Here is a 56,617-nt window from a genome sequence, read left to right as displayed (position 1 = left end):
TCGGAGTCCGCCGGCCCGGCGGCGGAGCCGAGCGAGTTGCGTACCGTGCCGTACTTGGGGTGCAGGTCGAGCCAGGCGGCGGTGCCCTCGTGGATGCCCACTTCGAGGTCGCCGACGGAGGTGTGCAGGTCGATCCGGCCGCGGGCGGCGTCGCCGACGCGGATGCGGCCGTTGGCGGTCACCGCGTCGACCCCGGCGTGGGCGACACCGATCTCGATCCGGCCGTTGGCGGCCTTGGCGCCGACGTCGCTGTGCGCGATGCCGACGGTGATGTCGCCGTTGGCCGCGTTGGTCTTCAGGGCGCCGGTGACCTCGCCGATCTCGGTCGCGCCGTTGCCGTTCTTGACGGTCGCCGCGCCGGTGACCGTGCCGACCTCGACCCGGCCCATGCCGGTGACCTCGATGTCCCCGGTCGAGCGGGCCAGGCGGATGTCGCCGGTAGCGGTCCTGAGGTCGGCGCCGGCCGCCTCCTCGACCTGGAGGTCGCCGAGCCCGGTCTTGAGCGTGACGTCCCCGACGCGGCCTTCGCAGTGGAAGTTGCCCATGCCCGTGGTGCCCCGGACTTCGGATCCGGCGGGCAGTTCGATGCTCACCTCGATGGCGCCCGGCTTGCCGAACAGGGACCGCCTCTTGGGTGTCTTGACGGCGAGGCGACCGCCGGAGCAGCTGACCTGGGTCTCCTGCACGGCGCGTACGTCCTTGTCGTCGGAGCCGTTGCGCGGCAGCACCTCGACGACCGTGTCGGTGCGCTTGCCCGCGGTGATGCGGGCGGTGCCGCACTCCAACTCCAGGGTGACGGTGATCGGTTCGGGGGTCTCGTAAGAAGGCATGGCGCTTCCGTCCTCTTGGCTCAGGTGGTTGATCCCGCTGGTGAGGCGGGTGAGAAGTGACGTCGGCGGGATCGGCGATCCGCCGGTGAAAGGGGGGTGGGGTCAGCGGACCCAGCCGGTGAAGCCCCGGCCGCCCGATTCCTTGCCGCGGCCCTGCGGGTTCGCGCGCTGCCCGCCGTCGAGGGTGGTGGACACGGCCCGCACCAGCCAGGCGTTGACCGACAGGCCATCCGCCGCCGCGGCGTCCTCGGCGCGGGCCTTGAGGTGGGCGGGGAGGCGGAAGTTGATCCGCGCCATGGTGCCGTCGTCGGTGTCGGCGGACGGCGGCAGCACGGTCGCGGCGGGTTCGTCGACCGGCTCCCGCGCCTCCCGGAACGGCTCGGGGGCGGGCGGCGCCGTCACCACGAACTCCGGGTCGATTCCGCGCAGCCGCACGTCGACCGAGCCGGGCGCCAGCTCCCGCGTGACCTCGACCATGGCGGCGGACAGCGCGTTGAGCAGGGTCAGCCGGGTGGCGGATTCCAGGGGGGCGGTGAGCCGCTCGGCGAGGGCGCGGGCGTCGTCGCCGCCGGCGTCCGCGGCGACGGCCAGCTCTTGCCGGAGGTTGTCGACGTAGGGCGTGAGGTCCATGGTGCCATCATGGCGCATCGATGGCGCCATGGCTAGCCGTGGCGGCGTCTTTCTGGTGCATACGCCGCTGACCTGGGGTTTCTTCGGTGAATTGGTGTGTCATGGTGCCGCGTTGGCGGTGTGATGGCTTGTGGCGGCGCCATCGCGATGCCACGGTAACGCCATCGGGGTGACGGGCTGGCGCCACCAGGGTGAGGGCTGGCGTCATCGAGGCCGAACGGCGACCCGAGTCCGTCGCACGTGAACGGCGCCCGCCACCGGGATCACGCCCACCCCGCGATGACCACACCCGCCCAGGCTCCCGCCACCAGCAGGCAGGCCAGAAGTTCGATCAGCACGCTCAGGCCGACGGCGCGCAGGGCCGTGCGGGTGGCGGCCCAGGCGTCGCCGTGGCTGCCGAGCCGGACCCGCTCCAGCAGGTAGTGCGCGCCGATCGCGAACAGCGGGGCGCCGATGAGGGGGATCAGGAAGAAGCCGACGATCCCGGCGGCGCCCGCGGCGAACAGTGTCCGGTACGGCGTGCCCGCCGCCCGCAGGTTGCGGGTGGGCAGCAGCCATTTCAGGGCCTGGTTGAGCAGCAGCACGGCGGTCGCGGCGATCAGCACCGTCCAGGCGGCCGACGACTGCTCGGTCATCGCCCACCACAGCACGCCCGCCCACACGATCGGCGGCCCGGGGACGCCGGGAATCAGCACCCCGAACAGCCCGAGCAGCAGGACAAGTCCGACCGCGACCAGCTGCCACGCGCTCATGCGCCGGCCTCACTCCGTCCGCCGGCCGCCGGGCACGTCCGGCGCAGCGCCTTCCCGGTCACGCCCGGCACACCGCACGCTCTCATGGCCCAAGCCTGCCGGACGCGGCCCGCCCGCGCTTCCCGGGCGGCCGTCCCTGCTGTGGCGGGTGCCGCACCCTCAGCGGGACAGCCACCCCCGCTCGTACGCCTGCCAGCCCAGCTGCATCCGAGTGGTCACACCGGCCAGTTCCATCAGGTTCCGCACCCGCCGCTGGACGGTGCGCAGGCCGAGGCCGAGCTGTTTGGCGGCGCTCGCGTCCGTCAGCCCGGCCAGCAGCAGGGACAGCACTTCGAGGTCGGCGCCGTCCGGGTGGCCCGGATGCTCCTCGTGACAGGCGCGGTCGGCGGTGAGCCGCAGCGGCACGGCCTGCCGCCAGACCGCCTCGAACAGGCCCAGCAGGCATTCCAGCAGCCCGCTGCCGTGCACCACCAGCGCAGCCGGTTCGGCCAGCGCGGCGGCGCGGGGGGTGAGCGGCACCATCGCCAGCGCACGGTCGGCGATGACCAGCTTGGTGGGCACCTCGTCCACCGCCCGTACCCGCTCCTCGCGCCGCAGCGCGGCGGTCAGGCCCGCGAGGCCGTCCGGCGCGGACAGCACACCCCGTTCGATGACCACGCGGTAGTCGACGCCCCGCTCGGCGGCCCGCTCCTCGGCGTCGTTCTGCACGCCGGTGACCGCCGTCGGTGTGCTGGTGACCAGCGCGCAGACCTCTTCCGCCGCACCGAGCTGGAGCTGGAGGAAGCGGTGGGCCACCGCACCCGCCCCGGTGACCACCTCCACCAGGTCGTGCACGGCGGGTTCGGTGGCCTGGCCCCTGAACTCCTCGGCGAGCACCGCGGCGGCCAGCTCCGCCCGGTCGAGTTCGTGCCGCTGCTGGGTGAGCAGGGCGCCCAGTGCCACGGCGGGCGGCGCGGCCACCCAGCGGCCCGGCCGGGTGGACGACGGGGCGGCGAGGCCCTGCCGTTCCAGGTGGCGCAGGGTGCGGACGGTGTCGTCCTCGGTGAGCGCCAACCGGGCCGCCAGGTAGGGGACTTCGGCGGCGCCCAGGCCGACCAGCGCCCGATAGGCGGTCTCCTGGGCCTCGTCGAGACCTATCGCACTGAGCATCCGATGCCGCCCTCTCCCCATCTGCCGTCCCGCTGCCGCGCGTTGACCTGGCCGCCGCACCGGCCCGGGAGCTGGCGGGAAGGAGCCACGGCGCAATCCCGCCGCGGACATCATCCCCGCGGCCCCCCGCGCTCTGCCAGGGTGTCGGCACCGCAGCAGCAGTCGGCACCAGTTGGGGATGGGGATGGCAATGCGTTCTGGCTCGTCGAACGGCTCGTTCCGGTGGCGAAGACGGCAGGGGGACGACACCGACGCACGGAACGGTCCCGGCACCCGCACACGGCGGCGCGGCCGGGCCGCCACACGTACCGGCCTGGGGGCGGCCGTCGCCGTCGCCCTGGCCACCGCTCTGGCCGTGCCGTCCCAGGCGCAGCCCGCGGCCGGTACGCACACACCACGGACGACGGAAGCGCGGCCGGTCACCGGCGACCGGGCGCCCGTCGGCAAGGGCGCGACCGCCGCCACCGTCACGCTGGTCACCGGCGACCGGGTCCAGCTGCGCACCGACGCCAAGGGCCGCAGCAGCGCCTTCGTACTGCCCCGCGCGGACGGCAGCCGTCCGTCCGTGCAGACCCGCCAGTCGGGCAAGGACCTGTACGTCTACCCGGACACCGCCGCCGGGGCGCTGGCCCGCGGGCGGGTGGACGAGGAACTGTTCAACGTCAGCGGCCTCGTCCGGCAGGGCTACGACGACGCGCACCGCAGCGCGTTGCCGCTGATCGCGACGTACGGCGGCGCGGTCGACGTGACCCGCGCGGTGCCCGGCCTGCCGCGGGGCGCGAAGCGCGGCAGCGTGCTCGGCGTCATCGACGGAGTCGCGCTGTCCGCCGACAAGAAGCGGGCAGGCGACTTCTGGCAGGACCTCGGCGCCGGCCGGGCACGCGCCGCGGGCGGCCTGCGCAAACTCTGGCTCGACCGGAAGGTGCACACCACGCTCGACCGGTCGACGAAGCAGGTCAACGCGCCACGGGCCTGGGCCGCCGGGCTCGACGGCAAGGGCACCGACGTCGCGGTCCTTGACACCGGCGTCGACGCGGAACACCCCGACCTCAAGGGCCGGATCACCGGCAGCAAGAACTTCACCGACGACGCGAGCATCGACGACGTGCAGGGACACGGCACGCACACCGCGTCGACGGTCGGCGGCAGCGGCGCGGCGAGCGACGGCAAGAAGAAGGGCGTCGCGCCCGGCACCGGGCTGCTGATCGGCAAGGTGCTCGACGACACCGGCTCCGGGGCCACGTCGTGGATCATCTCCGGCATGCAGTGGGCGGTGGACCAGCACGCCGACGTCGTGTCGATGAGCCTGGGCTCGCCCGAAGCCACCGACTGCACCGACCCGATGGGGCAGGCGGCGCAGGAGTTCGCCAAGAACACCAAGACCCTGTTCGTGGTCGCGGCGGGCAACGCGGGCCCCGCCAAACCGTCGGTGTCATCGCCCGGTTGCGCACCCGGCGTGCTGACCGTCGGGGCCGTCGACCGCGACGAGAGCACCGCGCCGTTCTCCAGCCGGGGCCCGGTGCTCACCACCCACACCCTCAAGCCGGAGATCGCCGCGCCCGGCGTCGGCATCTCGGCGGCCTCCGCCGGTGGCCGCGGTGCCCTCGCCTACCGCGCCATGTCCGGCACGTCGATGGCCACCCCGCACGTCGCGGGCGCCGCGGCCGTGGTGCGCCAGGCGCACCCCGACTGGACGGCCCAGCAGGTCAAGTCGGCCCTGGTGTCCTCCGCGCAGAACGGCGCCGGCACCCGTGAGGCGAAGGCGTTCGGCGGCGCCGACGAGATCGGCGCGGGACGGCTCGACGTGGCCGCCGCCGCGACGCAGCCGGTGCTGGCGGCCCCCGCCGTCCAGGGCGGGGACTTCAGCTGGCCGCAGGACCCGTCCGACCGCACGTCCGTCGACGTCCCGTACACCAACACCACGGACAAGGACGTGCAGTTGAAGCTCACGGTCGGCGAGGTGCAGGGGAACGACGGCAGCACCGTCACCTCCACCCCCGCCCGGCTCGGCGCGTCCCGCGTCACCGTGCCCGCCGGAAAGACCGTCACCGTGCCGCTGCAGCTCGACCCGTCCGCGCACCTGACGAAGGGCCAGTACGGCGACCTCAGCGGCCGGGTGCTGGCCACCGCCGCGCACGGGGTGCGGGTGACGGTGCCGTTCACCCTGTACGTCCAGCCGGAGACCGTCACCCTCCGGGTCAAGATGACCGACCGGGCGGGCACACCCGCGGCCGGTGCCTCCTCGCTCGACGTGGTGTCCACCGACACCGCGACCGGCGAGCGGCGGGTCAACGACGGCGCGGCCGAACAGCGCTTCCAGCTCCGGCCCGGCGCCTACCTCATCAGCGGATTCGTCGAGACCGGCGACGCGTCCCTCAGCTACCTCGCGCACCCCGAGTTCCGCCTGACCAAGGACACCACCCTGGTCCTTGACGCCCGGCAGGCCCACCGGCTGACGGTCCGCACCGACCGCGCCGGCGAGGCACGCAGGACCGTCCTGTCCTACGGCCGCTGGTGGGACGACACCTGGGTGACGGCAGGCACCGCGAGCACCACCAAGGCGGGACAGGAGGTCTACGCGGCGGTCAACGGCCGTGCCCGCAAGGGCGGTTACGAATTCAGCAGCAATTGGCGCACCTACGGGACGGACGCCGCGAAGGGCACCGGCCACGGCTCGGCCGCCGGGCAGCCGTACGTCTACAACCTGACCTTCCCCGAGGACGGGCCGGTCGGCTCCGCCCGCACCTACCGGGTGCGCGACAAGGGCCTGGCCGCCGTACGGACCGACTACCACGCCCTGGGCAAACCGGCCGACTACCTGGACCTGCTGGCGATCCGCCCCGCCTGGAACCCGCAGGACCAGGTGGACGTCGGGCTCTTCGACCCGGTCCATGTGCCGGGCACCCGCACCGAGCTCTACACGCCGGGCACGTCCTGGCAGCACTCGGTCCTCACCTCCATGCCGTTCGGCGCCCTGCTCACCGACCGCGACCGCAGCTACCGCGCGGGCGAACAGCGCACCGACGAGTGGTTCGGCGGGGTGCTGCGGCCCACCGCACCGCTGAACGAGGACGGGTCGTTGCAGCTCGCCGCCGAACGGCAGGGCAACCTCATGGGCTTCGGCCCCGGATTCTGGAACGACGGCTCGGGCGACCACTGGTCGCCTGGCGCCTCCTTCGGCGACATCGGCAACCTGGAACTGCGCCGCGACGGCAAGGTGGTCGGCACCAGCTCGTTCCCGAACGGCGTATTCGAGGTACCGGCGGAAGAAGCGGCGTACACGCTGCGGCGCGACACCCAGAAGATCCCCACATCGGACCGCAACTGGCTGCGCTCCCAGGAGACTTCCACCACCTGGACGTTCCGCTCCCACCTGGAGGAGGACGTGGAGTCCCGGGGCCTGCCGCTCCTGTTCCCCGACTACGGCGTCCCGGAGGACGGCAACAACACCCTGCCCGCCACCGACGGCCAGCAGATCACCCTCGCCGCCGACGGCCACGCCGGATACACCCCGGGCGACCTCACCAAGGCCGCGCTGTCCTACTCCTACGACGGCGGAAAGACCTGGACCGCCGCCCCGACCGCACAGCACGACGGCACGTGGAAGGCCACCGTCGACCACGCCGGCGCGACGGGCAAACAGGTCACACTCAAGGCCGAACTGACCGATTCCCACGGCAACGCGGTCAGCCAGACCGTGGTCCGCGCCTATGACGTGCGCTGACCTGTGAACTCCGCCGGGCGGCCACCTGTGGGGGTGGCCGCCCGGCGGAATGCGCCTTCGCACCCCGTTTCCCGGGCCGCCCCGCTGTGCAGAATCCGTCCATGAACCAGCAGGGTGCACGACGTGGCCACGAGGACCACTGGTGGCGGCAGCTGTACGGCGAAGCCGACACCGGCAGGGAAGCCGCCGCCCCCGGAGCCCCGAACGGCCGCGCCCCGCACCCGCCGCCCCGCGACACCGGTCCCGGAAAATCCCCCGACACCCTGGACGAACGGGTCAACTCCGCACTCCGGACGGTCGGTTGCCCACCGCGACCCGCCCCGCCCGCACCCGTCGCATCCCGGGCCGCTCCGGCCCGAGCCGCCTCCGTCTCCGCCCCCTCGACGCCCGACGCCCCGCCCCCCGACGTACCACCGCCCCCGGACACCCCCGCACCCCCTGCCGACGACGAGCCCACCACCCGCATCCGGCGTACCGCCACCACCACCCCACGCGACGCCGTCGCCGCCCCGCGGGCGAGCCCGCTCCCCGCCCCTCGCGGCGCGCCGCCCCCGCACCCGGCCGTCGGCTTCATCGGGGACCGGCCGCCGACCTACGCACCCGAGCCGGTGGCGCTGCCGCCCGCCGACCCGGAGGCGCTCGGCGAACTGGTGCCCGACACGGTCCTGGACGGCGCCCAGTACGGCTCGCTCACCCTCAGAGCCGCGTCGCAGCGCGGGGACTCCGCCCGCTACCGGGGCGAACCCCGCCGCGACGCACTGCTCATCTCCCGCTTCGGCACCGGCCGGCACACCCTGATCCTGGTCGCCGTCGGCACCGGCACACCCGCTGTCGCCGGCGCCCACCGCGCCGCGCACGACGCCTGCGCCTGGATCGGCGGCGCGGTCGGCCGCAGTTGCCCCCATCTGGCCGATGACCTGCGCACCGACAACCGCAGCGCACTCAAGTCCGGGCTGCAACGGCTCACCGACCGCGGCTACGGCAGGCTGCGGTCCCGCGCCGCCGAGCTGGACCGCGCCCCGCAGGAGTACACGGCGTCGCTGCGCTGCCTGCTGCTGCCCGCCGACCCGGAGTGCCGGCTGCGGGTCTTCTTCGGCGTGGGCGAGGGCGGCACCCTACGGCTGGACGGCGACGGCTGGCAGGACCTGGAGCCCACACCCTTGGACCCCGGGGCGCCGCCCGCCGAAGACCCTTCCTCCGGCGCGCCCGAGCCCGCGCGCCCCGACCCGTTCGTCTTCGGCACCGTCACCGCCCGCCGCGGCGACACCCTGCTGCTGTGCAGCGCCGGTCTCGCCGAGCCGCTCGCCGACGAGCCCGCGTTCGCCTCCCGCCTCGCCACCGACTGGTCGGCCCCGGAACCGCCCGGCCTCACCGCCTTCCTCGCCACCGCACAGATACGCGTCAAGGGCCACGCCAAGGACCGCACCGCCGTCACCGTGTGGGACACCTAGGGCCGCCCGATCCGAACGAGAGGCTCTGGTCAGGGAACGACGGCGACGCCATACGGGTGAGCCGCCCCGGCGCGGGTACCAGGCGATGGCGGGCGGGCCGCGCGGCCAGCGGAGGCGGAGCGCGGGCGCTCGTGGGTTGATGAGGAGGGAACCGCCCACCGAAGGCGTCGAAGGAGCGAGCGCGACATGGCGAAGCAGACCGTGGCCGAGCAATTCGTGGACATCCTGGTGCGGGCCGGCGTACAGCGGCTGTACGGGGTCGTCGGCGACAGCCTGAACCCCGTCGTCGACGCCATCCGCCGCACCCCAGACCTCGACTGGATCCAGGTCAGACACGAGGAGACCGCCGCGTTCGCCGCCGGGGCCGAGGCGCAGATCACCGGCAGACTCGCGGCCTGCGCCGGTTCCTGCGGGCCGGGCAACCTGCACCTGATCAACGGCCTCTACGACGCCCACCGGTCCATGGCCCCGGTGCTCGCCCTCGCCTCGCAGATCCCGTCGAGCGAGATCGGCACCGGCTACTTCCAGGAGACCCACCCCGACCGGCTGTTCGCCGAATGCAGCCACTACAGCGAGCTGATCTCCAGCAGGCAGCAGATGCCGCGGGTCCTCCAGACCGCCATCCAGCACGCCGTCGGACAGAGCGGCGTCTCGGTCGTCTCGCTGCCCGGCGACATCGCCGCCGAGGCCGCACCCGACCGCGCCGTCGAGCACGCCCTGGTCACCTCGCGCCCCTCGGTGCGCCCCGGCGACGCCGAGATCGACCGGCTGGCCGAGATGATCGACGCGGCCGGCAAGGTCACCCTGTTCTGCGGCAGCGGCACGGCGGGCGCGCACGCCGAGGTGATGGATTTCGCCGAGCGGATCAAGGCCCCGGTCGGGCACGCGCTGCGCGGCAAGGAGTGGATCCAGTACGACAACCCGTACGACGTCGGCATGAGCGGCCTGCTGGGCTACGGTGCGGCGTACGAGGCGACCCACGAGTGCGATCTGCTGATCCTGCTCGGCACGGACTTCCCGTACAACGCGTTCCTGCCGGACGACGTCAAGATCGTCCAGGTCGATGTACGCCCCGAACACCTGGGCAGGCGCTCCAAACTCGACCTCGCCGTCTGGGGAGACGTCCGCGAGACGCTGCGCTGCCTGACACCCAAGGTGCAGATCAAGTCACAGCGCACCTTCCTCGACCGGATGCTCAAGAAGCACGCCGACGCACTGGAAGGCGTGGTCAGCGCCTACACCCGCAAGGTCGAGAAGCACATCCCGATCCACCCCGAATTCGTGGCGTCGGTCCTGGACGAAGAGGCCGCCGACGACGCGGTGTTCACCGTCGACACCGGTATGTGCAACGTCTGGGCGGCCCGCTACCTGAGCCCCAACGGCCGTCGCAGGGTGATCGGTTCGTTCACCCACGGATCGATGGCGAACGCGCTGCCGCAGGCCATCGGCGCCCAGTTCATCGACCGCGGGCGGCAGGTCGTGTCGATGTCGGGCGACGGCGGATTCACCATGCTGATGGGCGACTTCCTGACCCTGGTCCAGTACGACCTGCCGGTCAAGGTCGTGCTGTTCAACAACTCATCGCTGGGCATGGTGGAGCTGGAGATGCTGGTCGCCGGCCTCCCCTCGTACGGCACCACCAACCACAACCCGGACTTCGCGGCGCTCGCCCGTGCGGCCGGCGCGCACGGCGTGCGGGTGGAGAAGCCCAAGCAGCTGCGCGGCGCGCTGCGGGACGCGTTCGCGCACAAGGGCCCGGCGCTGGTCGACATCGTCACCGACCCCAACGCGCTGTCCATCCCGCCGAAGATCAGCGCCGAGATGGTGTCCGGCTTCGCGCTGTCGGCCGGCAAGATCGTGCTGGACGGCGGAGTCGGCCGGATGCTCCAGATGGCGCGCTCCAACCTCCGGAATATTCCCCGGAGATGACATCCCGCCATACGGCATCCGGCCTGCTGATGGCCGGATCCGGCGCCCTTCCACATGCCCCGGGGCCCGCCGCGGCGGAACCTTGAAACGGCAAGCATGTCGCCTTGCCCCGTGGGCATGCATCACCGTGAGGCTGTTCGAGAGAGCGGTCCTGAGGGGACGTTCGGGGCGGGGGAGATGATGCGGCAGCCTGTGTGGCGCCAGGAGCGGGACGGACGGGAACGGACGACCGGGGGGAGCCGGGGGACGGCAGTTGCCGCATGCGAACCGTGGGTGATGGAGTGCAAGGTCCAGGAAGCTGACCTGAGCGCGGTGGCCGACGTACGCAGGGAGCTACGCCGGATGCTGAGCCGCTGGGCCGCACCGTCGCACGGCGATATATCGGACATCGCGTCGTTATTGATCAGTGAGTTGGTCACCAACGCCCTCGTGCACACCACGGGCGGCGCCGTCGTCACCGCGACGGTCACCGACCGGCTGCGCGTCGAGGTCCGCGACTGCGCCACCACCCGCCCGGAGCCGCGGGCGCCGACCGGTGACGGTACGTCGGGCCGTGGCCTGTTCCTGGTCCGCACCCTCGCCGACGCCTGGGGCGTACGCACCCACGGCCTCGGCAAAAGCGTCTGGTTCGAGCTGGGCGGACCGGCCTGACCCGGTGACGTGAGGCCGGGCGGGCCCGCCGTATCTCAGCCGAACTGCCGCTCGATCGCGGCGAGTTTCTCCTCCAGGGAGTCCAGCCGGGGGAGGGTCTGGGTGTCGTCCTCCGCCGTGAGGTCGAAGGACTGCGGACGGGGGGCGGCGGGGTCGCCATCGGCGCCGCTCACCGCCTTGAGGGCAGGCCGGGAACGCAACGGCAGTTCCCCCGCGGGCAGCGAGGGCGGTCCGTCGGTTATGGCGGGGTCAGGACCCGGCACGTCCGCGGTCGCGGTGGCCGTCGCCCCCTGGGGCACCGCCAGCTGACGCCCCTGCCTGCCGACGCCCCAGGAGCGGTGCTGCCGGTTGATGGCCTTGATCCTGGCCCGGTCGAGCTTGCCCTGCTCCCGCCTGCGCAGCCGGTTCCGCTCCTTCTCCTTGCGGTCCTCCCTGACCTCTTCGACGGCCTCGTCCAGCGACCGCACCCCCTCCAGCAGCATCAGCGACCAGGCGGCGAAGGTCTCCCGAGGGGCCCGCAGCCAGCGCACGATCCGGATCTGCGGCAGCGGGCGGGGCACCAGACCCTGCTCGCGCAGCGCCGCCCGCCGGGTCTGCTTCAGCGCCCGGTCGAAGAGCACCGCGGCCGACAGCGACATCCCGGCGAAGAACTGCGGCGCGCCCGCGTGGTCGAGCCCCCGGGGCGCGTGCACCCAGTTGAACCAGGCAGCCGCACCGGCGAACGTCCACACCAGCAGACGCGAGCCGAGCGCCGCGTCACCGTGGCTGGCCTCACGCACGGCGAGCACCGAGCAGAACATCGCCGCACCGTCGAGCCCGAACGGCACCAAATACTCCCAGCCTCCGGAGAGGTTGAGGTTCTGCACACCGAAGCCGACCAGACCGTGGAAGGACAGCGCCGCGGCGACCGCGGCACAGCAGAACAGCAGCAGGTACGAGGCCATGGCGTAGACGGCTTCCTTGCGGCGCCTGCGGTCCTCGCTGCGCTCCCAGGAGTCATCACCGGACGGACGGCCCGCCGAGCGCCTGCCGCGCGCGACCACCGCGACAGCCACCAGGATGCCGACGAGCAGCAGTGCCGCCGGAACCAGCCAATCCAGCGATATGTCGGTCATTCTCATTCCGGGATTCCTTGCCTCGCGTTCCGCGCTTCCGCGCGCCATTCTGGCGGAACGCCCGGCCGGTACAGGGGGATTCGGCACAAGAGCACGCCAATGAGCGCGATGAAGCGGGCATGCACCACTTTGGCGTCGAACTCCTGGACGTGACAGGCGAGTTGAGTTCGAAGGAAGTCACCCTGACGGGTGGGTGCGTGGGCCGCCCTGGCCCCCGGTCCCACGCCTCAGCCGTACGGAACCACCGCCACAGGACAGGTCACGTGATGGATGGCGGCGTGCGCGACGGGACCGATACGGGGTGCGGGAAGCAGGTGGTGCAGCCGCCGGCCGACCGCCACCAGCTCGGCTCCGGCAACGGTCCTGACCAGGGCGTGCGAGGGGCTCTCCGGCAGCACCGTCAGCTGGAGCGGTACGTCGGGGAAGCGCTCCCGCCACGGAGCCACGGCCTGGTGCAGTTCCTTCTCGGCGTCCTTGGTGACCTCCGCCGCGACGTCGGGCTCGATCCCCCAGGGCACGTAGGCGTGGACGGGAAGCGGGCGTCCGTGCAGGACCTGGAGCGGAATGCCGCGGCTCGCCGCGGCGTCGAAGGCGAAGGTGAGCAGCGCGTCGCACGGCCTTTTGAGGCCGACGCAGACGACGACTCTCGGCTCGGACGGCTGCGGCGTGCCGCGCGCGGATCCGGTCCGTGCCTCCTCCGCCGCTGCCTCCGCCGACCAACTGCCGCGGACCAGCACGACGGGCCGCTCCGCCCGGCCGATCACGTCCCAGCCGACATCGCCCAGCACGTAGCCCTCCCACGCCGTGAGGGCGCGCGATCCGAGTACCACCATCCGCGATGCGTCCGCCGCGTGCAGCAGGGCAGGCACCGCTTCGGATCCCACCAGTTCCTCCATGATCCCGAGGCCGGGGTGGCGCGTACGTACCTCTTCCACGGCCCGGCGCACGATCTGCCGGGCGCCGGCGTTCTGATCGCGCTCCGGGGGTGTGTCCTGGGCCTCGGCGGCCAGCAGGATCCAGGCGTGCAGCAGCCGCAGCACCACCTGGCGCCGGTCTGCCTCATCGGCCGCCCACCGTGCCGCGGCAAGGCTCTCCACCGACCCGTCGAGGCCCACAGCGATCGATTCCGGCTCCATGGCGTCCTTCTTCCGGTACAGGGCGAGGAGCGCAGGTCCCGGCGGACCCGCCCCGGGCACGTCAAGACTGCGCGTCGTCCCGCCCGGTGCTCAATGAGCCGACCAGCGCCGCCGGGGACCGAACGGCCCCTCCGGCCGACGGCCGTCCGGCCCCTCGGACGCGTCGTTCCGCGCCCGCGCTCACCCCCGCTGCGGCACGATGGCCACGGGGCACGCCGCATGAAAGAGCGCGGTACGGGCCACCCGCCCGAGGTGCGGGCCGCCGTGAGCGCGGGGATGTCCGCCGATGACGAGGACATCCGCGGTGGTCGAGCGGTGCATCAGCACCTTGTGCGCGGGCCCCTCGACCGCGAGGCGATGCACCGGTACCTCGGGCTGCTCGCCTGCCACTTCGTCGCGGAGGCCGTCCAGCAGCCGCCAGGCGTCCTGCTCGTGGCGGCTTCGGGCCTCCCGGTGGGGCGACGGGCCACCCGGCTCGTGCGCGGGGTGCTGCCAGGCGTGGACGGCCTCCAGCGCACAGCCGCGGGCCGCCGCCTCGCGCACGGCGAAACGCGCCGCGTCCGGCGACTCGGCCGCCTTTTCCATACCGAGCAGCACACGCGCGTGCGCCCCCGCGATGCCGGCGGGCTCCCCGCGCACCACGACCACCGGGCACGGCGCCCGGCCCGCGACGGCCAGGGTCACCGAACCCAGCAGCACCCCGGCCATCTTGCCGCGCCCCCGCCGGCCGAGCACCAGTACCGAGGCGTGGTGCCCTTCCCCGAGCAGGGCCGTGACCGGGTCGGCGGCGAGTACCTCCGTCGCGACCGCGAGGTGGGGGTGCCGGCGGCGGGCGCGTTCGGCGGCGGATCGCACGATGTCATCCGCCAGCACCTGCTCCGTGGGGCGCAGCGGACCCCGGTCCTGTGCCCCGCCCTCGTACCGTTCCCACAGGGAAGCGTGCACGATCCGGAGCGTCGCCCCGTGGCGTGCCGCTCCGTCCGCCGCCCAGTCCAGCGACCGCACAGCGGTATCCGATCCGTCCACTCCCACGACCCATGGGCGCTCCATGGCCCTCACCTCCGCTCACGCACCGGCATCCGCCGAATCGGAAGCCGTGCTGCCGATCGTGAGCGTCAGTGATCGCGATCTGTGGGAGGTGCGGCCCCGGAGACGTCCGTGTGCGCTCAACGGCGACGGCCACGGGGCCGGTGGCAGCGGCGGCTGCGGGGAGGGGCGCCGCTGCCGCCTACCAGGTGGCGGGCAGGTGCAGCGGGCTCCGGGTGATGGTGCCCAGACGCCACTCGACGGCGTCGTCCGATGTGGTCAGGCGCAGGCCGGGGAGGCGGGCGGCGAGGCGGTGCAGGCCGAGGTGCAATTCGGTGCGGGCCAGCCAGGTACCCGGGCAGTAGTGGCGGCCTCCGCCGAAAGCCAGGGTCGGGCTCTCCAGCGGTGCGAACAGGTCGCTGAAGGGATCATCCGAGAACACCGCCGGATCCCGGTTGGCCGCGGCGCGGTCGACGACGACGATCTCGCCGGCCCGGACGGTGACGCCGCCGACGTCGATGTCCTCGCCGGCCCGGAGCGGGTTGGGCCGTTCGTCGGGGTCGCCGAGCGGGATCAGGTGCAGCATGCGCTCGGTCAGAAGACGGGCCGCGGCTTCGTCGGAGCCCAGGCGGGCCCATACCTCGGGGCGCTCGCCCAGCAGGTAGAGCAGGGAGTTGCTGAGCATGGTCATCGCGGTGTCGTGGCCGCCCACCACCAGCGTGCTGACCAGGTTGACGAGCTGCGGCTCGGTGATACCCCCCTCCTCGTCGGTGGCCTGGACCAGGGAGCTGACCAGGTCAGGACCTGGTGTGTGCCGCCGCTCGTCCAGCAGCTTGATGGTGAACTCGGTGAACTCCTGGGTGGCATCGGTGGTCTTCGCCAGGTCCGTCGTGGCACCGGCGAAGGCGTGCTCGGCCCAGTGCAGCAGGCGCGCGTTGTCGACGTCATGGACGCCCGTCAGCCTGCGCATGACCGCGATGGGCAGCGGCTGGGTGTAGTGGGTGACCAGGTCTGTTGGCGAGCCGTGGTCGACGAGCGCGTCGAGCAGCTGGTCGACGACGGCGGCCACCCACGGTGCCATGCGCGCGATCGCACGGGGGCTGAACGCGCGCTGGATGGCACGGCGCAGCCGGAGGTGCTGGTCGTCGTGCACATTGGCGACCGCGTCGGGGGCGTCCACCAAGTTGGTGATGTCGTCGTCCGGCGCGGGCGGCGCGTCACGTTGGAAGGTGGCGTGGTTGATGACGAAGCGGACGTCGGTGTAGCGGCTGAAGTGCCAGGCAGGGGTGCCGTCGGGCAGGGTCGTGCGCCGGGGTGGTGCGGGCTCGGCGGTGGTCAGACGGTGCAGGGGGAGGACGGAGTCGGTGGTGGGCATGCATCTCCCGTCGGCGCGCCGGAGCGGCGGGCTGTTGACGTGGCCGGTTCGTTGTCGCCGACCGCACCGTGGATCCAACGGCCGGGCCGTGCGCGAAGCCGTGCGTGGTCAGGGGCCCCGCGCTCGCCGCGGGCCGGATGCGGGCCCTGGCCTGTTCACGCACCGACTCACGCTGCCGGTTCGATGCGCGTTCGGCTGGGGATCTTTCGCCGGGCCCCGGGGCCGGAGCCTGCCGGAGGTCCCCGGTCATCCTGACCGCAGTAGTCGATCAAGTGCCAATGGATCATGGGGAATTCACCCACACGTGGGGTGTTCGCCGAGCAGGGCTGGCCCCGGGCCCTGGAGGGCGCCTCCCGCCTGCGGTGACGGTCAACTGCCCGTCACCGCACGGGCATTGCCCCTCAGTAGTCGCTCCTCATCGCCCTGCGCACTTCGCCGAGCGTGGTGTCGGCCACGTCCCTGGCCCGCTCGTTGCCTTCGCGCAGTACCCGGCGGAGGTAGCCGCGGTCCTGTGCGTACCGGGCGCGGCGGGCCCGGATCGGCGCCAGGTACTCGTTGACGGCTTCGGTGACGGTCTTCTTCAGGGCGGCGGCTCCCGAGGAGCCGATGCCGTCGGCGATCTGCTGGGGTGTGCTGCCCTGGCAGAGGGCGGCGAGCAGCAGGAGTGAGGACACCTCGGGGCGGGTGGCCGGGGCGTAGGTGATGTGGCGCTCGGAGTCGGTCCTGGCGCGCCGGATCAGTGCGGCGGTCTCGTCGGCGTCGGCGGCCAGGGCGATGGCGTTGCCCCGGCTCTTGCTCATTTTGGTGCCGTCGGTGCCGAGCAGCAGCGGCGCGTTCGACAGCAGGGCGTCGGGCTCGGGGAACACCGGACCGCCGGTGCCGTAGCGGTCGTTGAAGCGGCGCGCGATGGTCCGGGTGAGCTCGAGGTGGGGGAGCTGGTCCTGGCCGACCGGCACGAGATTGGCCTTGCAGAAGAGGATGTCGGCCGCCTGATGGGCGGGGTAGGTGAACATCAGGCCGCTGACGGAGGACTGCCGCGAGTGGGCGATCTCGTCCTTGACCGTGGGATTCCGGCTCAGCTCGGCGACCGAAACCAGGCTGAGGAACGGCAGCAGCAGCTGGTTGAGCGCGGGAACGGCGCTGTGCGTGAAGATCGTGCTGCGGTTCGGATCCACGCCGATGGCGAGATGGTCGAGTACCAGTTCCTCGACGTGCCCGGTGAGGTTGTCCGCCACGTCGCGGTCGGTCAGCACCTGGTAGTCCGCGATGATCACGAACATGTCCACGCCGAGGTCCTGGAGCCGTACCCGGTTGTGGAGGGTGCCGAAGTAGTGGCCCACGTGCAGCCGCCCGGTCGGGCGGTCGCCGGTCAGCACGCGGAAGCGCCCCGGGTCTTCCTGGATGAGCTTCTCCAGCTCCGCGCTGCGGGCTTGCGCGGCGGACGTCCCGATCGCATCCGCCGGTGAACCGGCTGCGGGGGATTCGGTGCCCGGGGTCGGGGAAGTGGTGATCACGAACTCTCCTGGTCTGGGTCGCTGCCGTCATCGGGACGGCGAACCCCTGATCCAGGGAGGACGAAAGGGCCGTCCGGTGAACGGCCCGGTCATGCGTGAGAGGTGGCCGCTCCTACGAGGAGCGCCACCAGGTCAGGCATGAAGAACGATGCATGCACACATCATAACGTCGGCCGTCCGCAGCGGCAGGCGCATCCGCGGGCCGTCGAGCGCCGCGACGGCTCACTTCCCGGGGCTCGCGTCCGGTGTCCAGGCGGCGATCAGGTCGAGCAGGCCGGGGAAGCGGGTGTTGAGGTCGTCGACGCGTACGTGGCTGCGGCGCTCCAGGCCGTACTGGCGCTGCCGGGTGATGCCGGCATCGCGCAGGGCGCGGAAGTGATGGGTGAGCGAGGACTTCGGGCGGTCGAGCCCGAACCAGCCGCAGGGGTGGTCGAATTCCTCGCGTTCCACCAGGAGTGCGTGCACGATGCCCATCCGCAGGGGGTCGCTCAGGGCTCCGAGCACGGTTTCCAGGCGGAGGTCGGCCACGGCGGGTTCCGGCAGCGGTTCCGGCAGGCCGGGGGGTTCCGGCAGGACCTTGATGACGGACTCCGGAGGCTCGGTGGACGGCATGGCCACCCCTTTCTTGCGACGTCACCCGTAAGTACGAGTTCGATCGTACTGCATGCTAAGTTCGATTCAACTCGTACTGGACGGTGGAGGGAATGCCCATGTCGGTGAGTCCAACGGTGCCCCGGGGCGCGGTGCGTGAGCGGGATGCTTCCCGAACGGGTGTGATTTCAGAGGGTGTTGGCCCGGCGCCCGTGTGGTGGATCTGGATGGCGGCATGGCCGGTCACCGCGATTTTCGTGCTGTCCAATGCCGCCACTCCGCTGTATGTGCTCTGGCAGCGGGACATCGGCTTCTCCAAGGGCATGCTCACCGTAATCTTCGCCTGCTACATCGTGGGGCTGCTGGGATCGCTGCTGGTGTCAGGCGTGGTCTCCGACCGCTTGGGCCGCAAGCGGGTGCTGCTGCCGGCGCTCGGTCTGGCCCTGGTGGCCTGCGGGATCTTCGCGACCGCGTCCTCGGTGGCCGCTCTCGTCGTGGCGCGGCTGCTGACCGGCATCGCCGTCGGCGCGGCCGTCTCCGCGGGCATGGCGGCGGTGACGGACGTGGCGGGGCAGCGGCGTAAGCGGCTGGCGGCCCTGCTCGCGTCCTGCGCGATGGTCCTGGGGGCGGGGCTCGGCCCGTTCCTCGCCGGTGTCCTGTCCGAGACGCTCCCGGCGCCGACCGTCACGGTGTTCCTCGTCGAGGCGGTGCTGTTGGCGACCGCCGCTCTCGTTGTGGCGCGGATGCCGGTGCCGCGTCCCGCCGCGACGGGCGGCGGGGCCTGGATACGCGTCCCCGGGGTGCCGCGCGAGAGCCGTACGCAACTGGTGCTCGGCATCGCCGCGTTCGGCCCCGGCATCACCGCGACCTCGTTCGTGCTGTCGCTCGGACCCTCGCTGCTGTCCGGCGCGCTGCACACCACCAGCCGGGTGGTCGCGGGAGGCATGGCCTTCGTGATGTTCCTCGTCGCGACCGGCGTCCAGTTCGCGGTGCAGCGGCTGCGGAGGCGCACGGTCCTCATGGCCGGAGCCGTCAGTACGGCACTCAGCACGGCGGCGCTGGTCGTCGCGGTGCACGCCTCGTCCGTCCCGGCGCTCACCGCATCCGCCGTGCTGGCGGGCGCGGGCCAGGGCCTGGGCCAGCTCGGCGGCCTCTCCCTGCTCAACTCCGCCGTCCCGCCGCGGCGTCTGGCCGAGGCCATCGCCGCGCTCAACGTCGGCGGCTACCTGCTGGCCGGTTCCCTGCCGGTGGCGGCCGGCTACCTCAGCGACGCCACGGGGCTGACGACCGGGGCGACGGTTTTCGCCGCCGTCCTCGCGGCACTCGCCGTCGCCGGTGGTCTGGTGGTGGCTGCCGCCCGCCGCCGGATCGCGGAACCGGTCTGAGGGAGGGGAGTGGGGGAGTGCGCGGCGCTACCCGAACTACCCTATGAGGGACGGGAGTTGAGGGTGACCCCGGCCGCCCGGGAGGCCGGGTGTGTGTCAGGCGGTCGCGCTGAGGCGGCTGATGCGGTCGGCGTCGCAGGTGCGCGGGCAGGTCACGCAGGTGTCGTCGGGGCGCAGCGTGTAGAACATGCAGCAGCTCGCGCGGTCCCGGGTCGGCAGTGCCTCGCCGGAAGGGCCGGTCAGTTCGCGGAAGGCCGCGCTGCCGACGTATGGGGCGGTGGCGCCGGGCAGCAGCTGCTCCAGCTCGGCCATGGCGCGCGGTTCCTCGCCCAGGAGGTGCCCGAGGTACCACAGGCCCTCGACGATCTCGTCCGTCGCCATGCCCCACAGGGCGCGCGGGCCGCGCCGCATCCGGGGGCGGAATCCGTCGAGCACGGGCGCCAGATGCTCGGCGACCGCGTCCCGCACCTCGGCGCGCAGCGCCTCCTCGTCCGGCACCACACGGGCCCCGGGCAGACCGGCCGCCGGGTCGCCGGGAAGACATGCGAACGAGCGCACCCGTACGGCCATCCGGCCCAGCTCGCGCTGGAAGGTGACGTCCGCCACCGGCAGCCGCGGCACCCGGCGGTCCAGGAACCACGGCATGGTGATGAGCAGGCAGGCGGGCCAGGCGTAACGGTGCAGCGCGAAGCTGGCGATGACGTCAGGCCGGGCGCGGGTGTGGTAATCCCGCAGGACCTGCTCGTCGTCCCAGGCCAGGAAGGCGTCGAGGGCTTCGTCGCCGGCCGCGAGTGCGGCGGCGGGCACCCAGCCGGGGCCGCTGGGTGCGGTCGTGTCCCACTCGGTCACCCGCAGGCCGGGGAACACCTCGGTGAGCCTGGCGTAGGCGCCCGTGAACGGTGAGGTCAGGGCAGGCGCGGCAAGGGCAGGAGTCATGCGGGAGACCACCGAATCGGGATCGTTGGCAGGTAAGCCTTACCTTACCTGAAGACATTACCCCGACTCCGCGAGGTGTGAACACCGGTTCCGGACGCCTAAAGTGCTGGGGATGTCAGGAGGAAGCAGCATGGAGCAGGGCAGAGCGGAAGCGCAGACCCCGGTCCGGGCACGGGTGCCCGCGCAAGCCGGTTCCGCCGCGCCGCACGGCGATCACGTCGTCCATGAGCGTGCCACGGCGGTCCATGCGGCGAGTGCCGCGACACCCGATGCCGCGGGGCAGGGCGCGCCGCGCCTCCAGCGGCACTCCGTACGCGGCCAGGTGCTCGCGGCGCTGCGGGAAGCGCTGCTCGCCGGTGAACTGACGCCGGGCGAGGTCTACTCCGCGCCCGCGCTCGGCACGCGGTACGGCGTCTCGGCCACCCCCGTCCGCGAGGCGATGCAGCAACTCGCGGGCGAGGGCGCCGTCGAAGTGGTCCCCAACCGCGGCTTCCGGGTCGCCGAGCGCAGCGCGCGTGACCTCGCCGAACTCGCCGAGGTCCGCGCCATGCTGGAGATCCCGGCGATCGTCGGGCTGGCCAGGGCGCTGCGTCCGGAGCGCTGGGGGGAACTGCGCCCGCAGGCCGCGGCCTGCGCCAGGGCCGCGGCGCACGGCGACCGGGTCGGCTACGCCGATGCGGATCTGGCCTTCCATCACGCCCTGATGTCCCTGACCGGCAACCGCCGCCTGGTGGAGGTCGCCGACGACCTGCTGCGCCGCACTCAGCGCCCGGCCGGCGGCTCCCGGCTGCGTACCGCGGAACTGCTGGCCGACGCGTCGGAGCACACGGCACTCCTGGACGCCCTGGCCGCCCAGGAGTACGAGGTCGTCGAGCGCATCGCCCGTGCCCACCTGTCGGCGGCCCGCCACCCGCACTGACCGGTCGTGGTGCCGGGGGCGGGCCGTGGCGTCAGTCCGGAACCAGCTCGCTCATCGGCAGTACGGCGACGTCGGCCGCGGGCCGGGAGAGGTACAGGTCGGCGTGGTAGAAGCCGTCGGCTTCCTTGCCGTGCGTCGTCAGGCCGTGTCCGGCCAGCGCGGTGAAGGCCGCCCGCCGCTCGTCGCCGTCGGCGAAGCGCCGCTGGCGGAACGTACGCGTCGTCAGTTTCTCGGTCACCAGGCCCGCGCGGGCCAGCAGTGCGGACACCGGCCGGTAGGAGACCGTGCGCAGTACGAACGCGGCCACCCAGGGCGGGCTGTCCATGGAGTCGATGAGGTGGCCGAAGGTGCGCTCCGAGATGTAGCCGACGCCGCCGGTGACGGTGATCAGGTCGGTGCCGGCCAGTGCGGCGCGCAGCTGCGGGCTCGGCTCGTCGGCTTCGAGGTTCTCCGCGAACCCCTGGTCGAGCACGCCCGCTGACCTGGCGTAACCGACGGCCTGGTCGGCCACGTCGAGGCCGGTGACGTGCGGTGCGTCGGGGAGGATCCGGGCGGCGAAGTACGCGCGGTCGTCCTGCGGCCGGCGCGGCGCTTCCTGGTCCTGCCGGGCGTACCGGTCGTAGAGGTCGGTGAGGGTCAACCGGTGTTTGAGCAGTGCGGCGTTGATGCCGTACGAGCAGCAGAGGTCGACGACGTTCAGCGGCGGCCGGTCCGCGCGGCGCCGGCGCAGGGCGTCGACGGCGGCGCGGAACACCGCCTGGCCGTGGTGCGGGATCTGGTAGTCGAGCGGCTGGAGGGTGGCGAAGTAACGCTGTGGATCGGGGCGGTTGTAGATCGCCTCGAAGTCGGCCTTGCCCCAGTCGGATGCTGCGGTGGTTTCGGTCGTTCCGGGTGCCACGGGGGCCTCCTGAAAGGCTCTGCGAAGGGGGGGACCGGCTCCGGCCCTGGACCAGCTTCCAGTCCCCGTCACCGCGCCGCAGTGCGACTTGCGGCCATTTTCGGCACCTCGGGCACCGTCCCCGAGGTGCCAACATCACCCCGTTGTCCGCTAGTTCCGCCTGGTCATGGCGTCACGCCGGTGCGGCCCGGCAGCTGTTCCGGCCCCGGCACAGTGCAGATCCGGCCAATATTCGCCGGGGTGGGCATGGCCGGTGGCCAGTGGTTGACGGCCCGGCCGCGGCGGCCAGGGCAGCGGCCGGGGCCGCCACGGCGGGTCGCTACGGGGTGACAGCCGCCACCGTGAACCGGCCCGCGAGCCAGGTGGGCAGACCACCCATCAGACGGAAAAGCCGGGCGGCTTCGGCAACCAGACGGTCCTTCTCGTCATCGGGCACGGCGTCGGACAGGGCCACCAGCGCGGGCGCCGTCCCGACGAGGAAACCCAGCTCCTCGCGGATCCGCAGCGACTCGGTGAAGCCGTGCCGCGCCTCGGTCAACTCGCCGTCGCGCAGGGCGAGTCCGGCCAGGTGCCGCCAGGTGGAGGAGAGCAGCAGCAGGTCACGGGCCGCGGTGGCACCCGCGTGGGCGCGGCGGTACGCGGCACGGGCGGACTGCGGGCTGTCGGCGACGTGCTCGGCCATCAGCCCGCGGCGGAAGTCGAGGAGTGGACGGCCGGCCGCTCCCGGTGCGAGCAGTGCGGCGGCCCGGCCGAGCGCCGAGCGCGCCTCGTCGGCCCGGTCGCGTACGCCCAGGACCGTTGCGGCGTAGGCGAGTTGGCCGCGTTCGCAGGCCGCGGCGCCGCGCTCGTCGTCGTCGCCCGCGAGCGCCTCGGCGGCGCGCAGCGCGTCCTCGGCGCCGGCCCAGCCGTCGGCGGTGTACATGCAGCCCTCCACCAGGAGGGCCGCGCGGCGCAGTGCGGACGGTGCGTGACGGGCGGCGTGCGCCTCCAGCAGTGCGGCGGCGTCGTCCCAGCAGCCGCGGGACCGCAGTCGCCATACGGCGCGGTCGAGTGGATCGTCCCCCTCCGCCGTCCTGGCTCCCGGAACCACTGGTACCGGTTGTGCCGGCCGACGTGATGCCGCGGAATCCGCGGATCCTGACATGGCGGTATCCGCCACATTGCCCTCCCCGAGCGCGCCTTTGAGCTGGATGGTGGAGCCGTGCGCGCATCTCAGCACGGTTCCGTCGCCCGGCCAAGGGGGTGGGTGAATGAATTCACAATCTTCGGGGCCCCTTCCGGCCACCGGCCGGGGCCGGTGATCGGCCGCGCTCCCGGCCGGGCCGCGGGCGGGGCCGTCCGGCGCGGTGCGGGACGATGCCGCCCGATCGGATGACCCCGGACGGCGGTGCGCGGTTGCCGGCGGCGGCGCCGGGTCGTGCGCCGAGGGGCGCGCCGGGGCCCGCCGGGGTGCGGGGGAGGCGCACGCCGGGGTGCGCGCGCGGAGCCTTCGGTGCCGTCAGCCCACGGCGCCCGTCAGCTCATCCGCAGGGCGAGGAAGAAGTCCAGCTTGTCCTCCAGGCGGGACAGATCGCGGCCGGTCAGCTGCTCGATCCGGCCCACCCGGTAGCGGAGCGTGTTGACGTGCAGGTGGAGGCGGCCCGCGCAGCGGGTCCAGGAGCCGTCGCTGTCCAAGAACGCCTCCAGGGTGGGGATCAGCTCGGCGCGGTGCCTGCGGTCGTAGTCGCGCAGCGGGTCCAGGAGGCGGGCGGTGAAGGCGCGGCGGACGTCGTCCGGGACGAAAGGCAGCAGCAGGACGTGCGAGGCCAGCTCCTCGTGGCCGGCCGCGCAGACCCGGCCGCTGCGGGCGGCGGCGACCCGGCGGGCGTGCCTGGCCTCCTCCAGGGCGCCGCGCAGTCCCTCGGCCGAGTGCACCGAAGCGCTGACGCCGACCGTCAGCCGGCCGTCGTCCGCCAGGCCGTGGCCCAGCGGTTCCCGGATGACGGAGAGCAGCGATCCGGCGTGCAGCCCCGTCGCCGCGCCCTCGCCCGCCGCTTCGGCCGTGGCGGGCAGCGGAACCAGCGCCACCGCCTCGTCGCCGGTGTGCGCGACGGCGATCCGGTCGGACGGCTCGGGCCCGAACGTGCCGGGGTCGACCAGCACCTCTTCCAGGAGGGCCTGTGCGACCGGGCCGCCCGGTACCCCGTCGCCGTCCCACTCCACCCGGGCCACCACGATCTGCCAGTGCGGCGCGGCGCCCAGACCGGGCAGCAGCACCGGCGCGGCGACCCGCAGCCGGGCCGCGATCTCGGCGGGCGGCGCGCCCGTCTGCACCAGCTCGATGACCTCCTGGGCGAGCCGCCTGCGCACCGTACGCGCCGCGTCGCGCCGGTCGCGTTCGACGGCGATCAGCTGGGTGACGCCCTGGAGCAGGTCGAGCCGTTCCGCCGGCCAGTCGCCGGCGTCCGCGTCCACGGCGAGCAGCCAGTCGGAGAGCAGCGTCTCGCGCAGGTCACGGCCCTCGTGCCGGATGGGGAAGAGCGAGTACGTGGTGCCGCCGAGCGTGACGCGGTACGGGCCGCGCCGCCCGCCGCGGGAGGCCGCGAGATGCTCGCCCGCCAGCTGCGCGGCCAGCTCACCCGGCAGTTCGGGGCCTGCGCCCGCCAGCGTCGATCCGGCGATCTGCCGGCCGGTGGGGGAGAGCACCCAGGCCCGCAGGTCGAGGTCCGAGCCGAGGAGGTCGAGCACCACTTCGGGGCCGCCGCCCGCGGGCCCCGACGTCATCAGCCGCCGGTGACGGTCGACGACGGCGGCGAGGTCACCGGCCCGTTCGCCGGAGACCTGCCGGACGACGTACTCGGTGATGGAGGCGAACGAGACGTCCTCGACGACGGAGAACAGCGGCAGCCGGTGCCGGGCGCACGCCTGCACGAGATCGTCGGGCACCGAGCCCAGCTCCGCCTCGCCCGCCGCGAGCCCGGCGACGCCGGCGGCGGCCAGGATCCGGACGAAGCGCTCCGAGTCGGCCGCCTCGCGGCGCCAGGCGAGGCCGGTGAGGACCAGCTCACCGCCGGACAGGTAGCGGCTCGGGTCGCGCAGGTCGGTGGTCATCACGCCGCGTACGGAGCGCTCCAGCTCGTCCTCGCCCCCGAGCAGGCGCAGGCCCAGGGATGTCGTGTCCAGGAGTGCGCGGAGCCGCATGACCTCGCCCGCCGATCTTTGCTGTGTCTTGTGGTGCCGGTGGAATGCCGCGAGGTTTCTGCACCCCGCTATTCGTTCGAATCTACAAGACACAGGCGCTGGCCAGCCAACCGCTTCATGGTTTCGGTGACTGCACCGGCCGGGCCGTGAGCGGTTTCACTGGCCCCAACAGCATGAACAAGACATGAACGGCTCGATGGCGACGAGGGCCGAAGGTCCTCACCATGAGCAGCGGACGACCATTTTCATAGAAGAGAGCCTCGTATGGACTTCCTTCGCCCCGCCAGCTGGGAGGAGGCGCTCGCCGCGAAGGCCGAGCACCCCACGGCTGTACCCATCGCGGGCGGCACGGACGTGATGGTCGAGATCAACTTCGACCACCGCCGGCCCGCGTACCTGCTCGACCTGAACCGCATCGGTGACCTGTCGGAGTGGGAGGTCGGGGAGAAGACCGTACGCCTCGGCGCGTCCGTGCCGTACACCATGATCATGGAGAACCTGCGGACCGAACTGCCAGGACTCGCGCTGGCCTCGCACACCGTGGCCTCCCCGCAGATCCGCAACCGCGGCGGCGTCGGCGGCAACCTCGGCACCGCATCCCCGGCCGGCGACGCGCACCCCGCGCTGCTCGCGTCCGGCGGCGAGGTCGAGGTCGAGTCGGTACGTGGCCGCCGCATGATCCCGGTCGACGACTTCTACGTCGGCGTCAAGCGTAACGCCATGGAGCAGGACGAGCTGATCCGCGCGGTGCACCTGCCCAAGGCCGATGGGCCGCAGCAGTTCTCCAAGGTCGGCACCCGCAACGCCATGGTTATCGCGGTGTGCGCCTTCGGCCTGGCGCTGCACCCCGAGACCCGCACGGTCCGCACCGGCATCGGCTCCGCGGCGCCCACCCCCGTACGGGCCCGCGAGGCCGAGGAGTTCTTGACGGCCGCGCTGGACGAGGGCGGGTTCTGGGAGTCGGGCAACACCATCCCGCCGTCCGTCGCCAAGCAGTTCGCGCAGCTCGCCACCGGCGCCTGCAACCCGATCGACGACGTGCGCGGCAGCGCCAAGTACCGGCGCCACGCCGTGGGCATCATGGCGCGCCGCACCCTCGGCTGGACCTGGGAGTCCTACCGGGGCCAGGAGAGGAGCACCCAGTGCGCGTGAACTTCACCGTCAACGGCCGCCGCCAGGAGGCCGACGACGTCTGGGAAGGCGAGAGCCTGCTGTACGTCCTCCGCGAGCGGATGGGCCTTCCGGGCTCCAAGAACGCCTGTGAGCAGGGCGAATGCGGCTCCTGCACGGTCCGTCTCGACGGTGTGCCGGTGTGTTCGTGCCTGGTGGCCGCAGGGCAGGCCGAGGGTCGCGACGTGGTGACCGTCGAGGGGCTGGCCGACTTCGCCAAGCAGCGTGCCGAGCACGGCGGTTGCGCCTCCGGGGCCTGCGGTACGAGCGTGGACGCCGCCAAGCAGTGGCAGGCCAAGCCCACATCCGCCGACTCGCAGACCGGCGGGAACGTCGAACTCTCCCCGATCCAGCAGGCGTTCATCGACGCGGGCGCGGTCCAGTGCGGCTTTTGCACCCCGGGCCTGCTGGTCGCCGCCGACGAACTGCTGGAGCGCAACGCCTCCCCGTCGGACGCCGACATCCGCGAGGCGCTGTCGGGCAACCTGTGCCGCTGCACGGGCTACGAGAAGATCCTCGACGCGGTACGGCTCGCAGCCGCCCGCGGCGAGGACCTGACCGCAGGACAGGGGGCCTGACCACCATGGGCGTCACGCGCACACCCACCAACCTCACGCAGGGCGGCAGGACCAGGGCCGGGGTCGGCGAGTCCACGCTGCGGCCCGACGGCACCCTCAAGGTGACCGGCGAGTTCGCGTACTCATCGGACATGTGGCACGAGGACATGCTGTGGGGCTTCACGCTGCGCTCCACCACCGCGCACGCCGAGATCCGGTCGATCGACACCTCCGAAGCGCTCGCTACCCCGGGCGTTCACGCCGTCCTGACCTACGACGACCTGCCCACCGACGTGAAGCACTACGGCCTGGAGATCCAGGACACGCCGGTCCTCGCGCACGGCAAGGTCCGCCACCACGGCGAGCCGGTGGCGCTCGTCGCCGCCGACCACCCGGAGACCGCCCGCCGGGCCGCGGCGAAGATCAAGATCGACTATGCCGAGCTGCCGGTCGTCACCGACGAGGCGTCCGCGACCGCCGACGGCGCGCCGCTGGTCCACGAACACCGCGACGACCACCACGCGGGCCACGTCCCGCACCCCAACATCGTGCACCGCCAGCCGATCGTGCGCGGCAACGCCGACGAGGCCGCCAAGAGGGCCGATGTCATCGTCACGGGCGATTACGTCTTCGGCATGCAGGACCAGGCGTTCCTCGGCCCGGAGTCCGGCCTCGCGGTGCCCGCCGATGACGGCGGCGTCGACCTGTACGTCGCCACCCAGTGGCTCCACTCCGACCTGCGGCAGATCGCGCCGGTCCTGGGCCTGCCCGAGGACAAGGTCCGGATGACGCTGTCCGGCGTCGGCGGCGCGTTCGGCGGTCGCGAGGACCTGTCGATGCAGATCCACGCCTGTCTGCTGGCTCTGCGCACCGGCAAGCCCGTCAAGATCGTCTACAACCGCTTCGAGTCCTTCTTCGGACACGTCCACCGGCACCCGGCCAAGCTCAGGTACGAGCACGGCGCCACCCGTGACGGCAAGCTGACGCACCTGAAGTGCCGCATCGTGCTGGACGGCGGCGCCTACGCCTCCGCCTCGCCCGCCGTCGTCGGCAACGCCTCCTCGCTCGCCGTCGGCCCCTACGTCGTCGACGACGTCGACATCGAGGCCATCGCGCTCTACTCCAACAACCCGCCGTGCGGCGCGATGCGCGGCTTCGGCGCGGTCCAGGCGTGCTTCGCCTACGAGGCGCAGATGGACAAGGTCGCCGCCGAACTGGGCCTGGACCCGGTCGAGTTCCGGCAGCTCAACGCCATGGAAGAGGGCACGATCATGCCGACAGGGCAGCCGGTCGAATCGCCCGCCCCGGTCGCCGAACTGCTGCGCCGCGTCAAGGCGATGCCGCTGCCGCCCGAGCAGCAGTGGCTGGCGGCGGGCGAGCGGGCGGACGTCCGCGCGCTGCCGGGCGGCCTGTCCAACACCACGCACGGCGAAGGCGTCGTCCGCGGGATCGGCTACGCCGTCGGCATCAAGAACGTCGGATTCTCCGAGGGCTTCGACGACTACTCCACCGCCAGGGTGCGGATGGAGGTGGTCGGCGGCGAGCCGGTCGCGACCGTGCACACCGCGATGGCGGAGGTCGGCCAGGGCGGCGTCACCGTCCACGCGCAGATCGCCCGCACCGAGCTGGGGGTCCGGCAGGTCACCATCCAGCCCGCCGACACCCGGGTGGGCTCGGCGGGTTCCACCTCCGCGTCCCGGCAGACGTACATGACCGGCGGCGCGGTGAAGAACACCTGCGAGGCGGTGCGCGAGAAGGTCCTGGAGATCGGCCGCGGCAAACTCGGCACCTACCACCCCGCGTGGGCCACCGCCGAACTGCTGCTGGAGGGCGGCAAGGTCGTCACCGACGGCGGCGAGGTGCTGGCCGATATCGCGGACGTCCTGGAGGGCGAGGCCGTCGACCTGGAGCTGGAGTTCAGGCACCGGCCGACCGAGGCGTTCGACCTGCGCACAGGGCAGGGCAACGGCCACGTCCAGTACTCCTTCGCCGCGCACCGCGCGGTGGTCGAGGTGGACACCGAGCTGGGCCTGGTCAAGGTCGTCGAGCTGGCCGTCGCCCAGGACGTCGGCAAGGCGCTCAACCCGCTGTCCGTCGTCGGCCAGATCCAGGGCGGCACCACGCAGGGTCTTGGTGTCGCGGTCATGGAGGAGATCGTCGTCGACCCGAAGACGGCGAAGGTGCGCAACCCCTCCTTCACCGACTACCTCATCCCCACCATCCTCGACACCCCGACCATCCCGGTCGACGTGCTCGAACTCGCCGACGAGGCCGCCCCGTACGGGCTGCGCGGCATCGGCGAGGCCCCGACCCTGTCGTCCACCCCGGCCGTCCTCGCGGCGATCCGGAACGCGACGGGCCTGGAGCTGAACAAGACGCCGGTACGCCCCGAGCACCTCACCGGCACCTGACCGTCCGGGGCAGCCGCCCAGGACACCGGCACTCCGGGCGGCGGGCAGCAGGGTGTCCTGCCCGTTCCTCCTCCGCCCACCGCCCGGAGCCGCCCCCTCCACACCGCTCTTTCCACAGCAGGGAGTTCAGCAGGGAGTTCCTTCCGCACCACGCAGTCGCTGTCCGCACCGCGCTGGCAGCACCCACCGTTCGCCTCGGGCCGTCCCCCGGGTCGTGCAGCCGAATATCCATCCCAAATCTCGCAGCGTTGCGAGTGCACCTATGAACCTTGGGAGTTAAGGCACCATGACCCAGCAGTCCATAGAGCCGCAGACGGCGGCGGAAGACGCCGGCGAGGGCTCGCGGCCACCCGCCGGCCGCTCGTGGCTCGACCGGTACTTCCACATATCCGACAGAGGCTCGACGATCCCCCGTGAGGTACGCGGCGGCATCACCACCTTCATGGCGATGTGCTACATCCTCCTGCTCAACCCGCTGATCCTGTCGACACCCGACGTCGACAAGCACACGCTCGGGCACGCCGGCGTGGTCACCGCCACCGCGCTGGGCGCCGCGGTCTGCACGCTGCTGATGGGCTTCGTCGGCAAGGTGCCGCTGGCGCTGGCGGCCGGGCTCAACGTCTCCGCGGCGCTGACCACCCAGGTCGTCCCGGACATGACCTGGCCGCAGGCCATGGGCATGTGCGTGCTGTACGGCGTGGTGATCATGCTCCTGGTGGTCACCGGGCTGCGCGAGATGATCATGAACGCCATTCCGCTGGCGCTCAAGCACGCCATCACCATGGGCATCGGCATGTTCGTCGCCCTGCTGGGTCTGGTGAAGGCCGGCTTCGTCGGCAAGGGCGAGGGCGGCCCGGTCACCCTCGGACTCACCGGCAACCTCTCCGGCTGGCCGGTCCTGTTCTTCTGCGTCACCCTGATCCTGATCTTCATGCTCCAGGCCCGCAGGGTGCCGGGCGCCATCCTCATCGGCATCGTCGCCGGCAGCGTGCTGTCCATCATCGCCACCAAGGCCGGCGGCCTGACCGACAAGGACTGGCAGGGCAGCGCCCCCGCACTGCACGGCAGTGCCGTCTCGGCACCCGACTTCGGCCTCTTCGGACACGTCGAATTCGGCGGCTGGGGAGCCATCGGCGCCCTCAGCGTCGGCATGATCGTCTTCACCCTCGTACTGGCCGGGTTCTTCGACGCGATGGCCACCATCATCGGCGTCGGCACGGAAGCGAAGCTGGCCGACGACAAGGGCCGGATGCCCGGCCTGTCCAAGGCGCTCTTCGTGGACGGCGCGGGCGGCGCCATCGGCGGTGTCACCGGCGGCTCGGGCCAGACCGTGTTCATCGAGTCGGCGAGCGGCGTCGGCGAAGGCGCCCGCACGGGCCTGTCGGCGGTCGTCACCGGCCTGTTCTTCGCGGCCTGCCTCTTCTTCACGCCGCTCACCCAACTGGTGCCCGCCCAGGTCGCGTCGGCGGCCCTCGTCGTCATCGGCTCGATGATGATGAGCGCGGCTGCGCACGTCGACTGGAGCGACCGGGCGACCTCCGTCCCGGTCTTCCTGACCGTCGCCCTGATGCCGTTCACCTACCAGATCACCGCAGGCGTCGGCGCCGGCGTCATCGCCTACACGGCCATCAAGACCGCGCAGGGCAAGTGGCGCGAGGTCGGCGGCTTCATGTGGGTGCTGACGCTGGTCTTCGTCGTCTACTTCTCACTCCACCCCATCGAGAGCTGGCTGGGCGTCAGATAACTCCCGCCAACTCCCGCCCGCCCCCCGCCCGTTAGGAGAACGACATGCTGGACATCGCCGAAGAGCTGCACCGGTGGGTCGAGCAGGGACGCGACTTCGCGGTGGCCACCGTCGTGACCACCCACGGCAGCGCGCCCCGCCAACCGGGCGCGGCGCTCGCCGTCGACGCCGGCGGCACGGCGATCGGGTCGGTCTCCGGCGGGTGTGTGGAGGGCGCGGTCTACGCACTGTGCCAAGAAGCGCTGGAGACCGGCGAAGTGGCCACCGAACGCTTCGGCTACAGCGACGAGGACGCCTTCGCCGTCGGCCTGACCTGCGGCGGCATCATCGACATCCTCGTCACGCCGGTACCCGCGAGCACCCTCGCGCCGGACCCCGACGGCCGGCGCGACGGACGGCCGGTGGACAGCAACCCCGCAACGCTGGCCGCCGCCCTGGCCGCCGCCGCCCAGGGGGAGGCGGCGGCGGTGACCCGCGTCGTACAGGGCCCGCCCGAACTCCTGGGCCGCGCCCTGCTCGTACGCACCGACGGCAGCCACACCGGCACCCTCGGCGGCCACCCCGCCCTGGACCGCACCGCCGTCGCCGAAACCCGCGCACTGCTGGACGCCGGACGCACCGCCACCACCGAGATCGGCGCGGACGGCGCACAGTGCGGAGCGCCCGTCGTCCTCCTGACCGAATCATCCGTCCCGGCCCCCCGCATGATCGTCTTCGGCGCCATCGACTTCGCCGCCGCCCTCGTCAAGGTCGGCAGGCTGCTCAACTACCACGTCACCGTCTGCGACGCCCGCCCGGTCTTCGCCACCAGGCAACGCTTCCCCGACGCCGACGAGATCGCCGTCGACTGGCCGCACCGCTACCTCGACTCCCAGGACCTGGACCCCCGCACGGTGCTGTGCGTCCTCACCCACGACGCCAAGTTCGACGTACCGCTCCTGGAACGTGCGCTCACACTCCCGGTCGCCTACGTCGGCGCGATGGGCTCCCGGCGCACCCACATCGACCGGCTCCGCCGCCTGCGCGACGCCGGCCTCACCGAACTCGAACTCCACCGCCTCCGTTCACCCATCGGCCTCGACCTCGGCGCCCGCACCCCCGAAGAGACCGCCCTCTCCATAGCCGCCGAAATCATCGCCAACCGCCGCGGCGGCACCGGCGTCCCCCTCACCGGCGCCCACACCCCCATTCACCACGACAACCCGCGAGGGCTGGGGCGGATCGGGTCGGTGGCATGAGGGGGCCGGGCCACGGGAGGCGGGCTGACGGGAGGCGGCAGCGCTCCCTCCGTACCGTCCTCCGTCCCGTCCACCATCCCGTCCGGCCCCGGCGCGCACCGGCCGCAGAAGGTCCGGACGACGCAGGGCCCGGATGCCGTGTCGAAATAGGCGTCCCGCAGCTTCCAGGTGGACCCGCAGTCACAGCGCTCGGAGAACGTCACCGCACCACACCTCCCCGATTGCCGACCCGGAACGCGTCGGCCCGCTGCGCACGCGGGTGCGCCTCGACACCCACATCGAGCGGCCGTCGCTGCGGACCGCGCGCACACGGCTCGCACAACACCAACTCCCAGCCGGGCCCGGAAGCGGAATGCTGATAGACCTCGGCGACGTCATCGGTGGCGCCGCAGGTCTCACAGCGATCGGTGTCGGTCATAACGCCCTTTCGTAACGGGAAGCCTGGGGAGCGCGGGAAGCGCGGGAAGCCGCCACGTGAATCCGTGACACGACTCCTCACCGTGAGGGTGTCCCGGGCACGCCGGTCGGACTCATCGAAGGTGGTCGAAGTGTGGCCCCCGGCGCCCGCGATGTGGCGCTGGAAGGCCGGGCGGACGGTGTGGTCCCGGCTGAGACGGTCCCAGTTGTGGATGAGGCATACGACGGGGCGGCCGAGCCCCCGTACGTCGGCCGCCATCTGCCGGGTGAGGCGCATGAACTCAGGCCGCTTACCGGGGAGTTCGGCCAGGGCGTCGGCGCCACGATCGATCCAGGCGCCGGCCACCTCCCACCCATACCGTTCGGCGGTGTTCCGGCATCCCAGGAGGCGCTGCTCCAGCAGCCGATGGGAGTGACGGGCGGTGGCACGGTCGTAGACGTAGACGTAGACGTAGACGTAGACGTAGACGTAGACGTAGGCGGATGCGTGGTTGTCGGCGGGCCCGCTCACGAGGCGCCGTCCGCCCGGCGGGACAGGCCCAGCAACCACTCGCAGTCCCGGGCGAGTTGCTGCACCTGGACGTGCGCGGAGAGCGGTCCGGGGCCGAGCCCTGGCGGGCCTGGTGGGCGATGGCGTCCAGGCGCGCCATCAGCCGATGCGCCTCGGCGCCGCTGTGACGGAGACGGCTGACGGATTCACGGGCGTCGGGGAGGAGGCGGGCGATGTGCGCCCGCAGTTCCCGCTCAAGCTCGGCGAGTACGCCGAGGCCGGGACGGGCGGTGCGGAGGTGGAGGGCTTGGTGGATGGTGTCGTTGATCGTCTCCACGGTGAGAGCAGTCGCGTCGATGTGGATCACGTCGGCGGCATGCTCTCGGAGGCGTTCGGCCAGAATGGCGGTCGAGTCGGTTCTCACGTCCATGCCCTCAGTGGATCGCGCAGCGGGCCGGCGCGGCATCCGACAACCTATGACACGGACTTGATCATGGCTTTGAGCATTGCCATCACCGGAACCCGGTCAACCGGCCACCACGAACTCACCTGGTACGGGGACCTCTTCGCGACGTATCTCGGTCCGTTTGCCACCGAGGGAGCACACTTTTACATCGGCGGAGCGAAGGGAGTGGACACCCTGGCATTGCGATGGATCGCGGATCACTCGTCGGCGTCGATCACTGTCGTCGTCCCGGGGACCATCGGTGAACAACCGGACGAGGCCCGGCAGGCGGTCGACCAGTGCAGGGGCCGCATCACAGAAGTCGTCGAGCTGCGCGCCCCGGAACTGCAATCACGCGCCTACCACGCACGCAACCGCTACATGGTCGACCGATCCGACATGGTGATCGGGTTCCCCCTGGAGAAAAGCGAAAGCGGCTCCGGCACGTGGCAGACGCTCAACTACGCGGCGGAGCAAGGGAAACCACGTCTGATCGCTCCTGTGTGACCCAGGGCATGGGCATGATGGAGGTATGAGCGAGCACGGTCGCCACGTTGGCGCTGCCACACTCAAACGGCTGCGCCACAGCCGTGGCCTGTCCCTGGCCGTACCGCCCGCGCATTGGCCGACGTAGCCGCACGCTTGGGGTTGCCCCTCGACAGCAGTGCCGCCAGTGTGCAGCGGTCCGTCGCCCGCTGGGAGAGTGCTCGTCCGATCCTGCCGAGCGAGCGGTATCAACTGCTGCTCGCTCACCACTACGCCCGGAACGGGGGCGAAACGTCCTTCGGCCCGGGTTCCGATTTCGCCGAGCTTCTCGACGCGCTCAGGCACCTCGGTGCGAGCGAGCGGGCCATCGGCGAGCTGCGTCGGCTGCTCGTGCGCACCCTCACCGACACCGGCCTCGACCTGCTGTCGCTGCTCGGTCCGCAGGCCGGTGCCGCCCTCGCCGGGGCGCTCGCCGACCCGCAAAGGGCCGACGCCATGGTCCTCGATGTGCTGCGCACCGCGATCAGTGACGTGAACCGCGAGGTCGGGAGCCTGCCGTTCGTACGCCTGCAGTTGCTTCTCGCGCCCGTTGTCGAGTCGTGCAGACGACTGCTCGACGGTGACGTACCCGGGCCACTGCTTCCGGGCTTGCGGACGGTCGCCGCACACGCCTACACCCTGGCGGGCCGGCTTGCCTTCGAGACGCGTGACGATGCCACGTCGCGCGGCCTGTACGCCGCTGCCACCGAGACCGCAGGATGCATCGGTGCCCCGTGGCATCGCGCGGTGGTGCACATGAGCCATGCCCTGGTCACCTTGTATGCGACGCCCGGCACCGAAGCGGCACAGTGCCTGGTCGCCGCCGCGGTACGCGACGCACGTGCCGGTCACAGCATCACCGTCCGCGCCCGCTCGCACGCCCTTCAGGCGGAGTTGAGCGCCCGCGGCGGAGGAGAGCGCGCCGAACGGCAGGCGCGCTCCGCGCTCGCCCTTGCCTGGTACGACCTCGACCGGGAGCGCGCGGACGACCCGTCCGGTGTGTCGTTCACCGCTGCCCACCTGCGTGGATTCGAGGGCGTCGTAGCCTTGTACGTCGGTGACGCGGCAACGGCACACGAGGAGTTCGTGCAGTCGGCGTCGGCACTCACCCAGAGGCGCGAGCGCGTGCAGCGGTCGATCGTCACGTCGGACCAGGCCCTCGCACAACTCCGCCTGGGTGACCCACAGTCGGCAGCCGCTCTGCTGCACGACTGCGTCGACACGGCATCAGCGAGCGGCGGCCGAGTGGCGACGATCCGACTCCGCCGCGCCCGCCGCGAACTGCGGCCGTGGCGCCGGGAGGAATGGGCTGCTGCACTCGATGATCACATGATCGAGTCCTTGGGGGGGGGAGCGGGACGAGCAGACCTCGGCTCCGCCTGAGGGACATCGTTCACACGGCTTCGAATACCAGTTGCCTGCTCAGCGTGGCACGCACGGGGGAGCACTCGATGCGCTCCATGACCACCGCTCGGTGAGTCTCGAGCGCCGGGTCGAGAGCGAGCTCGTACCGGAACCGCGTTGTCGACTCCTCGCGCTCCAGGTACACGCGCACGCTCACGTCAGCGTCGGCGTCGGCGATACCGAGGTCCGCCAGTGCCATGCGCGCCGAGATGGTCATGCACGTGGCCAGCGATGCCTCCAGCAGCTCATGAGGCCGCATACCGGCAGAGCCACCGACACCACTCTTGAGGGTGTCGGCGAGCCCTTCGTTCTCGCCCGCCCGGAACCTGACCTGCCAGGCAGTCGGAAGCGCCGTTGCCTCGATCATGTGCCCATACCTCCCTGTCGGGAACCGATGAGCAGGAGCGTATCGAGCCGCCCACATCATGAGAAGGCGAATCCAGATACTGGAACTGACGGTCTGGCCGGTCATAGGGGAAACGTCGGACTCGTGGAGAAGGTCCACGTCGGCGGGAAACGGATGACAGTCCACGGTCGAGCGAACACTGTGAGCGACGGCCTTGATGGGCTGGAACTGATGTGGCGTCAAATGCTGGCATACGGAGGAGTCGCCGGTTCCCTGGTCACCAACCAGGTCCGCGCCTACGACCTGCTGCGCATGTTCGGACGCGACGGCCGTCCGACCCCGCTGGGCGCCGCGTTCGCGGAGTACGGGCGGATCGCCGAGACCGAACACCTGCTGCGCGTGGTCGACCCGGTCGACGACACCTACCGGCGGCAGATGAACCGGCAGCTCACCATGCAGGAGTCCCGCCACAAGCCGGCCCGGGACGTGTGCCACGGCAAGCGCGGCACCATCCACCAGGCACACCGGGACGGGATGGAGGCCCAGCCCGGCGCGCTCGGCCTGGTCCTCAACGCCATCGTGCTGTGGACCACGAAGCACATCGACGCCGCCGTCGCCCAGCTTCACGCCGAAGGCCACGAGATACGGGACGAGGACATCGCCCGCCTGTCGCCGCTCAGGCACCGCACCCTGAACCTGCTCGGCCGCTACAGCTTCACCGCCTCCACCCCGGCCGCCGGTGCCCTGCGCCCGCTGCGCGACCCGGACGCCCCAGAACTGGACGAAGACGACGACGGCGGGCAGGAGTGAGTATCAGGAGCCGATCGGATCAATCCGTGACGGGCAGGCACTCGGCGAGCAGGGCGACGATGTCACGCCAGGCTCGCTGTGCGTGCCGTGGGTGGTAGCCGACGCCGGGACGCACGGTGTGGTCGACCGGTGGGTGGTGGAAGGCGTGAAGGGCTCCTCCGTAGACCACGAGGCGCCAGTCGACGCCCGCGGCCTGCATCTCTGCGGTGAACGCCTCCCGTTGCGCGGGCGGCATGATTGGGTCTTCCGACCCGACCCCGGCCCATACCGGGCAGCGAATGCGTGCCGCCTCGCCCGGTCGGCCCGTGGTCAGTGCGTTGACTGTCCCAATCGCGCGCAGGTCGACGCCATCGCGACCGAGTTCCAGTGCGACTGCGCCCCCGGTGCCGTAGCCGACGGCGGCGGTCCGGTCGGGGTCGGCCCGTGATTCGGCACGCAACACGTTGAGCGCGGCGTGACCGATTCCTCGCATGCGGTCGGGATCGGCGAGCAGCGGCATGCAACGGGCCAACATTTCCTCTGGGTCTTCCAAATAGCGTCCGCCGTGGAGGTCGAAGGCCAGCGCCACGTACCCCAACTCGGCCAGAGCCTCGGCCCGCCGGCGCTCGACATCGCTGAGCCCCGTCCCCTCGGGTCCGATCAGGACTGCGGGCCGGCGCTCGGCACCGGCCGGGAGCGCGAGGTATCCGATCATCGTCAGGTTGTCGGCCGGGTATTCGACCGTACGGGTTGTTACTGTCGTCATGCGACTGGACGGTAATGACCGTTGCGCCCGCTCGGGGTGGTGTTCACCGACGGCAGACAGCAGCCTGTCCCGACTACATCACCCGGACGCGTCGACCGCCCTGTCGTCAAACGATCGCCGCCGACAGGCGGCCGACGCGTCCAAATCTGTAGGCGTACGGGGGCGCATCGAACGGGAGCAGGCGTAGACGACGGGATCGTGGCCGCGCTCGACGCACGTCTCACGCAGCGTGGCGAACTCCGCTACGCCAAGGAGATCAAGCCGATGCGCATGCGTCCGTCATGTGGCTCAGCACAGTGGGACGGCTGGGGGAGGGCCGGGATCTGCCGTCTGCTTGTGCGGACTCCAACTGCCTTTCTACGAGCCTCCGTTGCTCACCACCCCCATCACCCACACGTCATGCCACTCCCCACCCCAGAACAGTGCCTGCCGCATGCGGCCCTCCACCTCGAAGCCGCAGCGTTCGTAGGTGCGGCGGGCCCGTTCGTTGAAGGTGAAGACCTCCAACTGGACGCGGTGCAGGCGGACGCGGTCGAAGGCGTACTCCAGGAGGAGGCGGATGGCTTCGGTGCCGAGGCCGCGGCCGGTTTCGCCGGGGACGAGGAGGATGCGCAGTGTGCCGTGGGCGTTGTCGGGGTCGATGGCCATCAGGGCGAGGTCGCCGAGGTAGCGGCCGGTTTCGCGGTCCTCGATGGCGAGGTCGAGGCGGTCCGCGCGGTCGGCGGAGCCGGCGCACCACTGCTGGACCTCCTCCAGCGTGAACTCGTGGTGGCAGCCGGTCAGCCGGCGGGTCTCCGGGTCGAGCGCCGCGGCGTGGAAGGCGGTCGCGTGGCGTATGGACAGCGGCGCGAGCCGGATGCGGGCACCGGCCAGCACCGGCTTCTCGGAGAGTGCGGTGGCATCGATCATGAGGGGATGATGGCGGGGAGCGGGTGCCGCGGCAATGGAAATAGTGACGGTGGCCGGGGAATTGACCGAGGTGTGTCCGGCGCCGTAGTGGGCGTCCGGCGGCGGGAGCGGGGGCGTATGCCCAGGGGGAGAGATGGAACTGCGGCAGGTGCGGTATTTCGTCATGGTCGCGCAGGAACTGCACTTCGGGCGGGCGGCCGAGCGGCTGCACATCGTGCAGTCCGCGGTCAGTCAGCAGGTCAGGCGGCTGGAGCGGGAGCTGCGGGTCGAGCTGTTCGACCGGTCGGCGCGGCAGGTGCGGCTCACCGAAGCGGGCGCGCGGTTCCTGCAGGGGGCGCGGGCGCTGCTCGCCGCGGAGGAACGTGCCCGCGCGACCGTCGCCGGCCTGGCGGCCACCCGGTCCTGCGCCCTGCGCCTGGGCACCAGCACCGGCCTCGGCGCCCATCTCGACCGGGTGCTGGACGCACTCGCCGACCGGGCACCGGAGTGCGCCGTGCAACTGGTCTCGCTGCCCGCGTCGCAGCGGCTCGACCGGGTCGCGGCCGGTGAGCTGGACGCCGCGTTCGTCCGCGGCGAGCCGGCCGGCGGCGGGCGGTACGGGCTGCGTGCCATCCCGCTGTGGCAGGATCCGCTGGTCGCCGTCGTCCCGGCCCGGCATCCGCTGGCCGCGTCGCCCGGCACCGTCTCGCTCGCCGAACTCGCGCCGGTGCCCCTGATACTGACCGAACGCCGCACCAACCGCGCCCTCGTCGACCTGGTCGTCAGCGCCTGCCACGACGCCGGATTCGCACCCGTGCCGGGACCGGCCCCCGGTGCCCTCCAGGACACCCTGGCGGCGATCGGCGCCTGCGGGCCCGACGACGGCCTGTGGACCGTCGTCTACGCCGCGCACGCCCGCAGGCTGAGCGTCCCGCGGGTGGCGTTTCTGCCCTTCCGCGACCCGGGCATGGAACTCACCACCCATCTCGTGGTGCGCCGGGCCTCGCCGCCCGCGGGGATCGCGGAGCTGCTGGCGGCGTGCGCGCCGGAGGGGGAGCCGGAGGGGGAGGGGGAAGGCGCCGGGGTCGCGTCCCCGGCGTAGCGCGTGTTACGGCAGCAGCCCCGCCCGCCGCGCCGCGATGACCGCCTGCATCCGGGTGTGCGCCCCCAACTTCCGCATGGACGAGCGCAGATAGCATTTCACCGTTTCGGGGCGCAGCCCGAGCCGCTCGCCCGCCTGCGCGTTCGTGGCGCCGGACGCCACGCATGTCAGGACGTCGACCTCGCGCGGTGAGAGCGCGGGGGCTTCGCCCGCAGGTCCTGTGCCGCCGGACGAGGCCGCGGCGAGCCGGCCGCAGGCCGCCAGCATCTCCTGACGCAGCAGCGGATCGGTGACCCGCTGGGCCAGGGACCGCAGGTCGCCGTGTGCCTCGCGGACCTCCTCCCACATGGCGGGGTCGGCGGCGGTCGGCTGCTGGGACACCGACAGCAGCCGGGCCGCCTCGTCCTGGAGCAGCAGCGCCTGTTCCAGCTCGCGGGCCGCCTCCATCGCCGCGGACAGCGGGCCGTCGCCCAGCCGCAGCGGGTGGCGCAGCGCGCCGTACAGCACCCCGCGCACCCGCCGGCGCACCACCACCGGCACCGCGAGCACCGACCGCAGGCCCTCGGCCGCCACCGCCGCGTCGTACTCGTGGCTGATCACCGACGAGGCGCGGTAGTCGGTCACCGCGAACGGGCGGCACAGCACCACCGCCTTGCCGCCCAGGCCGTTGCCGTGGTGGATGCTGAGCCCGCGCAGCGCGGTGGTCGCGGTCCCCGACAGCTCGTTGATCCGGAAGCGGCCACCACCGGCCAGCAGTCCGCCGAACGCCACCGGCACCCCGCTGGCCCGGCGCAGCCGCGCCAGCGCCGCCCCCACGTCAACGGACTCGTCCGACCCCGACCCGACGCGCACTCCGACACCTCCGCTTCCCCCCGTTCGGGGGTGGTGAGACCTATGTCACTGATTACACGATGACACGGAGTCGCGGGGCAATGAGGAGGACGCATGACGGACACGGACAGCACAGTGATGGGCCACTCGCCGGGCGCGACACGGGAGTTCCGGGCCGCCCGTGACCTGTTGCTGCGGCACCGTGAGGACTACGACGCCGCGCGCGCGCAGTTCCGCTGGCCCCGGCCCGTGCACTTCAACTGGGCGCTGGACTGGTTCGACGACATCGCCCGCGACAACGACCGCACCGCCCTGCACCTCGTCGAAGAGGACGGCTCCGAGACCCGGGTCACCTTCGACGCCATGCGCAGGCGTTCCGACCAGGTCGCCAACTGGCTTGCCGCCAAAGGGGTACGGCCCGGCGACCGGATCCTCGTCATGCTCGGCAACCAGGTGGAACTGTGGGAGACCGCGCTGGCCGCGATGAAGCTGCGCGCCGTGGTCATCCCCGCGACTCCCCAGCTGGGCCCCGCCGACCTCGCCGACCGGATCACCCGGGGCAAGGCACGGCACGTCGTGGTGCGCGCCGAAGACACCGCGAAGTTCGCGGCCGTGCCCGGCAGTTACACCCGGATCGCGGTCGGTGGCGCGACGGCCGGCTGGCTGGCGTACGAGGAGACCGCGTCAGCCTCCGACGCTTTCCGGCCGACCGGGGAGACCCGGGCCGACGACTCGCTGATGCTGTACTTCACCTCCGGCACCACGGCCCGCCCCAAGCTCGTCGAGCACACCCACGCCTCCTACCCCATCGGGCACCTCGCGACGATGTACTGGACCGGACTCCAGCCCGGCGACGTGCACTTGAACATCTCGTCGCCGGGCTGGGCCAAGCACGCCTGGTCGAACCTCTTCGCCCCGTGGAACGCCGAGGCGACCGTCTTCATCCACAACTACACGCGCTTCGACGCGGCCCGGCTGATGGCCGAGATGGACCGGGCGCGGGTGACCAGTTTCTGCGCCCCGCCCACGGTGTGGCGGATGCTCATCCAGGCCGACCTGACGGCGCTGCGGCACCCGCCGCGGGAGATCGTCGCGGCCGGCGAACCGCTCAACCCGGAGATCATCGAGCAGGTCAGGACGTCCTGGGGCGTCACGATCAGGGACGGCTTCGGGCAGACCGAGACCGCCGTCCAGGTCGCCAACACCCCGGGCGAGCCCGTCACTCCCGGCTCGATGGGCCGCCCCACCCCCGGCTACGACGTCGTCCTGCTCGACCCGGTCACCGGCGCACCGGCCGACGAGGGCGAGATCGCGCTCGTCCTCTCCAGCCACCCGGTGGGCCTGATGGCCTGCTACCACGGCGACCCGGCCCGCACCGCAGAGGCGATGGCGGGCGGCTTCTACCGCACCGGTGACATCGGCTCCCGCGACGCGGACGGCAGGCTCACCTACATCGGGCGCGCCGACGACGTCTTCAAGGCGTCCGACTACAAGATCTCGCCGTTCGAGCTGGAGAGCGCCCTGCTGGAGCACGAGGCGGTCGCCGAGGCCGCGGTCGTCCCCGCCCCCGACCCGCTGCGCCTCGCCGTCCCGAAGGCGTACATCGTGCTGGCCGACGGCTGGGATCCGGGCCCGGAGACCGCCAAGCTGCTCTTCGCGCACTCCCGCGAGGTGCTCGCGCCCTACAAGCGCATCAGGCGGCTGGAGTTCGCCGACCTGCCCAAAACCGTCTCCGGCAAGATCCGCCGCATCGAACTGCGCGAACGCACCGCACTGGGCGACGGCGGCGCCGAGTACCGGGAGGAGAACTACCGTTGAAGGCACCGGACACCGCCCTGTCGTACGCGAGCGGGGCAGGCGAGCAGCCGCTGATCGGCCGCACCATCGGTGCCGATCTGGATCGCACCATCGCGCGCTTCGGCGACCGGGAGGCGCTGGTCGAGGTCGCTTCGGGGCGGCGCTGGACGTACACCGAACTGGGCCGGGCGGTCGACGAGGTGGCGCGGGGGCTGCTCGCCAAGGGCATATCCACCGGTGACCGGGTCGGTATCTGGTCGCCCAACTGCGCGGAATGGGTCCTCGTCCAGTACGCGACCGCCCGGATAGGCGCGATCCTCGTCAACATCAACCCGGCATACCGGGTGCACGAGTTGGCGTACGTCCTGGGGCAGGCCGGGATACAGGTCCTGGTCTCCGCGACCCGCCACAAGACCAGCGACTACCGGCGGATGACCGAGCAGGTGCGCGCCGACTGCCCGGCCCTCCGCGACGTGATCTACATCGGCGACCCGACCTGGAGCGGACTGCTGACGGCCGGTGCCGCCGTACCGCAGGAGCGGCTCGACGCGTGCGCGGCACGGCTGTCCGCCGACGACCCGGTCAACATCCAGTACACATCGGGCACCACCGGCTTCCCCAAGGGGGCCACCCTCTCCCACCACAACATCCTCAACAACGGCTACTGGGTGGGCGAGACCGTCGGCTACAGCGAACAGGACCGGGTGTGCCTGCCGGTGCCCTTCTACCACTGCTTCGGCATGGTGATGGGCAACCTCGGCGCCACCTCGCACGGCGCCTGCATCGTCATCCCCGCACCGTCCTTCGACCCCGCCGCGACCCTGCGGGCCGTCCAGGACGAGCGCTGCACCTCGCTCTACGGCGTACCGACGATGTTCATCGCCGAGCTGGACCACCCCGACTTCGCCTCGTACGACCTGACCTCGCTGCGCACCGGCATCATGGCCGGCTCGCCGTGCCCCGAAGAGGTGATGAAGCGGGTGGTCGCCGAGATGCACATGGCGGAGGTCTCCATCTGCTACGGCATGACCGAGACCTCGCCGGTCTCCACCCAGACCCGGCGCGACGACGACCTGGAGCACCGCACGGCGACGGCGGGCCGGGTCCTGCCGCACATCGAGGTCAAGGTCGTCGACCCGGCGACCGGCGTGACCGTTCCCCGCGGCGGCACCGGCGAACTGTGCACCCGCGGTTACAGCGTGATGCTCGGCTACTGGGAGGACCCGGAGCGCACCGCCGAGGTGATCGACGCGGCGCGCTGGATGCACACCGGCGATCTGGCGGTGATGAACGACGACGGCTATGTGCGGATCGTCGGCCGCATCAAGGACATGATCATCCGGGGCGGCGAGAACGTCTACCCGCGGGAGATCGAGGAGTTCCTCTACTCCCACCCCAAGATCGCCGACGTCCAGGTGGTCGGCGTGCCGGATGCGAAGTACGGCGAGGAGATCGCCGCCTGCGTCATCCTCCGGGACGCCGAAGCCCCGCTGACGCTGGAGGAGTTGACGCTCTTCTGCCGCTCCCGGCTCGCCCACTTCAAGATCCCGCGCCATCTGGAGATCCTCGACGCGTTCCCGATGACGGTCAGCGGGAAGGTCCGCAAGATCGAGCTGCGCGAGCGGCTGGCGGCGGGGCGGGGCGCGGCGTCGTAGCGGGCGGGGCGTGCCGTCGTCAGCGTTCGCCCGGCCGGTCCAGACGCAGCCGCTGTGCGCGCGGCAGGGACGCGACCACCAGGTCGTAGGAGTCCTCGATCATGTCGAGCACCGCGCGGTCGGCGAGGCCGCCGTCCAGGGAAACGGTGTTCCAGTGCCGCTTGTTGAGGTGGTAGCCGGGCACCACCTCCGGGTGGGCCTCGCGCAGCCGCCTGGCCACCTCGGGGTCGCACTTGAGGCTGACGGTCGGCGGTACGGCCCCGACGGCCGTCAGCGCGAAGATCTTGCCGCCGACCTTGAAGGTGCACACGTCGGGATTCCGGGGGAACGGGAACTCCTCCGTCGCCCCGTTGAGGTCCAGGCAGGCGGCCCGCAGCGCTTCGGCATCGATCATGACCGCATTATGGCGTGCCCGTAGCGTCCGCTGACGTGCCGTCAGGTATCGGGCCGGGTGGCCTGCGCACCCGGCCCGCGCCCGGCACCACTACCGGTCCCGTGGTGGTCAGCCGTCCTGCTCGCGGCGCATGCAGCCGCGCGGCCAGCGGTCCAGGCCCAGCGCCGCCTCCTGCCCGCGGATCGCCCGCAGGCCCGGTGTCAGCTCCGCGTCGTCGAGCAGCCGGAAGCCGATCCTGGCGTAGTAGGGCGCGTTCCACGGCACGTCGAGGAAGGTGGTCAGGGTCAGCGCCGCCGCGCCGCCGTCCCGCGCCGCCCGGTCGATCAGCGCGCGGCCGATACCGCGGCGGGCGTGCCGGGGATCCACCGACACCTGCTCGATGTGGGTGGCGCCGTCGACCGGCTCCCACATCAGGTACGCCAGCGGCGCCCCGCCCTCGCACGCGACGAGCAGCCGCCCGGCGTCCCGGCTCGCCGCGAGCTGCGCGAGCGACGGCGGCTCGTCGTCCGCGACCGATGCCATGCCCAGCTCGCGGAAGGGCGCTCCGGCGGCACGTTCGACGGCACGCAGGGCGGGGAGTTCGGCCGGCGTGGCAGTACGGATGATCATCCGGCCAGTGTCGCCGCGACGGCCGTGCCGCCGCGACCGGTTTTCCGCCGCCTGCCCTGCGGCCCCGCCGTCAGCGTCCCGCGGCGCCGTGCCTGATCAGGCCGTCGGCCGGGTCGTTGACGGGCTGCGGGGTGCCCGTGAGGTCCATGACGAACAGCGGCAGGTAGAGGTCGTCGGCCCGGGAGCGGGCGTCGCGCGCGTAGCCGGCGAGGGAGAAGAAGACCGCGACGGCCGAGTCGTGGAGGCCGTTGAGCCAGACGCACTCGATCTCGCGGAGCGCGGTGGAGCGGGTGGTCGGGTCGACCTGCGCCACCACTCCGCTGCCGCGCAGGTCGAGGCCGGACGCGGTCCGTTCCTGGGTTCTGCCGACGTCCGTGAACCCCAGCCATTTCAGGTACTGCGCGGCGGCCGTGACGCAGTCCCTGGCCGTACGGATCGTGACCGGGCGGAAGGCCGGCCTGAGGACCGCGGGCGGCGCGGTGGCCGACGGCGCCGGGGTGTGCGGCCCGCGTCCGGGGGAGCGGCGGGCGATGGGCGGCGGCGCGGGCGCCGGCACGACGGGGATGCGCACGACCGTGCCGCAGACACAGCCGGACTCGGGCGCCGGCCATTCGTCCTGACGGCCACAGCTGTCGCACTGCACCGCCACCCACGAGCCCTGCCAGGTGCGGTGCACGATCTCGACGGGCACGCCGCCGCGCAGCACGGGCAGGGTCAGTGGGGCCCCGCAGGCGCAGGGGAAGGTGGGCGGGGTGAAGGCGTTCTCGCGGCGGCACGTCGGGCACCGCACCGGCACGCTGTCGGCCATGGTCGCTCCTGGCGGTAGGTCGGCAGGCAGGCGGCTCTGCTCTGCTGTTGACCTCCATGGTCTCTCCAAATGCAGGAGCCGGAGGCACATTCGCGCCGATCGCTGCGGGGGGCAGGAGACACCGGGGGAGCATGGTGCGGCCAGGAAGCGATGTGCGGCGCACACGGCGCATACGCGGGCGCTTGCCGCGCGCCGGTGTCCGGTATCGCCAACGGCCGGGCGCCGGGGGCCGGTTCGCGGGGGACGGCTGCTGCCCCGAGGGGGTACCGCCCGGTGGCGCGCATCGGGCGCGACAGGACATCGCGCCACCGGACGGAGTCGTGGGGGAGGCTGCGGAGGAGGCGGGCTCCGCGGCGGAGAGTGCCCGCCGCCTTCTGCCGGGCGGGCCGCTGCCACCGCACCGGTGCTCCCGGATGCCGCGGAGCGCCGCGCTTCCCCCCTCCGTGCCGGACGGCCACCCCTCAGCGGACCGTCCGGCGCGGATGCGCAAGGATGCTGACCTCCCGTCAGTCCTCGCGCAGTTCGCGGATCCTGGCCTCGACGCGCTTGCCGTACTCCTGGTCGGCCGCGCGGAAGTGGTCCAGGTTCTTCTCGATCACATCGTCCCGGCCGACCTGCGCGAGGCCGCCCGCGATGTTGTCCACCAGGCGCCGCTTCTCGTCATCCGACATCAGCCGGTACAGCTCGCCCGCCTGGAAGAAGTCGTCGTCCTTGGCGTGTGCCGGTGCCGCGTGGGTGCCGACGTGACCGGCGACGGTGAGCGGGGCGGAGAGCGCCTCGTTCGTCTCCACGGGGCCGCTGTACGAGTTGGGCTCGTAGTTCTTGGCGTGCCGGTCGTAGGCGTTGGTGGCCATCAGTCCGTCCCGGCCGTAGTTGTCGGCGCGGGTGGCCCGGGGCGCGTTCACCGGCAGCTGGGTGTGGTTGATGCCCAGGCGGTAGCGGTGCGCGTCCGCGTAGGCGAACAGCCGGCCCTGGAGCATCTTGTCCGGGGACGGGCCGATGCCGGGCACGAAGTTGTTCGGCGAGAAGGCGGCCTGCTCGACCTCGGCGAAGACGTTGTCCGGGTTGCGGTCCAGGACCAGCCGGCCGACGCGCTGGAGCGGGTGGTCGCGGTGCGGCCACACCTTGGTCAGGTCGAACGGGTTGAAGCGGTAGTCCGCGGCCTCGGCGGCCGGCATGACCTGCACGTACAGCGTCCAGGACGGGTAGACGCCCCGCTCGATGGACTGCAGCAGGTCGGTCTGGTGGCTGTTCGGGTCGGTGCCGGACAGCGCGGCGGCCTGCTCGGCGTCGAGGCAGCGGATGCCCTGGTTCGTCTTGAAGTGGTACTTGACGAAGAAGGCTTCGCCCGCGGCGTTCGTCCACTGGTACGTGTGCGAGCCGTAGCCGTTCATGTGGCGGTAGGAGGCCGGGATGCCGCGGTCGCCCATCAGCCAGGTGACCTGGTGGGTGGCCTCGGGGGAGTGCGCCCAGAAGTCCCAGACGTTGTCCGGCTCCTGCTTGCCCGTGAAGGGGTCGCGCTTTTGCGAGTGGATGAAGTCGGGGAACTTCATCGCGTCCTTGATGAAGAAGATCGGGGTGTTGTTGCCGACCAGGTCGTAGTTGCCCTCTTCGGTGTAGAACTTCACGGCGAACCCGCGGGGGTCGCGCGCGGCGTCCGGGCCGCCGAGGTTGTCGGCCACCGTCGAGAAGCGGATGAACAACTCGGTGCGCTTGCCGATGGTGTTGAGGAAGCCGGCGCGGGTGAAGCCGGTGACGTCGTCGGTCACCTCGAAGTGGCCGTACGCGCCGGACCCGCGGGCGTGGACCACGCGCTCCGGGATCCGCTCACGGTTGAAGCGGGCGAGCTTCTCCAGCAGTTGCTGGTCCTGGAGGAGCATCGGGCCACCGACGCCGGCGGTGGCGGAGTTCTGGTTGTCGGCGACGGGGGCGCCAGCCTCCGTGGTGAGCGTGCGCGCCGTCAGCGTGGGCTTCGTCATGGTGACCTTCCGTACGAGAGCGCGGAAGTTGACTTCCGCGTGTCGGAGCGTAAGAAGCGCTCCGACCAAACGTCAACAGTTTGTTGAAACAAAGCTGAGGGGTGTTCCGGGCGGTGGCCGCGCCTGGGCGCGACAGGACAGGTGTCAGCGCGATCACCGCCCGGAAGTCCGGGTCCGGGGCCGAGGCTCCGGGGGTGAACTCAGGTACAGGGCCCGGCCGCAGCCCCGCACCGGGCCCGCTCCGCCGGGTCGTAGCCGACCTCCACGAGAACCGGACGCCGCGTGGAGAAGGACTCCTTGCGCGCCCAGGTGACCGCCGACCGCAGCTCGGCCGGATCGGCGACCCGGCGGCCCGCGCAGCCGTACGCCTCCACGAGCTTCACGTGGTCCGTGAGGAACGCGTCCTCCACGTCACCGGCCGGCGGGCCTGGCCCGTGGCCGTGCGGCGCGGGGTGCGGCATCAGCAGGACGAGCGGGACGCCGTACCGTGCCGCGAGGGCCAACTCGCCCGCCAGCGCCGGGAATTGCTCGTCGATGACGGCCACCACCTCGGCCGCCCCGTCGTCCGGCATCGCGGACCGGTCGCCCAGAGCCGTACGGACGCCGATCGCCGTCGGCACCTCCCAGCCCGGTGGGCCACCGGGGCCGCCGACCGCGCGGCGGCGCGGTCCTGGCCCGTCCGTCGCGCAGGCGGGCGCCGACGCCCCGACGACATACGCGTCGCTCTCCGTACCGAACAACGCGCAGACCTCCCGCACCACCGCGGGCGGCGGTACGGCATCCGGCACGGCCGCGGGGGACGGACCGGCCGACGGGTACGGCGGTGCCTCCCCGGCGGGCGGCCCGGCGTCCTGCCCCGCCGCCCCGGCTTCGGCCGCTGCCACCTCGGCCGGCAGCTCGATCAGGACCGGCCCCTGCCGTCCCTCCTGCGCGGTCCGCAGGGCCTCGCGAAAGGCCCACGGAATCCGGGCGGGCCCATCGACCCGTACCGTCCACTTGCACAGCGGGCGGGCGAGCCGGACCAGATCCGGCGCCCCGGCGGCGCGCTCGCCACCGGAGCCGGGGGTGCCGACGACGCACACCAACGGCACCGCGTCGGCCAGCGCGAGGGCGAGCCCCGGCAGCACCCGCGTGGCACCGGGCCCGGCGGGCACCGCCGCGACCGAGGCCCGTCCCCGCGTGCGGGCCCAGCCGATCGCCATGTGCGGCGCGCTTTCCACGTGCCGCACCCGCAGATGCGCGATGCCCTCCGCGGCCAGCGCCGCGTACAGCGGCCGGAGCGCGGGCCCGTGGCAGCCGAAGACGGTGTCCACGCCGGCCTGCCGCAGGGAGCGCACGGCCGCGCGGAGTGCGGGAACCCGTTGCGCCGTCATGCCGCTCAGGGCGCGGTCGGGTGTCCGGAGAGCCGCTCGACGCCGCGGAGGAGCGCGGAGTGGTCGAGGCTGCCGTCGCCCTGGGCGCGGAGCGAGGCGACGAGGCTGGCGACGAGACTGCCGACGGGCAGCGCGGCGCCCACGGTGCGGGCCGCGTCGGTGACGATGCCCATGTCCTTGTGGTGCAGGTCGATACGGAAGCCGGGGGCGAAGTCGCGGCGCGCGAAGTTGTCCTTCTTGCGGGTCAGGACCGTGGAGCCGGCCAGACCGCCGTTGAGGACGTCGAGGGCGGCGGCCAGGTCGACGCCGGACTTCTCCAGGAAGACGACCGCCTCGGCGCAGGCTTGGATGTTGACGGCGACGATGAGCTGGTTGGCGGCCTTGACGGTCTGCCCCGCGCCGTGCGGTCCGCACCGCACGATGGTCTTGCCCAGCGCCTCCAGGACGGGCCTGGCGGCGTCGAAGTCGCTCTGCTCACCGCCGACCATGATCGACAGGACCGCTTCGACGGCGCCCGCCTCACCGCCGGAGACCGGGGCGTCCAGCACCCGTATCCCGCGGGCCGCCGCGGCCTGCGCCAGGTCGATGCTGGTCTGCGGGGTGATCGAGGACATGTCGATCAGCAGCGCACCGGACCTGGCGTTCTCCACGATGCCGTCGGGCCCGTAGGCGATGGCCTCGACCTGCGGGGACGCCGGCACCATCGTGATCACCACGTCTGCGGTGGCCACGGCTTCGGCGACGGAGCCGGCCACGGTGCCGCCGGCCGCGGCCAGCCGCTCCAGCTTCTCCTGCTCCAGGGTGTAGCCGGTCACGTGATAGCCGGCCTTGATCAGGTTCTCGGTCATGGGGGAGCCCATGATGCCCAGACCGATCCACGCGATCTCGGGAAGACTGCTCATCGAAAAGCCTCTTTCAGCATCCAGCGGTCCGAAACAACAACGCGGGCCCAACTGCCCGCGGGCGGCGGCTACTTCGCTGCGCGCAGCGGCGCCGGGAGCCAGCCGAAGGCGCCGGCCGACGGGCCGTCGCCCGGCTTGTACTCCAGGCCGGTCCAGCCCCGGTAGCCGTTCTTGCGCAGCCGCTCCAGCAGCGCGGAGAAGTCCAGCGACCCGGTGCCCGGCGCGCCACGGCCGGGATTGTCGGCGATCTGCACGTGCGCGGTCTTGCCGGTGTGGCGGTCGATGACCTCTTCCAGGTCCTCGCCGTTCATCGACAGGTGGTAGAGGTCCATCAGGAAACGGGTGTTGTCGAGGCCCGTCGCCGCGTTCACCGCGTCGACGACCTCGATGGCCTTCGGTGCCGACACGATCGGGCAGGCCGGTGACTCCGGCGCGTTGAGCGCCTCGATCAGCATCGTCCCGTCCAGCTCGCCGACCGCTCGCGCGGCGAAGGCGAGGTTCTCCAGGGCCAGCGCGTCCTGCTCCGCCGTCGGCACGCCCTCGACGCGGTTGCCGTAGAGGGCGTTGAAGGTGGTGCAGCCGAGCGACCGGCCGAACTCCACGGCCACCGGAACGTTCGCCCGGAACTTCTCCGACTCCGCCCCCGGCACCGACAGGGCGCCGCGGTCGGGTCCTGGCAGCTGCCCGGCGTAGAAGTTCAGGCCCACCAGGCGGGTACCGGCGTCGTTCAGCGCGTCACGCAACGCATCGAGTTCCGCCTGCTCGGGCACCGGCGCATCGACCCACGGCCACCACAGCTCCACCGCCGTGAAGCCCGCGGCCCGTGCCGCGGCCGGGCGCTCCAGCAGCGGCAACTCGGTGAACAGAATCGACAGGTTGACGTTGAAGCGCGTCTCCGTGAAACCCATAAGACCCGGCGCCCTTTCCGGATAGTGGAACTTATTTTCTACGTAACGGAACCCTGCCTCGCCATCGCGGGGGCTGTCAAGAGGGGGGCGGGCGGATTTCTGGTGGTGGGGGCGATGCCCGCGTAGGTTGAACGGCGTGCGATTGAGAGTGGAGTTCACGACGGAACCGTTCGACCTGGACGAGGCGCCGGCCCATGCGGTGGTGGCGCGGGAGATCGTCACGGGCGCCGGTCTCGACGCCGTCGACGTCGGCCCGTTCGGCAATACCGCGGAAGGCGGCGCGGAGCGGGTGCTCGACGCGGTGGGCGCCCTGCTGCGGGACACCCTGGAGGCGGGTGCCACCCGGGTCTCCCTCCAGGTCAACGTGATCGAGGAGTCGGCGGATCCGGCGCAGTCCGAGGGGAGCGCCAGGTGACGGAGCCCGCCGACCACCCGTTCGTCCAGGCGGTCAAGCCGCTGGTGGACGCGATGGGCGGCCAGATGGTCGCGCCCGGCCTCGCCCGGGGTGACGACGTCGTGCTGGCCTGGGAGGGTGAGGAGCGGGTCGCGGTGCGCCTGCCGCATCTGTCGGACTCGCTGGATCACCTTCTCGCCGAGTTGCAGCGCAGGCACGGCATGCCGCTGGCCGACCTGGACCGCAAGACCAAGCAGTCCGTGGTGCGGATCCTGGAGGCGCGCGGGGCGTTCTCCGTGCGGCACGGCGTGGAGACGGTGGCCGGCGCGCTGGGTGTCAGCCGGTTCACCGTCTACAACTACCTGAACAGGGAGAACGCGGCGAAGCAGGAGGAGTGAGGCCAACTGCCGCCCGGTGGCGGCCGATTGGCCCGCGCCGCCGTCCGGAAGTTCCGGACGGCGGCTTTTCTGTTGCCGAGTTTTCAACAAAGTGTTGACGTGATGTTGCCTGAGGTCTTAGCTGTTTCCAGCCAAGCAGAGCCAGCACCAGGCCACGGAGGCTTCCCGTGTCTTCGAGTACGACCCCGGGCCTCGCCCGGTTCAACGCTGCCGGCGACGGCGGCGCCGAGGCCGCACTGCACGAGGTGTGCGCCAGCCGGGCGTGGGGGCAGGCCCTTCGTGCCAGGCGTCCGTACGCCACCACCGAAGCCCTTTTCGCCGCGAGCGACGCCGCCATGGCGGAGCTGACCGCGGCGGATCTGGCGGAGGCGATGGCGGGGCACCCGCCCATCGGCCGCCCCGAGCCCGGCGACCCGACGTCCTCGCGGGAGCAGAGCGGGATGGCCGCGTCATCCGACGCGCTCAAGGCGGAGATGCTCGAACTGAACCTGGCTTATCAGGAAAAGTTCGGGCACGTCTTCCTGATCTGCGCCTCCGGACGCACCGGTGAGCAGATGCGGGACGCCGTCCGTAACCGCATCGACAACTCCCCGGAACAGGAACGGGAGATCGTTCGCAGGGAGCTGGGAAAGATCAACCGCATCCGTCTGGCCCGCATGACGGACACCGCAGAAGGAGACGCAGCATGAGCAGCGAGACGGCCGCACCGACGTCGGTGTCCACGCACATCTTGGACACCAGCGTGGGCCGCCCCGCCGATGGCGTCGCCCTCACGCTCTCGGTGCGCTCCGGAAGCGGCGCCGCCTGGAGCGCCCACGGCGCGTCCGCCACCGACGCGGACGGGCGCTGCAAGGACCTGCCGGCCCTGCCGGACGGCACCACCCACGTACGCCTCGACTTCGCCGTCGAGGAGTACTTCCTGTCCGAAAAGCATCGCTCGCCGGACCGGAACCGCCCCGACCAGCAAGCCGAGGAACAGCAGGACGCCCCCCGCGTAAGGGACAGCGGAGTTTTCTTCCCGGAGGTGGCAATCACCTTTGCCGTCAAGCCGGGCGAGCACTATCACGTACCGCTGCTGCTCAACCCGTTCGGCTACTCCGTATACCGAGGGAGCTAGCACCGACATGACTGCCCATTCCCGCCCTGCCCGCCCGGTACTTCTCGGCCAGAACCAGTACGGCAAAGCGGAGAACCGCGTCGTCAAGATCACCCGCGACGGCGACACCCACCACATCAAGGACCTCAACGTCTCCGTCGCCCTCTCCGGCGACCTGGAAGAGGTGCACCTCTCCGGCTCCAACGCCAACTGCCTGCCCACCGACACCACCAAGAACACCGTGTTCGCCTTCGCCAGGGAACACGGCATCGAGTCGGCCGAGCAGTTCGGCATCCACCTGGCCCGGCACTTCGTCACCAGCCAGGAGCCGATCAAGCGGGCCCGCATCCGCATCGAGGAGTACACCTGGGAGCGGATCGCCACATCCGACAACAACTCCCGCTTCATAGGCGCCGACGAGGTACGCCACTCCTTCGTCCGCAAGGGCCAGGAGACCCGCCTTGCCGAGATCACCTATGACGGCGAGAGCTGGCAGGTCATCTCGGGGCTGAAGGACCTCGTCGTCATGAACTCCACCAACTCGGAGTTCTGGGGCTACATCAAGGACAAGTACACGGTCCTCAAGGAGGACTACGACCGCATCCTGGCGACCGAGGTGTCCAGCCGCTGGCGCTTCAACTGGACCGACGACGAGCAGCGGATGCCCCCGTGGGAGCGCTCGTACGCGCAGGTCAAGAAGCACATGCTGGAGGCGTTCGCGGAGACCTACAGCCTCTCCCTCCAGCAGACCCTGTACCAGATGGGGTCACGCATCATCAACAACCGTTCCGAGGTCGACGAGATCCGCTTCTCGCTCCCGAACAAGCACCACTTCCTGGTGGACATGGAGCCGTTCGGCCTCAAGAACGAAACCGCCGACGGCGCCGTCTACTACGCCGCGGACCGTCCGTACGGACTGATCGAAGCCACTGTTCTGCGCGACGGTGTCGAAGCCCGGATCCCGCTGGATCTGACGAACCTCTGATCGGCTCCGACGCAGCGCCGTGCCTCGCGTCCCCTCCCTGCCCCGCAGCGGGGAGGGGGACGCGATTCCTGAGGGGACCGACCCATGGCACAGCACCCGCACGTTGACCCTGCTCCACCGGTGCACCCGGTGGACGAAAAGCCGGCGCCGAAGCGGCTGATCCCCGCCGCCCTCCAGCACATCGCTGCCATGTACGCCGGCGTCGTCACCCCTCCGCTCATCATCGGACAGGCCGTCGGCCTGGACGCCGCGGGCCGCACCCGGCTCATCGCCGCCGGCCTGCTGATCGCGGGCTGCGCGACCCTGCTCCAGACGCTCGGCATCCGCAAGGCCGTCGGCAACCGGCTGCCGTTCGTCAACGCCGCCAGCTCCGCCGGCATCACCCCGATGCTCGCCATCGCCGAGACCACCCACAAGGGCCACCAACTCCCCGCCATCTACGGGGCGGTGATGGTCGCCGGCCTCTTCTGCCTCGCGGTCGGACCGTTCTTCGGAAAGCTCCTGCGCTACTTCCCGCCGCTGGTCACCGGCGTGGTCATCACCCTCATCGGCGTCACCCTGATGCCGGTGCCGGTCGGCTGGGCCCAGGGCGGCGACAAGGGCGCCGCCGGCTTCGGCGACATGAAGAACCTCGCCCTCGCCGCCTTCACCCTCGTCGTCATCCTGCTCATCCAGCGCTTCGCCCGGGGCTTCATCAAGCAGATCGCCCTGCTGCTCGGCCTGGTCATCGGCACCCTCGCCGCGACGCCGCTGGGCATGGCAGGACTCGACGGGCTGCGCTCGGCGCCGCTGGCCGCGCTCCCCACCCCCTTCGCCTCGGGACCGCCCGAGTTCCAGCCCGCCGCGATCATCTCGCTGTGCCTCGTGATGCTGGTCCTGATGACCGAGTCGGCGGCCGGGATGCTCGCACTCGGCGAGATCTGCGACCGCCGCTGCACCAGCGACACCCTCACCCGCGGACTGCGCACCGACGGCATCGCCACCCTGCTGGGACCGGTCTTCGGTGGCTTTCCCACCAGCGCCTTCGCCCAGAACGTCGGCGTCGTCTCGCTCACCAGGGTCCGCAGCCGCTACGTCGTCGCGGTGGCAGGCGCCGCCCTGATCGTGCTGGGCGCCTTCCCCGTACTGGGCGCGGTCGTCTCGCTCGTCCCGATGCCGGTGCTCGGCGGCGCCGGGATCGTCCTCTTCGGCTCGATCGCGGTCAGCGGCATCCGCACGCTCGCCGAGGCGGGCCTCGACGACAGCTCCAACATCATCCTCGTCGCGGTGTCGCTCGGCGCCGGCATCATCCCGCTCGCCGCACCGACCTTCTACGCCGACTTCCCCGCCTGGGCACAGACCGTGCTCGGCTCGGGCATCAGCGCGGGCGCCCTGGTCGCCGTGCTCCTCAACCTGTTCTTCCATCACCTCGGCACCCGGAGCACCCCACGGGCAGCGGTTCTGTCAGCCGCATCGCCCGGCTCCGGCACTCAAATCCCCTAGGGCCATGCCGTGCCCGAACCGCCAGTAGGGAAAGTAGGAAAGCACCATGGCTGCATCGGCATCCCCTGACAGCTCGGCCGAGCGCATCGTCATCGAGAACTGCGCCATCGCGACCGTCGACCCCCACGACACCGAGTACGCCACCGGCCACGTCGTCGTCGCCGGGACGGTCATCGAGTCGGTGGGCGCAGGACGCGCCCCCGACGGGCTGGCGAACGTCGTCCGCCGGGTCGACGGAACGGGGCACCTGGTCACCCCCGGCCTGGTCAACACCCACCACCACTTCTACCAGTGGATCACCCGCGGCCTCGCCACCGACCACAACCTGTTCAACTGGCTGGTCGCCCTCTACCCGACCTGGGCCCGCATCGACGCGCCGATGCTGGCCGCCGCCACCCAGGGCTCGCTCGGCATGATGGTCAGGGGCGGCGTCACCACCGCATCCGACCACCACTACGTCTTCCCGCAGGGCTCCGGCGACCTCGTCGCCGCCGAACTGGACGCCGCCGCCGGCATCGGCGCCAGGATCACCCTGGCCCGCGGCTCCATGGACCGCAGCGAGAAGGACGGCGGGCTGCCCCCCGACTTCGCCGTCGAGACCACCGAAGGCGCCCTGCTCGCCACCGAAGAGGCCATCGACAAGCACCACGACGCCTCCTTCGGCTCGATGGTGCACATCGCCGCCGCGCCCTGCTCGCCGTTCTCCGTTTCCACCGAACTCATGCGCCAGGGCGCCGAGTTGGCCCGCCGCAAGGGCGTGCGGATGCACACCCACGGCTCGGAGACCGTGGAGGAGGAGACGTTCTGCCACGAGCTGTTCGGCAGGGGCCCGACCGACTACTTCGAGTCCACCGGCTGGCTCGGCGACGACGTGTGGATGGCGCACTGCGTCCACATGAACGACTCCGACATCGCCGCCTTCGCCCGCACCGGCACGGGAGTCGCCCACTGCCCCTCGTCGAACGCCCGCCTCGCCGCAGGCATCGCCCGCGTCCCCGACATGCTGAAGGCCGGCGTCCCGGTCGGCCTCGGCGTGGACGGCACCGCGTCCAACGAGTCCGGTGAACTCCACACCGAACTGCGCAACGCCCTGCTCGTCAACCGGCTCGGCGCCCACAAGGAAGCCGCGCTGAGCGCCCGCAAGGCCCTCCGGCTCGGCACCCACGGCGGCGCGCAGGTCCTGGGCCGCACCGGCGAGATCGGCTCCCTGGAGGCCGGCAAGCTCGCCGACCTGGTGCTGTGGAAGCTGGACGGCATCGGCCACTCCTCCATCGCCGACCCGGTCACCGCGCTGGTGTTCGGCGCGGCTGCCCCGGTCACGCTGTCCCTGGTGGGCGGCCGGCCGGTCGTCGAGGACGGCCACCTGACCCGCGTCGACGAGGACGCCGTCGCCCGCACCGCCCGCACCGAGGCCAGGCGACTGGCCCGTATCGCCGCCGAGAGCTGACCTGCCGCGCCGCGCCCCCGCGCGCGGCGCCCCTGAACTCGGCCGGGAGGGACGGCTCCCGGCCGGGCTTGTGGAT

General features: G+C 72.0%; 48 protein-coding genes and 3 pseudogenes (1 of these 51 only partly in view). 24 read left to right on the top strand and 27 right to left on the bottom strand.

The window, feature by feature from the left end; genetic code table 11:
* From ACGFNI_RS09600 to ACGFNI_RS09585, 4 genes are all read right to left on the bottom strand, one after another.
* Positions 1 to 830, bottom strand: partial view of a DUF4097 domain-containing protein gene (locus ACGFNI_RS09600; protein ID WP_393682142.1) — the 5' portion only. The gene continues 61 nt to the left of window position 1, outside the view; the window shows 830 of its 891 coding nt (coding positions 1-830); the start codon lies at positions 828 to 830; the stop codon falls past the left edge of the window.
* Between the two features lie 102 nt (positions 831 to 932).
* The gene (locus ACGFNI_RS09595; protein WP_393682141.1) at positions 933 to 1,460 is read right to left on the bottom strand and encodes a hypothetical protein; all 528 of its coding nucleotides are present in this window, start codon (positions 1,458 to 1,460) and stop codon (positions 933 to 935) included.
* Between the two features lie 263 nt (positions 1,461 to 1,723).
* Entirely contained in the window at positions 1,724 to 2,212 is a 489-nt protein-coding gene (locus ACGFNI_RS09590) for a DUF456 domain-containing protein (RefSeq protein ID WP_393682140.1), read from the bottom strand.
* 159 nt (positions 2,213 to 2,371) lie between these two features.
* The gene (locus ACGFNI_RS09585) at positions 2,372 to 3,361 is read right to left on the bottom strand and encodes a helix-turn-helix transcriptional regulator (protein ID WP_393682139.1); all 990 of its coding nucleotides are present in this window, start codon (positions 3,359 to 3,361) and stop codon (positions 2,372 to 2,374) included.
* Positions 3,362 to 3,545: 184 nt separating this feature from the next.
* Here ACGFNI_RS09585 and ACGFNI_RS09580 point away from each other — a divergent pair, with 184 nt between their 5' ends.
* From ACGFNI_RS09580 to ACGFNI_RS09565, 4 genes are all read left to right on the top strand, one after another.
* Positions 3,546 to 7,085 carry a S8 family serine peptidase gene (locus tag ACGFNI_RS09580; protein ID WP_393682138.1) on the top strand — a complete coding sequence of 1,180 codons (3,540 nt, stop codon included), beginning with the start codon at positions 3,546 to 3,548 and terminating at the stop codon, positions 7,083 to 7,085.
* 101 nt (positions 7,086 to 7,186) lie between these two features.
* Complete coding sequence (locus tag ACGFNI_RS09575; RefSeq protein WP_393682137.1) at positions 7,187 to 8,536, top strand: protein phosphatase 2C domain-containing protein; 1,350 nt, start codon at positions 7,187 to 7,189, stop codon at positions 8,534 to 8,536.
* A 186-nt stretch (positions 8,537 to 8,722) separates the two neighbouring features.
* Entirely contained in the window at positions 8,723 to 10,465 is a 1,743-nt protein-coding gene (locus ACGFNI_RS09570) for a pyruvate dehydrogenase (RefSeq protein ID WP_393682136.1), read from the top strand.
* A gap of 276 nt (positions 10,466 to 10,741) precedes the next feature.
* Positions 10,742 to 11,116, top strand: coding sequence for an ATP-binding protein (locus ACGFNI_RS09565; protein ID WP_393682134.1), 375 nt, complete (start codon positions 10,742 to 10,744; stop codon positions 11,114 to 11,116).
* Between the two features lie 35 nt (positions 11,117 to 11,151).
* Here the strand turns inward: ACGFNI_RS09565 and ACGFNI_RS09560 are convergent, their stop codons facing one another.
* From ACGFNI_RS09560 to ACGFNI_RS09535, 6 genes are all read right to left on the bottom strand, one after another.
* Positions 11,152 to 12,237 carry a DUF2637 domain-containing protein gene (locus ACGFNI_RS09560; protein ID WP_393682133.1) on the bottom strand — a complete coding sequence of 362 codons (1,086 nt, stop codon included), beginning with the start codon at positions 12,235 to 12,237 and terminating at the stop codon, positions 11,152 to 11,154.
* Positions 12,238 to 12,458: 221 nt separating this feature from the next.
* Positions 12,459 to 13,367 (bottom strand): universal stress protein, encoded by a 909-nt coding sequence (locus ACGFNI_RS09555; protein ID WP_393682132.1) that lies wholly within the window; start codon positions 13,365 to 13,367, stop codon positions 12,459 to 12,461.
* Between the two features lie 180 nt (positions 13,368 to 13,547).
* Complete coding sequence (locus ACGFNI_RS09550) at positions 13,548 to 14,417, bottom strand: universal stress protein (RefSeq protein ID WP_393682130.1); 870 nt, start codon at positions 14,415 to 14,417, stop codon at positions 13,548 to 13,550.
* 178 nt (positions 14,418 to 14,595) lie between these two features.
* Entirely contained in the window at positions 14,596 to 15,768 is a 1,173-nt protein-coding gene (locus ACGFNI_RS09545; RefSeq protein ID WP_393682129.1) for a cytochrome P450, read from the bottom strand.
* Positions 15,769 to 16,169: 401 nt separating this feature from the next.
* Entirely contained in the window at positions 16,170 to 17,219 is a 1,050-nt protein-coding gene (gene trpS, locus ACGFNI_RS09540; protein ID WP_393682207.1) for a tryptophan--tRNA ligase, read from the bottom strand.
* A gap of 285 nt (positions 17,220 to 17,504) precedes the next feature.
* A complete protein-coding gene (locus ACGFNI_RS09535; protein WP_393682128.1) occupies positions 17,505 to 17,894 on the bottom strand; it encodes an ArsR/SmtB family transcription factor in 390 nt (129 codons plus the stop codon).
* A gap of 206 nt (positions 17,895 to 18,100) precedes the next feature.
* Here ACGFNI_RS09535 and ACGFNI_RS09530 point away from each other — a divergent pair, with 206 nt between their 5' ends.
* On the top strand, positions 18,101 to 19,258 hold the full coding sequence (locus ACGFNI_RS09530) for an MFS transporter (protein WP_393682126.1): 1,158 nt from the start codon (positions 18,101 to 18,103) through the stop codon (positions 19,256 to 19,258).
* A 96-nt stretch (positions 19,259 to 19,354) separates the two neighbouring features.
* Here the strand turns inward: ACGFNI_RS09530 and ACGFNI_RS09525 are convergent, their stop codons facing one another.
* Positions 19,355 to 20,194 (bottom strand): (2Fe-2S)-binding protein, encoded by an 840-nt coding sequence (locus ACGFNI_RS09525; RefSeq protein WP_393682125.1) that lies wholly within the window; start codon positions 20,192 to 20,194, stop codon positions 19,355 to 19,357.
* A 130-nt stretch (positions 20,195 to 20,324) separates the two neighbouring features.
* On the opposite strand from ACGFNI_RS09525, the gene ACGFNI_RS09520 reads away from it, so the two are divergent.
* A complete protein-coding gene (locus ACGFNI_RS09520; RefSeq protein ID WP_393682123.1) occupies positions 20,325 to 21,113 on the top strand; it encodes a GntR family transcriptional regulator in 789 nt (262 codons plus the stop codon).
* 31 nt (positions 21,114 to 21,144) lie between these two features.
* Here ACGFNI_RS09520 and ACGFNI_RS09515 read toward each other — a convergent pair whose 3' ends face one another.
* From ACGFNI_RS09515 to ACGFNI_RS09505, 3 genes are all read right to left on the bottom strand, one after another.
* Entirely contained in the window at positions 21,145 to 22,011 is an 867-nt protein-coding gene (locus tag ACGFNI_RS09515) for a hypothetical protein (RefSeq protein ID WP_393682122.1), read from the bottom strand.
* Positions 22,012 to 22,330: 319 nt separating this feature from the next.
* Entirely contained in the window at positions 22,331 to 23,155 is an 825-nt protein-coding gene (locus ACGFNI_RS09510) for a hypothetical protein (protein ID WP_393682120.1), read from the bottom strand.
* Between the two features lie 371 nt (positions 23,156 to 23,526).
* On the bottom strand, positions 23,527 to 25,191 hold the full coding sequence (locus ACGFNI_RS09505) for a PucR family transcriptional regulator (RefSeq protein WP_393682119.1): 1,665 nt from the start codon (positions 25,189 to 25,191) through the stop codon (positions 23,527 to 23,529).
* A gap of 264 nt (positions 25,192 to 25,455) precedes the next feature.
* Here ACGFNI_RS09505 and ACGFNI_RS09500 point away from each other — a divergent pair, with 264 nt between their 5' ends.
* The 5 genes from ACGFNI_RS09500 (at position 25,456) to ACGFNI_RS09480 (ending at position 32,311) form a co-directional block, all read left to right on the top strand.
* The gene (locus tag ACGFNI_RS09500) at positions 25,456 to 26,343 is read left to right on the top strand and encodes an FAD binding domain-containing protein (protein ID WP_393682117.1); all 888 of its coding nucleotides are present in this window, start codon (positions 25,456 to 25,458) and stop codon (positions 26,341 to 26,343) included.
* On the top strand, positions 26,334 to 26,939 hold the full coding sequence (locus ACGFNI_RS09495) for a (2Fe-2S)-binding protein (protein ID WP_393682115.1): 606 nt from the start codon (positions 26,334 to 26,336) through the stop codon (positions 26,937 to 26,939). The genes ACGFNI_RS09500 and ACGFNI_RS09495 overlap by 10 nt, the downstream gene beginning before the upstream one ends.
* Before the next feature lie 5 nt (positions 26,940 to 26,944).
* Entirely contained in the window at positions 26,945 to 29,329 is a 2,385-nt protein-coding gene (locus ACGFNI_RS09490) for a xanthine dehydrogenase family protein molybdopterin-binding subunit (RefSeq protein ID WP_393682113.1), read from the top strand.
* Between the two features lie 286 nt (positions 29,330 to 29,615).
* Positions 29,616 to 31,073, top strand: a complete 1,458-nt coding sequence (locus ACGFNI_RS09485; RefSeq protein ID WP_393682111.1) for an NCS2 family permease — start codon at positions 29,616 to 29,618, stop codon at positions 31,071 to 31,073.
* Between the two features lie 44 nt (positions 31,074 to 31,117).
* Positions 31,118 to 32,311 carry an XdhC family protein gene (locus ACGFNI_RS09480; protein ID WP_393682109.1) on the top strand — a complete coding sequence of 398 codons (1,194 nt, stop codon included), beginning with the start codon at positions 31,118 to 31,120 and terminating at the stop codon, positions 32,309 to 32,311.
* A gap of 199 nt (positions 32,312 to 32,510) precedes the next feature.
* On the opposite strand, the gene ACGFNI_RS09475 is transcribed toward ACGFNI_RS09480, so the two are convergent.
* A complete protein-coding gene (locus tag ACGFNI_RS09475; RefSeq protein WP_393682214.1) occupies positions 32,511 to 33,239 on the bottom strand; it encodes a hypothetical protein in 729 nt (242 codons plus the stop codon).
* A gap of 142 nt (positions 33,240 to 33,381) precedes the next feature.
* A pseudogene (locus ACGFNI_RS09470) lies at positions 33,382 to 33,648 on the bottom strand (DUF6415 family natural product biosynthesis protein); the annotation flags it as partial.
* A 63-nt stretch (positions 33,649 to 33,711) separates the two neighbouring features.
* Between ACGFNI_RS09470 and ACGFNI_RS09465 the strand changes: the two are divergent.
* The gene (locus ACGFNI_RS09465; protein ID WP_393682107.1) at positions 33,712 to 34,170 is read left to right on the top strand and encodes a DNA-processing protein DprA; all 459 of its coding nucleotides are present in this window, start codon (positions 33,712 to 33,714) and stop codon (positions 34,168 to 34,170) included.
* 114 nt (positions 34,171 to 34,284) lie between these two features.
* Positions 34,285 to 35,571, top strand: a complete 1,287-nt coding sequence (locus ACGFNI_RS09460; protein ID WP_393682106.1) for a hypothetical protein — start codon at positions 34,285 to 34,287, stop codon at positions 35,569 to 35,571.
* 10 nt (positions 35,572 to 35,581) lie between these two features.
* Here ACGFNI_RS09460 and ACGFNI_RS09455 read toward each other — a convergent pair whose 3' ends face one another.
* A complete protein-coding gene (locus tag ACGFNI_RS09455; protein ID WP_393682104.1) occupies positions 35,582 to 35,959 on the bottom strand; it encodes an OsmC family protein in 378 nt (125 codons plus the stop codon).
* A 213-nt stretch (positions 35,960 to 36,172) separates the two neighbouring features.
* Between ACGFNI_RS09455 and ACGFNI_RS09450 the strand changes: the two are divergent.
* Positions 36,173 to 36,748: pseudogene (locus ACGFNI_RS09450) on the top strand (Tn3 family transposase); the annotation flags it as partial.
* A gap of 19 nt (positions 36,749 to 36,767) precedes the next feature.
* On the opposite strand, the gene ACGFNI_RS09445 reads toward ACGFNI_RS09450, so the two are convergent.
* Together ACGFNI_RS09445 and ACGFNI_RS09440 are read right to left on the bottom strand one after the other, a co-directional pair.
* Positions 36,768 to 37,493: a dienelactone hydrolase family protein gene (locus tag ACGFNI_RS09445; protein ID WP_042153501.1), complete on the bottom strand. Its 726-nt coding sequence runs from the start codon at positions 37,491 to 37,493 to the stop codon at positions 36,768 to 36,770.
* Between the two features lie 357 nt (positions 37,494 to 37,850).
* Positions 37,851 to 38,402, bottom strand: coding sequence for a GNAT family N-acetyltransferase (locus ACGFNI_RS09440; protein WP_393682103.1), 552 nt, complete (start codon positions 38,400 to 38,402; stop codon positions 37,851 to 37,853).
* A 133-nt stretch (positions 38,403 to 38,535) separates the two neighbouring features.
* Between ACGFNI_RS09440 and ACGFNI_RS09435 the strand changes: the two genes are divergently transcribed.
* On the top strand, positions 38,536 to 39,483 hold the full coding sequence (locus ACGFNI_RS09435) for a LysR substrate-binding domain-containing protein (RefSeq protein ID WP_393682101.1): 948 nt from the start codon (positions 38,536 to 38,538) through the stop codon (positions 39,481 to 39,483).
* Positions 39,484 to 39,489: 6 nt separating this feature from the next.
* Here ACGFNI_RS09435 and ACGFNI_RS09430 read toward each other — a convergent pair whose 3' ends face one another.
* The gene (locus tag ACGFNI_RS09430) at positions 39,490 to 40,299 is read right to left on the bottom strand and encodes a response regulator transcription factor (protein WP_393682205.1); all 810 of its coding nucleotides are present in this window, start codon (positions 40,297 to 40,299) and stop codon (positions 39,490 to 39,492) included.
* 129 nt (positions 40,300 to 40,428) lie between these two features.
* On the opposite strand from ACGFNI_RS09430, the gene ACGFNI_RS09425 reads away from it, so the two are divergent.
* Positions 40,429 to 42,132 carry an AMP-binding protein gene (locus tag ACGFNI_RS09425; RefSeq protein WP_393682099.1) on the top strand — a complete coding sequence of 568 codons (1,704 nt, stop codon included), beginning with the start codon at positions 40,429 to 40,431 and terminating at the stop codon, positions 42,130 to 42,132.
* The gene (locus tag ACGFNI_RS09420; RefSeq protein WP_393682098.1) at positions 42,129 to 43,766 is read left to right on the top strand and encodes an AMP-binding protein; all 1,638 of its coding nucleotides are present in this window, start codon (positions 42,129 to 42,131) and stop codon (positions 43,764 to 43,766) included. Before ACGFNI_RS09425 ends, ACGFNI_RS09420 begins: the two co-directional genes overlap by 4 nt.
* Positions 43,767 to 43,785: 19 nt before the next feature.
* Here ACGFNI_RS09420 and ACGFNI_RS09415 read toward each other — a convergent pair whose 3' ends face one another.
* The 7 genes and pseudogenes from ACGFNI_RS09415 to ACGFNI_RS09385 form a co-directional block, all read right to left on the bottom strand.
* Positions 43,786 to 44,160 (bottom strand): MmcQ/YjbR family DNA-binding protein, encoded by a 375-nt coding sequence (locus tag ACGFNI_RS09415; RefSeq protein WP_393682096.1) that lies wholly within the window; start codon positions 44,158 to 44,160, stop codon positions 43,786 to 43,788.
* Between the two features lie 108 nt (positions 44,161 to 44,268).
* Positions 44,269 to 44,796 (bottom strand): annotated as a pseudogene (locus ACGFNI_RS09410) (GNAT family N-acetyltransferase); the annotation flags it as partial.
* Between the two features lie 43 nt (positions 44,797 to 44,839).
* Positions 44,840 to 45,577 carry a hypothetical protein gene (locus ACGFNI_RS09405; protein ID WP_393682095.1) on the bottom strand — a complete coding sequence of 246 codons (738 nt, stop codon included), beginning with the start codon at positions 45,575 to 45,577 and terminating at the stop codon, positions 44,840 to 44,842.
* 506 nt (positions 45,578 to 46,083) lie between these two features.
* Positions 46,084 to 47,541 carry a catalase gene (locus tag ACGFNI_RS09400; RefSeq protein WP_393682203.1) on the bottom strand — a complete coding sequence of 486 codons (1,458 nt, stop codon included), beginning with the start codon at positions 47,539 to 47,541 and terminating at the stop codon, positions 46,084 to 46,086.
* A gap of 215 nt (positions 47,542 to 47,756) precedes the next feature.
* Complete coding sequence (locus tag ACGFNI_RS09395; protein WP_393682093.1) at positions 47,757 to 48,929, bottom strand: thiamine pyrophosphate-binding protein; 1,173 nt, start codon at positions 48,927 to 48,929, stop codon at positions 47,757 to 47,759.
* 5 nt (positions 48,930 to 48,934) lie between these two features.
* Positions 48,935 to 49,831, bottom strand: coding sequence for a 2-hydroxy-3-oxopropionate reductase (locus tag ACGFNI_RS09390; RefSeq protein WP_393682092.1), 897 nt, complete (start codon positions 49,829 to 49,831; stop codon positions 48,935 to 48,937).
* Between the two features lie 68 nt (positions 49,832 to 49,899).
* Positions 49,900 to 50,739: a TIM barrel protein gene (locus ACGFNI_RS09385; protein WP_393682090.1), complete on the bottom strand. Its 840-nt coding sequence runs from the start codon at positions 50,737 to 50,739 to the stop codon at positions 49,900 to 49,902.
* Positions 50,740 to 50,875: 136 nt separating this feature from the next.
* On the opposite strand from ACGFNI_RS09385, the gene ACGFNI_RS09380 reads away from it, so the two are divergent.
* From ACGFNI_RS09380 to ACGFNI_RS09350, 7 genes are all read left to right on the top strand, one after another.
* Positions 50,876 to 51,154 carry a hypothetical protein gene (locus tag ACGFNI_RS09380; protein WP_393682088.1) on the top strand — a complete coding sequence of 93 codons (279 nt, stop codon included), beginning with the start codon at positions 50,876 to 50,878 and terminating at the stop codon, positions 51,152 to 51,154.
* A complete protein-coding gene (locus ACGFNI_RS09375; protein ID WP_393682086.1) occupies positions 51,151 to 51,531 on the top strand; it encodes a helix-turn-helix domain-containing protein in 381 nt (126 codons plus the stop codon). Before ACGFNI_RS09380 ends, ACGFNI_RS09375 begins: the two co-directional genes overlap by 4 nt.
* Positions 51,532 to 51,698: 167 nt before the next feature.
* The gene (gene uraD, locus ACGFNI_RS09370; protein ID WP_393682084.1) at positions 51,699 to 52,220 is read left to right on the top strand and encodes a 2-oxo-4-hydroxy-4-carboxy-5-ureidoimidazoline decarboxylase; all 522 of its coding nucleotides are present in this window, start codon (positions 51,699 to 51,701) and stop codon (positions 52,218 to 52,220) included.
* Positions 52,217 to 52,648, top strand: coding sequence for a hydroxyisourate hydrolase (locus tag ACGFNI_RS09365; protein WP_393682083.1), 432 nt, complete (start codon positions 52,217 to 52,219; stop codon positions 52,646 to 52,648). The genes uraD and ACGFNI_RS09365 overlap by 4 nt, the downstream gene beginning before the upstream one ends.
* Before the next feature lie 7 nt (positions 52,649 to 52,655).
* The gene (gene pucL, locus ACGFNI_RS09360; RefSeq protein WP_393682081.1) at positions 52,656 to 53,612 is read left to right on the top strand and encodes a factor-independent urate hydroxylase; all 957 of its coding nucleotides are present in this window, start codon (positions 52,656 to 52,658) and stop codon (positions 53,610 to 53,612) included.
* A gap of 84 nt (positions 53,613 to 53,696) precedes the next feature.
* Positions 53,697 to 55,094: a nucleobase:cation symporter-2 family protein gene (locus ACGFNI_RS09355; protein ID WP_393682079.1), complete on the top strand. Its 1,398-nt coding sequence runs from the start codon at positions 53,697 to 53,699 to the stop codon at positions 55,092 to 55,094.
* Between the two features lie 46 nt (positions 55,095 to 55,140).
* Positions 55,141 to 56,541: an 8-oxoguanine deaminase gene (locus tag ACGFNI_RS09350; protein ID WP_393682077.1), complete on the top strand. Its 1,401-nt coding sequence runs from the start codon at positions 55,141 to 55,143 to the stop codon at positions 56,539 to 56,541.
* The last annotated feature ends 76 nt before the right edge of the window (positions 56,542 to 56,617 follow it).

The organism is Streptomyces sp. NPDC048644 (genome assembly GCF_043199105.1).
Lineage (GTDB): Bacteria > Actinomycetota > Actinomycetes > Streptomycetales > Streptomycetaceae > Streptomyces.
This window is presented reverse-complemented; position numbering and strand designations above follow the sequence as displayed.

What these genes read in the sequence shown, in the direction of transcription:
- ACGFNI_RS09595 (WP_393682141.1), bottom strand. Translation starts at nt 1,460, where the DNA reads ATGGACCTCACGCCCTACGTCGACAACCTCCGGCAAGAGCTGGCCGTC.
- ACGFNI_RS09590 (WP_393682140.1), bottom strand. Translation starts at nt 2,212, where the DNA reads ATGAGCGCGTGGCAGCTGGTCGCGGTCGGACTTGTCCTGCTGCTCGGG.
- ACGFNI_RS09585 (WP_393682139.1), bottom strand. Translation starts at nt 3,361, where the DNA reads ATGCTCAGTGCGATAGGTCTCGACGAGGCCCAGGAGACCGCCTATCGG.
- ACGFNI_RS09580 (WP_393682138.1), top strand. Translation starts at nt 3,546, where the DNA reads ATGGCAATGCGTTCTGGCTCGTCGAACGGCTCGTTCCGGTGGCGAAGA.
- ACGFNI_RS09575 (WP_393682137.1), top strand. Translation starts at nt 7,187, where the DNA reads ATGAACCAGCAGGGTGCACGACGTGGCCACGAGGACCACTGGTGGCGG.
- ACGFNI_RS09570 (WP_393682136.1), top strand. Translation starts at nt 8,723, where the DNA reads ATGGCGAAGCAGACCGTGGCCGAGCAATTCGTGGACATCCTGGTGCGG.
- ACGFNI_RS09565 (WP_393682134.1), top strand. Translation starts at nt 10,742, where the DNA reads ATGGAGTGCAAGGTCCAGGAAGCTGACCTGAGCGCGGTGGCCGACGTA.
- ACGFNI_RS09560 (WP_393682133.1), bottom strand. Translation starts at nt 12,237, where the DNA reads ATGAGAATGACCGACATATCGCTGGATTGGCTGGTTCCGGCGGCACTG.
- ACGFNI_RS09555 (WP_393682132.1), bottom strand. Translation starts at nt 13,367, where the DNA reads ATGGAGCCGGAATCGATCGCTGTGGGCCTCGACGGGTCGGTGGAGAGC.
- ACGFNI_RS09550 (WP_393682130.1), bottom strand. Translation starts at nt 14,417, where the DNA reads ATGGAGCGCCCATGGGTCGTGGGAGTGGACGGATCGGATACCGCTGTG.
- ACGFNI_RS09545 (WP_393682129.1), bottom strand. Translation starts at nt 15,768, where the DNA reads ATGCCCACCACCGACTCCGTCCTCCCCCTGCACCGTCTGACCACCGCC.
- ACGFNI_RS09535 (WP_393682128.1), bottom strand. Translation starts at nt 17,894, where the DNA reads ATGCCGTCCACCGAGCCTCCGGAGTCCGTCATCAAGGTCCTGCCGGAA.
- ACGFNI_RS09530 (WP_393682126.1), top strand. Translation starts at nt 18,101, where the DNA reads ATGGCGGCATGGCCGGTCACCGCGATTTTCGTGCTGTCCAATGCCGCC.
- ACGFNI_RS09525 (WP_393682125.1), bottom strand. Translation starts at nt 20,194, where the DNA reads ATGACTCCTGCCCTTGCCGCGCCTGCCCTGACCTCACCGTTCACGGGC.
- ACGFNI_RS09520 (WP_393682123.1), top strand. Translation starts at nt 20,325, where the DNA reads ATGGAGCAGGGCAGAGCGGAAGCGCAGACCCCGGTCCGGGCACGGGTG.
- ACGFNI_RS09510 (WP_393682120.1), bottom strand. Translation starts at nt 23,155, where the DNA reads ATGTCAGGATCCGCGGATTCCGCGGCATCACGTCGGCCGGCACAACCG.
- ACGFNI_RS09505 (WP_393682119.1), bottom strand. Translation starts at nt 25,191, where the DNA reads ATGCGGCTCCGCGCACTCCTGGACACGACATCCCTGGGCCTGCGCCTG.
- ACGFNI_RS09500 (WP_393682117.1), top strand. Translation starts at nt 25,456, where the DNA reads ATGGACTTCCTTCGCCCCGCCAGCTGGGAGGAGGCGCTCGCCGCGAAG.
- ACGFNI_RS09490 (WP_393682113.1), top strand. Translation starts at nt 26,945, where the DNA reads ATGGGCGTCACGCGCACACCCACCAACCTCACGCAGGGCGGCAGGACC.
- ACGFNI_RS09485 (WP_393682111.1), top strand. Translation starts at nt 29,616, where the DNA reads ATGACCCAGCAGTCCATAGAGCCGCAGACGGCGGCGGAAGACGCCGGC.
- ACGFNI_RS09480 (WP_393682109.1), top strand. Translation starts at nt 31,118, where the DNA reads ATGCTGGACATCGCCGAAGAGCTGCACCGGTGGGTCGAGCAGGGACGC.
- ACGFNI_RS09465 (WP_393682107.1), top strand. Translation starts at nt 33,712, where the DNA reads ATGGCTTTGAGCATTGCCATCACCGGAACCCGGTCAACCGGCCACCAC.
- ACGFNI_RS09455 (WP_393682104.1), bottom strand. Translation starts at nt 35,959, where the DNA reads ATGATCGAGGCAACGGCGCTTCCGACTGCCTGGCAGGTCAGGTTCCGG.
- ACGFNI_RS09445 (WP_042153501.1), bottom strand. Translation starts at nt 37,493, where the DNA reads ATGACGACAGTAACAACCCGTACGGTCGAATACCCGGCCGACAACCTG.
- ACGFNI_RS09440 (WP_393682103.1), bottom strand. Translation starts at nt 38,402, where the DNA reads ATGATCGATGCCACCGCACTCTCCGAGAAGCCGGTGCTGGCCGGTGCC.
- ACGFNI_RS09435 (WP_393682101.1), top strand. Translation starts at nt 38,536, where the DNA reads ATGGAACTGCGGCAGGTGCGGTATTTCGTCATGGTCGCGCAGGAACTG.
- ACGFNI_RS09425 (WP_393682099.1), top strand. Translation starts at nt 40,429, where the DNA reads ATGACGGACACGGACAGCACAGTGATGGGCCACTCGCCGGGCGCGACA.
- ACGFNI_RS09415 (WP_393682096.1), bottom strand. Translation starts at nt 44,160, where the DNA reads ATGATCGATGCCGAAGCGCTGCGGGCCGCCTGCCTGGACCTCAACGGG.
- ACGFNI_RS09405 (WP_393682095.1), bottom strand. Translation starts at nt 45,577, where the DNA reads ATGGCCGACAGCGTGCCGGTGCGGTGCCCGACGTGCCGCCGCGAGAAC.
- ACGFNI_RS09395 (WP_393682093.1), bottom strand. Translation starts at nt 48,929, where the DNA reads ATGACGGCGCAACGGGTTCCCGCACTCCGCGCGGCCGTGCGCTCCCTG.
- ACGFNI_RS09390 (WP_393682092.1), bottom strand. Translation starts at nt 49,831, where the DNA reads ATGAGCAGTCTTCCCGAGATCGCGTGGATCGGTCTGGGCATCATGGGC.
- ACGFNI_RS09385 (WP_393682090.1), bottom strand. Translation starts at nt 50,739, where the DNA reads ATGGGTTTCACGGAGACGCGCTTCAACGTCAACCTGTCGATTCTGTTC.
- ACGFNI_RS09365 (WP_393682083.1), top strand. Translation starts at nt 52,217, where the DNA reads ATGAGCAGCGAGACGGCCGCACCGACGTCGGTGTCCACGCACATCTTG.
- pucL (WP_393682081.1), top strand. Translation starts at nt 52,656, where the DNA reads ATGACTGCCCATTCCCGCCCTGCCCGCCCGGTACTTCTCGGCCAGAAC.
- ACGFNI_RS09355 (WP_393682079.1), top strand. Translation starts at nt 53,697, where the DNA reads ATGGCACAGCACCCGCACGTTGACCCTGCTCCACCGGTGCACCCGGTG.
- ACGFNI_RS09350 (WP_393682077.1), top strand. Translation starts at nt 55,141, where the DNA reads ATGGCTGCATCGGCATCCCCTGACAGCTCGGCCGAGCGCATCGTCATC.